Source organism: Serratia proteamaculans, assembly GCF_013337185.1.
Lineage (GTDB): Bacteria > Pseudomonadota > Gammaproteobacteria > Enterobacterales > Enterobacteriaceae > Serratia > Serratia proteamaculans_D.
The window spans coordinates 115,344-173,014 of record NZ_SWDE01000003.1 but is presented as its reverse complement, the minus strand read 5'-3'; the positions used below and the strand labels follow the sequence as shown (position 1 = coordinate 173,014).

General features: G+C 56.8%; 55 protein-coding genes (2 of these 55 cut by a window edge). 31 read left to right on the top strand and 24 right to left on the bottom strand.

Going from position 1 to position 57,671, the window contains the following annotated elements; genetic code table 11:
• From FCL49_RS14355 to FCL49_RS14340, 4 genes are all read left to right on the top strand, one after another.
• Positions 1-1,310, top strand: partial view of a circularly permuted type 2 ATP-grasp protein gene (locus tag FCL49_RS14355; protein ID WP_153858230.1) — the 3' portion only. 127 nt of this gene lie to the left of the window's left edge; the window shows 1,310 of its 1,437 coding nt (coding positions 128-1,437); the start codon falls outside the window, past its left edge; the stop codon is at positions 1,308-1,310.
• Positions 1,304-2,233 carry an alpha-E domain-containing protein gene (locus FCL49_RS14350; RefSeq protein ID WP_174354093.1) on the top strand — a complete coding sequence of 310 codons (930 nt, stop codon included), beginning with the start codon at positions 1,304-1,306 and terminating at the stop codon, positions 2,231-2,233. The genes FCL49_RS14355 and FCL49_RS14350 overlap by 7 nt, the downstream gene beginning before the upstream one ends.
• On the top strand, positions 2,230-3,024 hold the full coding sequence (locus FCL49_RS14345; protein ID WP_174354092.1) for a transglutaminase family protein: 795 nt from the start codon (positions 2,230-2,232) through the stop codon (positions 3,022-3,024). The genes FCL49_RS14350 and FCL49_RS14345 overlap by 4 nt, the downstream gene beginning before the upstream one ends.
• 75 nt (positions 3,025-3,099) lie before the next feature.
• Positions 3,100-3,828, top strand: coding sequence for a proteasome-type protease (locus FCL49_RS14340; protein WP_174354091.1), 729 nt, complete (start codon positions 3,100-3,102; stop codon positions 3,826-3,828).
• 54 nt (positions 3,829-3,882) lie between these two features.
• On the opposite strand, the gene FCL49_RS14335 is transcribed toward FCL49_RS14340, so the two are convergent.
• Positions 3,883-6,276, bottom strand: a complete 2,394-nt coding sequence (locus tag FCL49_RS14335; protein WP_174354090.1) for a beta-N-acetylhexosaminidase — start codon at positions 6,274-6,276, stop codon at positions 3,883-3,885.
• Between the two features lie 156 nt (positions 6,277-6,432).
• Positions 6,433-9,141 (bottom strand): magnesium-translocating P-type ATPase, encoded by a 2,709-nt coding sequence (gene mgtA / locus FCL49_RS14330; protein WP_174354089.1) that lies wholly within the window; start codon positions 9,139-9,141, stop codon positions 6,433-6,435.
• Between the two features lie 544 nt (positions 9,142-9,685).
• Here mgtA and treR point away from each other — a divergent pair.
• The 4 genes from treR (at position 9,686) to FCL49_RS14310 (ending at position 14,320) form a co-directional block, all read left to right on the top strand.
• Positions 9,686-10,633 carry a trehalose operon repressor TreR gene (treR, locus tag FCL49_RS14325; protein WP_135314899.1) on the top strand — a complete coding sequence of 316 codons (948 nt, stop codon included), beginning with the start codon at positions 9,686-9,688 and terminating at the stop codon, positions 10,631-10,633.
• 299 nt (positions 10,634-10,932) lie between these two features.
• Positions 10,933-12,069, top strand: coding sequence for a tail fiber domain-containing protein (locus tag FCL49_RS14320; RefSeq protein ID WP_174354088.1), 1,137 nt, complete (start codon positions 10,933-10,935; stop codon positions 12,067-12,069).
• A 56-nt stretch (positions 12,070-12,125) separates the two neighbouring features.
• Positions 12,126-14,057, top strand: a complete 1,932-nt coding sequence (locus tag FCL49_RS24685) for an S-type pyocin domain-containing protein (RefSeq protein ID WP_368040114.1) — start codon at positions 12,126-12,128, stop codon at positions 14,055-14,057.
• On the top strand, positions 14,054-14,320 hold the full coding sequence (locus FCL49_RS14310) for a colicin immunity domain-containing protein (protein WP_174354087.1): 267 nt from the start codon (positions 14,054-14,056) through the stop codon (positions 14,318-14,320). Before FCL49_RS24685 ends, FCL49_RS14310 begins: the two co-directional genes overlap by 4 nt.
• A gap of 96 nt (positions 14,321-14,416) precedes the next feature.
• On the opposite strand, the gene FCL49_RS14305 is transcribed toward FCL49_RS14310, so the two are convergent.
• The gene (locus FCL49_RS14305; RefSeq protein WP_254611089.1) at positions 14,417-14,833 is read right to left on the bottom strand and encodes an Exc2 family lipoprotein; all 417 of its coding nucleotides are present in this window, start codon (positions 14,831-14,833) and stop codon (positions 14,417-14,419) included.
• A gap of 319 nt (positions 14,834-15,152) precedes the next feature.
• Between FCL49_RS14305 and treB the strand changes: the two genes are divergently transcribed.
• Entirely contained in the window at positions 15,153-16,568 is a 1,416-nt protein-coding gene (treB, locus tag FCL49_RS14300) for a PTS trehalose transporter subunit IIBC (RefSeq protein ID WP_012004987.1), read from the top strand.
• 45 nt (positions 16,569-16,613) lie between these two features.
• Positions 16,614-18,278 (top strand): alpha,alpha-phosphotrehalase, encoded by a 1,665-nt coding sequence (treC, locus tag FCL49_RS14295; RefSeq protein WP_174354086.1) that lies wholly within the window; start codon positions 16,614-16,616, stop codon positions 18,276-18,278.
• A gap of 30 nt (positions 18,279-18,308) precedes the next feature.
• On the opposite strand, the gene FCL49_RS14290 is transcribed toward treC, so the two are convergent.
• On the bottom strand, positions 18,309-18,833 hold the full coding sequence (locus tag FCL49_RS14290) for an NAD(P)H-dependent oxidoreductase (protein WP_174354085.1): 525 nt from the start codon (positions 18,831-18,833) through the stop codon (positions 18,309-18,311).
• Between the two features lie 104 nt (positions 18,834-18,937).
• Here FCL49_RS14290 and FCL49_RS14285 point away from each other — a divergent pair, with 104 nt between their 5' ends.
• From FCL49_RS14285 to nrdG, 3 genes are all read left to right on the top strand, one after another.
• Positions 18,938-19,846: a LysR family transcriptional regulator gene (locus FCL49_RS14285; RefSeq protein WP_174354084.1), complete on the top strand. Its 909-nt coding sequence runs from the start codon at positions 18,938-18,940 to the stop codon at positions 19,844-19,846.
• 272 nt (positions 19,847-20,118) lie between these two features.
• Complete coding sequence (gene nrdD, locus FCL49_RS14280; protein WP_135314893.1) at positions 20,119-22,257, top strand: anaerobic ribonucleoside-triphosphate reductase; 2,139 nt, start codon at positions 20,119-20,121, stop codon at positions 22,255-22,257.
• Between the two features lie 60 nt (positions 22,258-22,317).
• Positions 22,318-22,782 carry an anaerobic ribonucleoside-triphosphate reductase-activating protein gene (nrdG, locus tag FCL49_RS14275; RefSeq protein ID WP_135314892.1) on the top strand — a complete coding sequence of 155 codons (465 nt, stop codon included), beginning with the start codon at positions 22,318-22,320 and terminating at the stop codon, positions 22,780-22,782.
• 2 nt (positions 22,783-22,784) lie between these two features.
• On the opposite strand, the gene FCL49_RS14270 is transcribed toward nrdG, so the two are convergent.
• The 3 genes from FCL49_RS14270 to FCL49_RS14260 all read right to left on the bottom strand — a co-directional run bounded on the left by FCL49_RS14270 (position 22,785) and on the right by FCL49_RS14260 (position 24,522).
• Entirely contained in the window at positions 22,785-23,063 is a 279-nt protein-coding gene (locus FCL49_RS14270) for a type II toxin-antitoxin system RelE/ParE family toxin (RefSeq protein WP_174354083.1), read from the bottom strand.
• 8 nt (positions 23,064-23,071) lie between these two features.
• A complete protein-coding gene (locus FCL49_RS14265) occupies positions 23,072-23,359 on the bottom strand; it encodes a type II toxin-antitoxin system RelB/DinJ family antitoxin (RefSeq protein ID WP_174354082.1) in 288 nt (95 codons plus the stop codon).
• Positions 23,360-23,463: 104 nt separating this feature from the next.
• Positions 23,464-24,522, bottom strand: coding sequence for a permease (locus tag FCL49_RS14260; protein ID WP_174354081.1), 1,059 nt, complete (start codon positions 24,520-24,522; stop codon positions 23,464-23,466).
• Between the two features lie 226 nt (positions 24,523-24,748).
• Between FCL49_RS14260 and phnF the strand changes: the two genes are divergently transcribed.
• From phnF to phnP, 11 genes are read left to right on the top strand one after another with little or no spacing between them, the layout of a single operon-like run.
• Positions 24,749-25,474, top strand: a complete 726-nt coding sequence (gene phnF / locus FCL49_RS14255; protein ID WP_174354346.1) for a phosphonate metabolism transcriptional regulator PhnF — start codon at positions 24,749-24,751, stop codon at positions 25,472-25,474.
• On the top strand, positions 25,475-25,918 hold the full coding sequence (phnG, locus tag FCL49_RS14250) for a phosphonate C-P lyase system protein PhnG (RefSeq protein WP_012004979.1): 444 nt from the start codon (positions 25,475-25,477) through the stop codon (positions 25,916-25,918). It begins immediately after the preceding gene.
• A gap of 3 nt (positions 25,919-25,921) precedes the next feature.
• Positions 25,922-26,503, top strand: coding sequence for a phosphonate C-P lyase system protein PhnH (gene phnH / locus FCL49_RS14245; RefSeq protein ID WP_174354080.1), 582 nt, complete (start codon positions 25,922-25,924; stop codon positions 26,501-26,503).
• Positions 26,503-27,588, top strand: a complete 1,086-nt coding sequence (locus FCL49_RS14240) for a carbon-phosphorus lyase complex subunit PhnI (protein ID WP_174354079.1) — start codon at positions 26,503-26,505, stop codon at positions 27,586-27,588. Before phnH ends, FCL49_RS14240 begins: the two co-directional genes overlap by 1 nt.
• On the top strand, positions 27,581-28,441 hold the full coding sequence (locus tag FCL49_RS14235) for an alpha-D-ribose 1-methylphosphonate 5-phosphate C-P-lyase PhnJ (protein ID WP_174354078.1): 861 nt from the start codon (positions 27,581-27,583) through the stop codon (positions 28,439-28,441). Before FCL49_RS14240 ends, FCL49_RS14235 begins: the two co-directional genes overlap by 8 nt.
• Positions 28,441-29,229, top strand: a complete 789-nt coding sequence (phnK, locus tag FCL49_RS14230; protein WP_112363019.1) for a phosphonate C-P lyase system protein PhnK — start codon at positions 28,441-28,443, stop codon at positions 29,227-29,229. The genes FCL49_RS14235 and phnK overlap by 1 nt, the downstream gene beginning before the upstream one ends.
• A gap of 16 nt (positions 29,230-29,245) precedes the next feature.
• Complete coding sequence (gene phnL, locus FCL49_RS14225) at positions 29,246-29,950, top strand: phosphonate C-P lyase system protein PhnL (protein ID WP_174354077.1); 705 nt, start codon at positions 29,246-29,248, stop codon at positions 29,948-29,950.
• Positions 29,950-31,086: an alpha-D-ribose 1-methylphosphonate 5-triphosphate diphosphatase gene (phnM, locus tag FCL49_RS14220; RefSeq protein ID WP_174354076.1), complete on the top strand. Its 1,137-nt coding sequence runs from the start codon at positions 29,950-29,952 to the stop codon at positions 31,084-31,086. The genes phnL and phnM overlap by 1 nt, the downstream gene beginning before the upstream one ends.
• Positions 31,086-31,655, top strand: coding sequence for a ribose 1,5-bisphosphokinase (gene phnN, locus FCL49_RS14215; RefSeq protein WP_153858248.1), 570 nt, complete (start codon positions 31,086-31,088; stop codon positions 31,653-31,655). Before phnM ends, phnN begins: the two co-directional genes overlap by 1 nt.
• Positions 31,652-32,254 (top strand): DapH/DapD/GlmU-related protein, encoded by a 603-nt coding sequence (locus FCL49_RS14210; protein WP_012004971.1) that lies wholly within the window; start codon positions 31,652-31,654, stop codon positions 32,252-32,254. The genes phnN and FCL49_RS14210 overlap by 4 nt, the downstream gene beginning before the upstream one ends.
• 14 nt (positions 32,255-32,268) lie before the next feature.
• Entirely contained in the window at positions 32,269-33,051 is a 783-nt protein-coding gene (gene phnP / locus FCL49_RS14205) for a phosphonate metabolism protein PhnP (protein WP_174354075.1), read from the top strand.
• Here the strand turns inward: phnP and FCL49_RS14200 are convergent.
• Both FCL49_RS14200 and FCL49_RS14195 read right to left on the bottom strand, forming a co-directional pair.
• On the bottom strand, positions 33,002-33,640 hold the full coding sequence (locus FCL49_RS14200) for an NAD(P)H-binding protein (RefSeq protein WP_174354074.1): 639 nt from the start codon (positions 33,638-33,640) through the stop codon (positions 33,002-33,004). The genes phnP and FCL49_RS14200 overlap by 50 nt on opposite strands.
• Before the next feature lie 46 nt (positions 33,641-33,686).
• Positions 33,687-34,121 carry a YhbP family protein gene (locus FCL49_RS14195; RefSeq protein ID WP_174354073.1) on the bottom strand — a complete coding sequence of 145 codons (435 nt, stop codon included), beginning with the start codon at positions 34,119-34,121 and terminating at the stop codon, positions 33,687-33,689.
• Between the two features lie 431 nt (positions 34,122-34,552).
• Here FCL49_RS14195 and speFL point away from each other — a divergent pair, with 431 nt between their 5' ends.
• The 4 genes from speFL (at position 34,553) to FCL49_RS14175 (ending at position 38,878) form a co-directional block, all read left to right on the top strand.
• Positions 34,553-34,657 (top strand): leader peptide SpeFL, encoded by a 105-nt coding sequence (gene speFL / locus FCL49_RS14190; RefSeq protein ID WP_112347931.1) that lies wholly within the window; start codon positions 34,553-34,555, stop codon positions 34,655-34,657.
• Between the two features lie 278 nt (positions 34,658-34,935).
• Positions 34,936-37,098, top strand: coding sequence for an ornithine decarboxylase SpeF (gene speF, locus FCL49_RS14185; RefSeq protein WP_174354072.1), 2,163 nt, complete (start codon positions 34,936-34,938; stop codon positions 37,096-37,098).
• Between the two features lie 63 nt (positions 37,099-37,161).
• Complete coding sequence (gene potE, locus FCL49_RS14180; protein WP_174354071.1) at positions 37,162-38,478, top strand: putrescine-ornithine antiporter; 1,317 nt, start codon at positions 37,162-37,164, stop codon at positions 38,476-38,478.
• A 91-nt stretch (positions 38,479-38,569) separates the two neighbouring features.
• Positions 38,570-38,878 carry a GIY-YIG nuclease family protein gene (locus tag FCL49_RS14175; protein WP_174354070.1) on the top strand — a complete coding sequence of 103 codons (309 nt, stop codon included), beginning with the start codon at positions 38,570-38,572 and terminating at the stop codon, positions 38,876-38,878.
• Here the strand turns inward: FCL49_RS14175 and FCL49_RS14170 are convergent.
• Both FCL49_RS14170 and ubiT read right to left on the bottom strand, forming a co-directional pair.
• Positions 38,865-39,368, bottom strand: coding sequence for a GNAT family N-acetyltransferase (locus FCL49_RS14170; RefSeq protein WP_174354069.1), 504 nt, complete (start codon positions 39,366-39,368; stop codon positions 38,865-38,867). The two genes, FCL49_RS14175 and FCL49_RS14170, sit on opposite strands and share 14 nt — an antisense overlap.
• Positions 39,362-39,883, bottom strand: coding sequence for a ubiquinone anaerobic biosynthesis accessory factor UbiT (gene ubiT, locus FCL49_RS14165; RefSeq protein WP_135314875.1), 522 nt, complete (start codon positions 39,881-39,883; stop codon positions 39,362-39,364). Before ubiT ends, FCL49_RS14170 begins: the two co-directional genes overlap by 7 nt.
• 222 nt (positions 39,884-40,105) lie before the next feature.
• Between ubiT and ubiU the strand changes: the two genes are divergently transcribed.
• Together ubiU and FCL49_RS14155 are read left to right on the top strand one after the other, a co-directional pair.
• Positions 40,106-41,101 carry a ubiquinone anaerobic biosynthesis protein UbiU gene (gene ubiU / locus FCL49_RS14160; protein WP_174354068.1) on the top strand — a complete coding sequence of 332 codons (996 nt, stop codon included), beginning with the start codon at positions 40,106-40,108 and terminating at the stop codon, positions 41,099-41,101.
• Between the two features lie 11 nt (positions 41,102-41,112).
• The gene (locus tag FCL49_RS14155) at positions 41,113-41,991 is read left to right on the top strand and encodes a U32 family peptidase (RefSeq protein ID WP_174354067.1); all 879 of its coding nucleotides are present in this window, start codon (positions 41,113-41,115) and stop codon (positions 41,989-41,991) included.
• Between the two features lie 86 nt (positions 41,992-42,077).
• On the opposite strand, the gene FCL49_RS14150 is transcribed toward FCL49_RS14155, so the two are convergent.
• The 4 genes from FCL49_RS14150 to FCL49_RS14135 form a co-directional block, all read right to left on the bottom strand.
• Positions 42,078-43,199 carry a ribosomal protein uL16 3-hydroxylase gene (locus FCL49_RS14150; RefSeq protein ID WP_174354066.1) on the bottom strand — a complete coding sequence of 374 codons (1,122 nt, stop codon included), beginning with the start codon at positions 43,197-43,199 and terminating at the stop codon, positions 42,078-42,080.
• Positions 43,200-43,300: 101 nt separating this feature from the next.
• Positions 43,301-44,440, bottom strand: coding sequence for an ABC transporter permease (locus FCL49_RS14145; RefSeq protein ID WP_174354065.1), 1,140 nt, complete (start codon positions 44,438-44,440; stop codon positions 43,301-43,303).
• Positions 44,437-45,591: an ABC transporter permease gene (locus FCL49_RS14140; RefSeq protein WP_174354064.1), complete on the bottom strand. Its 1,155-nt coding sequence runs from the start codon at positions 45,589-45,591 to the stop codon at positions 44,437-44,439. Before FCL49_RS14140 ends, FCL49_RS14145 begins: the two co-directional genes overlap by 4 nt.
• A complete protein-coding gene (locus FCL49_RS14135; protein ID WP_135314869.1) occupies positions 45,573-46,544 on the bottom strand; it encodes an HlyD family secretion protein in 972 nt (323 codons plus the stop codon). The genes FCL49_RS14140 and FCL49_RS14135 overlap by 19 nt, the downstream gene beginning before the upstream one ends.
• Before the next feature lie 225 nt (positions 46,545-46,769).
• On the opposite strand from FCL49_RS14135, the gene FCL49_RS14130 reads away from it, so the two are divergent.
• A complete protein-coding gene (locus FCL49_RS14130) occupies positions 46,770-47,783 on the top strand; it encodes a luciferase-like monooxygenase (protein WP_174354063.1) in 1,014 nt (337 codons plus the stop codon).
• 44 nt (positions 47,784-47,827) lie between these two features.
• Here the strand turns inward: FCL49_RS14130 and FCL49_RS14125 are convergent, their stop codons facing one another.
• The 9 genes from FCL49_RS14125 to truB all read right to left on the bottom strand — a co-directional run.
• Positions 47,828-49,267, bottom strand: a complete 1,440-nt coding sequence (locus tag FCL49_RS14125; protein WP_174354062.1) for an MFS transporter — start codon at positions 49,265-49,267, stop codon at positions 47,828-47,830.
• A 153-nt stretch (positions 49,268-49,420) separates the two neighbouring features.
• Positions 49,421-49,660, bottom strand: a complete 240-nt coding sequence (gene yedF, locus FCL49_RS14120; RefSeq protein WP_012004955.1) for a sulfurtransferase-like selenium metabolism protein YedF — start codon at positions 49,658-49,660, stop codon at positions 49,421-49,423.
• Positions 49,657-50,871: a selenium metabolism membrane protein YedE/FdhT gene (gene yedE, locus FCL49_RS14115; protein ID WP_174354061.1), complete on the bottom strand. Its 1,215-nt coding sequence runs from the start codon at positions 50,869-50,871 to the stop codon at positions 49,657-49,659. The genes yedF and yedE overlap by 4 nt, the downstream gene beginning before the upstream one ends.
• Positions 50,872-51,017: 146 nt before the next feature.
• Complete coding sequence (locus tag FCL49_RS14110) at positions 51,018-52,979, bottom strand: DEAD/DEAH family ATP-dependent RNA helicase (protein WP_174354060.1); 1,962 nt, start codon at positions 52,977-52,979, stop codon at positions 51,018-51,020.
• Entirely contained in the window at positions 52,969-53,043 is a 75-nt protein-coding gene (gene yrbN, locus FCL49_RS24810) for a protein YrbN (RefSeq protein WP_223499600.1), read from the bottom strand. Before yrbN ends, FCL49_RS14110 begins: the two co-directional genes overlap by 11 nt.
• 122 nt (positions 53,044-53,165) lie before the next feature.
• Positions 53,166-54,050, bottom strand: a complete 885-nt coding sequence (gene nlpI, locus FCL49_RS14100) for a lipoprotein NlpI (RefSeq protein ID WP_012004952.1) — start codon at positions 54,048-54,050, stop codon at positions 53,166-53,168.
• Positions 54,051-54,178: 128 nt separating this feature from the next.
• Entirely contained in the window at positions 54,179-56,296 is a 2,118-nt protein-coding gene (gene pnp, locus FCL49_RS14095; RefSeq protein ID WP_012004951.1) for a polyribonucleotide nucleotidyltransferase, read from the bottom strand.
• Between the two features lie 255 nt (positions 56,297-56,551).
• Positions 56,552-56,821: a 30S ribosomal protein S15 gene (gene rpsO, locus FCL49_RS14090; RefSeq protein WP_012004950.1), complete on the bottom strand. Its 270-nt coding sequence runs from the start codon at positions 56,819-56,821 to the stop codon at positions 56,552-56,554.
• 123 nt (positions 56,822-56,944) lie between these two features.
• Positions 56,945-57,671, bottom strand: partial view of a tRNA pseudouridine(55) synthase TruB gene (truB, locus tag FCL49_RS14085; protein ID WP_174354059.1) — the 3' portion only. The gene runs 218 nt beyond the window's last position; 727 of the gene's 945 nt are visible here — the last part of the coding sequence; the start codon falls outside the window, past its right edge; the stop codon is at positions 56,945-56,947.

Sequence of the window (57,671 nt, the reverse complement as noted above, 5' to 3'; positions counted from 1 at the left end):
GTAAAAGGGAAGAGGCTGCACTGCTGTTTCATCGGGTGGGAATTACCTTTAACGTTTACGGTGAGGATGACGGTGCCGAACGGCTGATCCCATTCGACAGCGTGCCGCGCATCATTCCCGCCGGCGAATGGGCGATGCTCGATCGCGGCATCCGCCAGCGCGTCCAGGCGCTGAACGCCTTTCTGCACGATATTTACCATCAACAACATATTCTGAAAGCCGGGATCATTCCGGCGGAACAGGTGCTGGCCAACGATCAATATCAACCCTGCATGCAAGGGGTGGATTTGCACCGCAATATTTACGCGCACATTGTCGGCGTGGATATGGTGCGCGGCGGCGATGGCCAGTATTACGTGCTGGAAGACAATCTGCGCACCCCGTCCGGCGTGTCCTACATGCTGGAAAACCGCAAGATGATGATGCGCCTTTACCCGGAGCTGTTCGCCCAACAGCGTATTGCGCCGGTGGAGCGCTACCCGTCGCACCTGCTGCAAACCCTGCGTGAAAGCTCGCCGATTAACGATCCGACCGTGGTGGTGCTGACGCCGGGCCGCTTTAACAGCGCCTATTTCGAGCACAGCTTCCTGGCACAGCAGATGGGGGTTGAGCTGGTGGAAAGCGCTGACCTGTTCGTCAAGGACGGCGCGGTGTTTATGCGCACCACCGCCGGGCCCTGCAAGGTGGACGTGATCTATCGGCGGGTGGACGATGCCTTTCTCGATCCGCTGGCCTTTCGCCCGGACTCGATGCTCGGCGTACCGGGGCTGCTGTCGGTATACCGCACCGGTAACGTGGTGCTGGCCAACGCCATCGGCACCGGCGTGGCCGACGACAAGTCTATCTATCCGTACGTGCCGGAGATGGTGCGCTTCTATCTGCAGGAAGAGCCGATCCTCAACAATGTGCCGACCTGGCAATGCCGTCACAAAAATGAGCTGTCGTACGTGCTGGCGAACCTGGAACAGATGGTAGTGAAAGAGGTTCACGGTGCCGGTGGCTACGGCATGCTGATCGGCCCGGCGGCGACCAAAGATGAAATCGCCCATTTCCGTACCCTGCTGCTGGCCAAGCCCCATAACTACATTGCGCAAAACACGCTGGCGCTGTCGACCTGCCCGACCTTCGTCAACGACGGCCTGGCACCACGGCATATCGATCTGCGGCCGTTTGCCCTCAGCGGTGCGGAAATTCGCCTGGTGCCCGGTGGCCTGACGCGCGTAGCGCTGGCGCAAGGCTCGCTGGTGGTCAACTCGTCGCAAGGCGGGGGAACCAAGGATACCTGGGTGTTGGAGGACGACGCATGCTGAGCCGAACTGCCAGTGAACTCTATTGGATGGCCCGCTATCTGGAGCGGGCAGAAAGCATCGCCCGGGTACTCGACGTCACCAACAAGCTGTCGATGATGCCGATCCGCGACAGCGAAGATCAGGATCTGCAGGTGCCGCTCAATCTGACCAGCACCGGGCAATTGTATGCCGCGGCCTACCCTGACCTGACCATGGCCAATCTGGTCAGTTTTTTTGCCCTCGACAGCCGCAACCACAGCAGCATTTACAGCTGTTTGCAGATGGGATGGAACAACGCTCACGCGGTACGCGGCAGCCTGTCTTCCGAGGTTTGGGAGTGCATTAACTCCACCTGGATCGAGATGAAGCTGATCCGCCGTCAGGGCATTGGCTCGGTGGGTGCCGATGCCTTCTTCGACTGGGTAAAAGAACGCTCACACCTGTTTCGTGGCGCGATGTTCGGCACCCTGCTGCGCAGCGACGCCATGTGCTTTATCCGCCTCGGCACCCTGCTGGAACGGGCCGACAGCACCGCCCGCCTGCTGGGGGTGAAAAACGCGCTGATGGACAGCGACGGCGATCCGGTGCGCGAGTATTACCGCATGGACACGCTGCTGCGGGCAGTCAGCGCGCGCGAGGCCTATCACAGCATCTACAAGCAGCAGCTCAGCCGCGACACCATTGCCGAACTGATGATCCTGCGTAATGAAATCCCGCGCTCCCTGCTGGCCTGCGTCGGCGATATGGTGCAACAGCTGGAGCAGATTGGTGGCAACAGTGCCAATCAACCGCGTCGGCTGGCGCACACGCTGCACGCCGAACTGCGCTTCAGCAGTATGAAAGATCTGAACAACATCGGGCTGAACGACTGGCTGGACGCCTTTCTTGGGCAGATTGGCGGCATTGCGGAGAGCATCCATCACACCTACCTGGAGGCACAATGAAACTCAACATTGAGCACAATACCCATTACACCTACGCCCAGCAGGTGCAGCGCAGCACCCAGTATCTGCGCCTGACACCACAGAATTCCCAGCACCAGCGCGTGATCTCCTGGCAACTGACGCTGCCGGAAGATGCGGTATGCACCACCGATGCCTTCGGTAACGTACTGCACGTGCTGACGCTGGATCACCCACATCAGGCAATCACCATTCAGGCCCACGGCGTGGTGGAGATTGAAGACGGCGTAGAGGATCAGTTGATGGGGCATCTGTCACCGCTGGTATTCCTGCGCCACAGCCCCCTGACACAGCCCGACAGCGCGATCCAGGCCTTTGCCCTGCGCTATTACCAGCCGCAGGCGGTGTTGGACGGGCTGGAAAACCTGATGGGCGAACTGCTGCTGAAAATGCCATACAGCCCGGGATCCACCAGCGTTACCGACAGCGCGGCCCAGGCGTTCGCCACCGGTACCGGCGTCTGTCAGGATCACACCCACGTATTTCTGGCCTGCTGCCGTAGTCTGAATATTCCAGCGCGTTATGTCAGCGGCTACCTTTACAGCGAGGACTCTACCCACGTCGCCACCCATGCCTGGGCGGAAGCCTGGGTCGACGAACGCTGGCACAGTTTTGACGTGACCAACAACACCCGTCTGCCGAATCAGCACCTTAAGCTGGCGGTGGGCATTGACTATCTGGACGCCTGCCCGGTGCGCGGCATGCGGCTGGGCGGCGGCTGCGAGAATATGCAGACCATCGCCGAAGTGCAGATGATGCCCAGCGGGCAATAGCCACTTGCCGAAAGTGAAGGTTTACGGCACGCTGGCATTTGGCGGCGTGCCAGTCTTGTTTTGAGGGAATGTGGAATGACCTATTGTGTGGCCATGCGCTTGTCATCCGGGCTGGTCTTTGCTTCTGATTCACGCACCAATGCCGGAGTGGACCATATTTCTACCTTCCGCAAACTGTACGTGTTCCAGCAGGACGGCGAGCGCTTGCTGGTGCTGCAAAGCGCCGGTAACCTGGCGACCACCCAGAGCATCATCAGTCTGCTGCAGCGCCGCTGCAAAGACGCCGAACGCCCCAATCTGCTCAATGCCCCCAGCCTGTACGAAGCCGCCACGCTGGTGGGCGAAACGGTACGAGAAGTGATCCAACGCGACAGCGAAGCCCAGCAGAGCGGCAGCACCACCGATTTCAGTTGCAGCCTGCTGCTCGGCGGCCAGATCCAGGGCGAAGAGATGCGGCTGTTCCATATCTATCCGCAGGGTAATTTTATCGAAGCCACCCGCGATACACCCTATTTCCAGATTGGCGAAAGCAAATACGGCAAGCCGATTATCGATCGGGTGCTGAACTACGATACCCCGTTGGAACAGGCGATGCAGTGCGCGCTAATCTCCCTCGATTCTACGCTACGCAGTAACCTGTCGGTCGGCCTGCCGCTCGACGTGATGATTTACCCGCGCGACAGTTTCAGCAGCGCACAACAATACCGCATCACCGAAGATCATCCGCATTTCAACGCCATCCGCAAAGGCTGGGGCGAAGGGCTGGTCAGCATTTTCAAACAGTTGCCGCCGCTGCAGCTGTAGGTTTTTGTGAGGGCTCAGCATGCAGAGCCCCTACGCATGCTGAGCCCCTGCACCTCACTCGATCGCGCTGGCACGCAGCAGGGCTTCCAGCGGATAAACCGCCGCAATCACCACTTCGTCGCGAATTTGCGCCGCCGCGTCCAGCTGTTGCTGTATCTGCCCGGCTTCGGCTTTGCTCAAGGGTTTGTTCTGCTGATAACGTTCCAGCAGCATCAGCCCCAGTGCCGACAGCGCCCCGACATCCTGTGCTACCGGCGCCAGATCCTGCATCACCCGATTACCGGCTATCACCGTTTTCACCGGCGCAGTATTCAACTGCCAGCGTTGCAAACGTTCGCGCAGCGCCTGTGCCGCCGCACTGTCATTGCGATCTTTCACCAGGGCCGCGACCTGCCGGCCCATCTCGCGCACTGCGTTGCTTTCCGCCGGCAGAGCGTCGGCAAAGCGATTCAGCGGTTCGAACTGATGGTAATTACCGGCTTTGAATTTCAGATGCTGACGGGTGTAGTACTGGCCCGGCTCCACCGCCTCGGCCAGGGTTTGCAGCGGCGCAATCTGCACGCTGTTCGCCAGCCGGGTGAATTCGCGGGCGGTCTCTGCATGCTGCTGCAAGCCCACCGAGACCACCGACCAGGCGTCAACTGCCGCCAGCCGCCGGTACATGTTGGTTTCATCGGTTACGTCCTGCGCCGACCACAAGCGCTCCGCTACCGCGAACCCGCGCGGCCACAGCTTGAGATCGAGGATCGGCGCCCTGATGTTTTCCGCCCACAGCGCCGCCTCACCGCCAAGAATATTGGCCTGCTGCTTCGCGTCCGGTACCACCGGCATCTTGCCCGCCGGGATCGCCATCAGCTTGCTGCCACTGGTCGGATAACGCACGTTGCCAACCAGCGTATACCCACTGAGCTTATCCTGTTGCAGCGTGAACACCGGGCGCGTCTCGCCCATCCAGGTATCGACGCGGAAGCTCACCTGCTGCGGCGAACGCCAGACGATATCCTGCAACGCACGACGGGATTTGCCGTTGAAGTCGATAAAGCCACGCCACCCCTGCTTCCCTTCAATCAGGGTAAAGCTGCCTTCCACCGCGCTGCCCTTCAGCCGCGGCATGCTGAACTGCCAGCTCTGCGCCTTTTCATCGGCTTGCACCTCGGTGGCGACACCCAGTGGCTGCGGCAGGATCTCGTTGCGATAGTGATAGGCGCTGCTCTGCGGTTGGTCGAGGTAGAAGCCGGTGGACAGAATGCCCTGGTAGCCGTCCTGCGCGCTGGCCCCCAGTGAGTCCTGTCCCTGCCAGGATTGGATCACAATGCTGCGTGGCAATGACGGGTGATAAATCTCATCCCAGCCGACCATCTGTCGCTGGTGCCGTTCGAGGATCTTTTCCAGTTTCTGGTTGAAGTAGGCCTGCAGTGCATGGGTGTCCGCCAACTGATGCTGTTGCATAAAGGCCTGAATGGTTTTCGATTGCTTCCATTGGCTGGCATCCACCTCGTCACCCCCGATATGCAGGTAAGGATCGGGGAAGATCGCCGCCAGTTCGCCAATAATGGCGTCAACAAATTGATAAACTTCATCACGTGTAGGATCAAGCGTTGGCTTATGGACACCCCAGTTGCGCTCCATCTGATACGGCCCCGGCGCGCTCATCAACTCCGGGTAAGCCACGGCAATGCTGGAAGCATGGCCCGGCAGATCGATTTCCGGCACCACCCGGATGCCGCGAGCGGTGGCATAGGCCACCACCTGTTGCATCTGTTCGCGAGTATAAAACTGGCCGTCGCTGGCCTGCTGTTGCAGCTTGGGATAATGCTCAGAAGCAAAGCGCCAGCCCTGATCGTCGGTCAGATGCCAGTGGAACACGTTGAGCTTGGCTGCCGCCATGCCGTCGAGCTGGCGCAGAATATCTGCCAGCGGCAGGAAATGACGCGCCGAATCCAGCAGCACGCCGCGCCAAGGGAAACGCGGCACGTCGCTGATGCTCACCAGCGGCAGGGAGGTGTTCTGGCCGTCGGTCTGCACCAGTTGCAGCAGGGTTTCCATGCCACGCAGTGCGCCGAAACGGGTATTGGCGGTCAGCGTAACGCCATCCTGCCTCACCACCAGTTTATAGCTCTCGTCGCTGCCCGGCAGCGGCTGCGCCGCCACCTTGTCCTTGATGTTCACGTTAATCACCACGCCTGCAGCTTTTACCGCCTGGGGTGCCAGCGTCCAACCGGTTTGCAGCTCAATACGTTGCCGCCAGCGCGACAGCGCATCAGCCAAATCGTCGCCCTGCAGATTAATCGACAAGCGGTGATCCAGCACCAGCCTGCCCGCCGGTTGGGTCAGTTCCACCTGCTGCGGCCAAGGCATCAGCGGCAAATCACCGGCCGGCTGTGCCAATGCACCCAGAGAACACAATAACGATGAAGCCAGTAGCGTATAACGCAGGGATCTGTGCATCAGAAATTCCTCAGAGGAAAAAATATCAATAAAAACAGCAAACGATAATCAAGCTGTAAATAAAGACTGAGCACAGTGCAGATGTCCAACGGTGAGGGTGAAAAGCCGGGTTGGATCACAAATGCCCCTCTTGTGGACGCAAGAGGGGCGCGGGCGTTACTGCCAGCCGTAACGGCGCACAAACCAGCCTTTCACACACTGGGTCAGCACCATATAACCGCCCAGAATCAGCACCAGCCATGGGAAGTAGCCAAGCGGTAGCGCCTGCAGCTGCAGGAAACTGGCCAGCGGCGAGAAGGTCAGGCCGATACCGGTGGCGATCACTAGCAGGGTCATGATGCACAGCGGCCATGAAGGACGGCTCTGGATAAACGGAATTTTGCGCGTGCGGATCATATGCACAATCAGCGTTTGCGACAGCAGCCCTTCAACGAACCAGCCGGACTGGAACAGCGTCTGCATTTCCGGCGTATTGGCTTTAAACACCCACCACATCAGGCTAAAGGTCAGCACGTCAAAGATTGAACTGATCGGCCCAAAGAACACCATAAAACGCCCAATATCGCCGGAGTTCCAGCGCTGTGGCTGGGTTATCTGATCGTCATCGACGTTGTCGAACGGAATGGCGATTTGCGAAATGTCATACATCAGATTCTGGATCAGCAGATGCAGCGGCAACATCGGCAGGAACGGCAAAAAGGCGCTGGCGATCAGCACGCTGAAAACGTTACCGAAGTTGGAACTGGCGGTCATCTTGATGTATTTGAGCATATTGGCGAAGGTGCGACGCCCCTCCATCACCCCCTGCTCCAGCACCATCAGGCTTTTTTCCAGCAGGATAATATCCGCAGCTTCCTTGGCAATATCCACCGCCGAATCTACTGAAATCCCGATATCCGCCGCACGCAGCGCCGGGGCATCGTTAATTCCGTCGCCCATAAAGCCGACCACATGGCCCTGCTGGCGCAGCAGCTTGACGATACGTTCCTTATGCAACGGCGTCAGCTTGGCGAACACCGTGGTACGCGCCGCCGCCTGCGCCAGTTGCTGGTCGTCCATCTGTTCGATCTCACTGCCACGCAGCACATGATCCGCCGCCAGCCCAACGTCTTTACATACCTTGGCCGCCACCAGCTCGTTGTCGCCGGTGAGGATCTTCACCGTGACGCCGCTGTTTTTCAGCGCTGCCAGCGCCGGTGCGGTGCTCTCTTTCGGTGGATCGAGGAAGGCCACATAACCTTCGAGGATCAGATCCGATTCGTCGGCCACGCCGTATTCATAAGCCTGCGCCGGCAGGATCTTGTTGGCCACCGCCACCACCCGCAGCCCCTGCTGGTTGAGATCGTCGGTAACGCGACGAATGCGTGCCAACAGCGCCTCGGTCAGCGGGATCACTTGATCTTCCTGTCGCACATGGCTGCAAATCGCCAGCATCTCTTCCAGAGCGCCCTTGCAGATCAGCTCGTGATACTGCGCGTCTTTGGCCACCACCACCGACATCCGGCGGCGTTCAAAATCAAACGGGATCTCATCCACTTTGTGGTAATGCTGTAACGCATCCGGCTGTTGGCTCTGTTGCGCGCAGCTCAGCACCGCCACGTCGAGCAGGTTTTTCAGCCCGGTCTGGTAGAAGCTGTTCAGCCAGGCGTAATGCAGCACCCGATCGCTGGCCACGCCAAACACGTCGGTGTGGCGCTCCAGCACGATTTTATCCTGGGTCAGGGTGCCGGTTTTGTCGGTGCACAGAATGTCCATGGCGCCAAAGTTCTGAATGGCGTCCAGGCGTTTGACGATCACTTTCTGTTTGGACAGTTTCACCGCCCCTCTGGCCAGGGTAGAAGTGACAATCATCGGCAGCATTTCCGGGGTCAGCCCCACCGCCACCGACAGCGCGAACAGTGCCGCTTCCCACCAGTCACCCTTGGTGTAGCCGTTGATCAGCAGCACAATTGGCGTCATCACCATCATAAAACGGATCAACAACCAACTGACTTTACTGATCCCGCTCTGGAAGGCATTGGGTTGCTGATCCTGACCGATCACGCGCTGCGCCAGTTGGCCGAAATAGGTGTCGCCGCCGGTGCCAATCACCATCGCCAGCGCGGTGCCGCTCACCACGTTGGTGCCCATAAAGCACAGGTTTTGGCATTCCAGCGGATCTTCCACCTGTTCGCGCAGCTCGGCGATTTTCTCCACCGGCAGGGACTCACCGGTCAGCGCCGCCTGGCTGATAAACAGATCTTTTGCCGACAGCACGCGCAGATCCGCCGGGATCATGTCGCCCGCCGCCAGCTTGATGATGTCGCCCGGCACCAGTTGCGAGATCGGCAGCTCCAGATGTTCACTTTTACCGGTCAGTGCGTCACTGCGGATAACCGTGGCGGTGTTGCTGACCATGGCTTTCAGCGCATCCGCCGCCTTGTTGGATCGCGCTTCCTGAATGAAATTCAGCAGCGTGGAGATCACCACCATCAGGGCGATCACCAGTGCGCCGGTCAGATCCTCGGTGGCATAAGAGATCATGCCGAGAGCGGTCAGCAACAGGTTGAACGGATTGCGATAGCAGTGCCACAGGTGCTGCCACCAGGCCTCTTGCTGCTGATCGTCAATTACGTTCTCACCGCAGCGTTCGCGTACCCGCTCCGCCTCATGGGCGGTTATGCCTTCCGGATGGCTTTGGAAACGCAGATAAAGCTCGGTGGTGTTCGCGGCTGCGCATTCCAGCCGCTGCTGTGCCAAACCGGCAGGCAAGCCCTGCGCTTTGCCGCCAAGGCCGTCCAACAGGCTGTCACGGTGCACCAAACGGCGCGGTAAATTGCGGCTGAGCAGGCCCAGCAGCTGACGGGGGATATTTTTCAGTTTCATTTTTTCGCACCTCGTCGCCCAATACCTCCCGGCAGTGGGTGAACACGGGAGCCTCCCCGGCCAAGCTTTCGGACACGCCAAAAAACCTCTGCCGGGGCAGATCCTTACATTTTTATAGCAGCAGGAGCGAACGACGGGCGTGCGCTACCGGTTACCGTTTATTACTTCACCGGTAAAACAGCAGCGCAAAGCGGGCAGGTTTTACCGGATCACCGAGTGGGTGTCTAACGGGGTCGGATCGGGATCCATATAGGTGATAACCTCCGGTAAATGAAAAGAACAAACGACAAGAGCGGCCGTTCAGCGCGGTACGTAAATCCCTGCATTAGCCTATAGCTTTCAAGTTACAGCTAGACGACCAGCTTGCTCATCCCCAGGCGCTTACTCGAGTAAGTAACTGGGGTGAGCAAGTGCAGGTAACAACGCTGCAACTTGAAAGATGACGGATACAGCGCCAAGATCCGTTGCGGAAAATAGGCTATGCTGACGGGCATTCAGCGTAGGCCGCCAGTTTACGCCTTTTAACCTCAATGAAAATTAAACCATGCAAAACCGGCTGACCATCAAGGACATCGCACGCCTGAGCGGCGTAGGTAAATCCACCGTATCACGCGTGCTGAACAACGAAGGCAGCGTGAGCCCGCAGACCCGCGAACGGGTGGAAGCGGTGATCCGTCAGCAGGGGTTCACCCCGTCCAAATCGGCACGCGCCATGCGTGGCCAGAGCGACAAAGTGGTCGGCATTATCGTTTCCCGTCTCGACTCTCCGTCTGAAAACCAGGCGGTACGCACCATGTTGCCGTTGCTGTATCAGCACGGCTTCGACCCGATCGTGATGGAAAGCCAGTTCGAGACCCGGCTGGTGGAAGAGCATTTGCACGTTCTGCAGCAGCGTAATGTCGACGGAGTGATCCTGTTCGGTTTCACCGATCTTACGGCAGCGATGCTCAGCCCGTGGCAGGATAAAATGGTGGTGCTGGCGCGCGAATACGAGGGGTTTTCTTCGGTTTGCTACGACGACGACGGTGCCGTGCGGCTGCTGATGGAACGCCTGCAGCAACAGGGGCACCGGCATATCGGCTACCTGGGGGTGCAACTGTCGGATGCCACCACCGGTATGCGCCGCCACCAGGCCTATCTCGACGCCTGCCGGCAACAGCAGATTACCCCGAGCGTGGCGCTGGGCGAACTGAGCTATCAGAGTGGTTTCCAACTGGCCGCCTCGGTCATCGATGCGCAGACCACCGCGCTGGTGTGCGCCTCCGACACTATCGCCCTGGGTGCGATCAAATACCTGCAACAGCAGCATATTGCCCCGCTGCAAGTGTGCGGTATCGGTAATACCCCGCTGCTAAACTTCCTGTTCCCCGAAACCTTTTCGGTTGATCTGGGCTACGGCACGGCCGGGCTGCAGGCCGCCCAACAGCTGCTGGGCCAGCTCAGCGGCGAACAGGGTATCCGCCAGATCATCGTGCCAAGCCAACTCGCCTGATAACGAGGGGAGTTGTTTAGCTCCCCATATCCTTCAGCCTGAAATCCCCTGTTGATGCTCACACCCAGTGAGCGTCAATTCATCGCTATTTTTGTGCCAGCCACCACGCAACAACCGCTAATCGACCTTCTTCACCCAGCCAAGTAAATTACTGTTTATACACACAGTGCTATCTGTGTGTTTTAGCGGTTTTTCAGCACACGGAATGTGTACCTCCCCAGACCTGCCATTCAGGAGCAACGGAGGGGACCGGACGCTGTTAACCATCAGGAAACAGAATGTCGAAAAGGAAGATAATCATGGCTGAAGAAAAGAAAAATGCTCAGGTGACTAACGGCGTTAATGACGATGTGACTGAGCTGAAATCCCTGACCACCCTGCGTAAACGCATCATCAGTGACGAGGAAATTGTGACCAAGGCAGCAAACGGTTTCCGTCTGGCAAACGGCAATACCGGCGTGATGCTGCGTAACGACGGTAAGGATTTTTACGCCCTGACCACGCCAAGCGGCCAGGCACAGGACGGACTGTGGAACACCCTGCGCCCCTTCTCTTTTAACCTCTCAAGTGGCCGGGTTGCACTTCGTAACGGCGTCGATATCTCCGGCGGCGCTATGGTGTCGCACAATGCCGGTGTTTCCACTGCGACCACCGGCCCAACACCGCTGATCGCAGGGCAAGTCTACTATGCTGCAGACGTCAGTGCCGGTTTCACCAGCGGCAATGTGACCACCACCATGTTGATGGGATCGCGCGTTGTCGCCGGCAAGGAGGATCATGGCTTGCTCTCTTACCGTGACTGGCAGGGGAACTGGAACGAATTACAGGTCAGAGCCAACAGCGAGCTTTCGGTCGGGCAATTAATCAAACGCAATGCCGATGGTTGGATTTGGGCTGCTGGCAATAAAAACGTTAACAATAATGCCGACCGCATTACCAACGGCCTGCATGTACAGGGAGCGGGAAACCTGTCCGCCGACCTATACCACTATGAACGAATCGGCAAACACCACATGCTGGCGCTGCACGTTGCCAATGGAGGCGCTGACGGCTGGTATGAATTCCGCAACGACGGCCATGCGTATACCAACGGTGCCTGGAACAGCAGCTCCGATGTTCGCATGAAAACCGACATCGAAAAAATTGAAGGCGCACTGGAGAAGCTGGGGAAAATTGGCGGTTATACCTACCTGAAACAGGGCGTGCCGGAAGCCGGGGTCATTGCCCAGGAAGTAGAGAATGTATTACCTCAATCCGTCACCACCACCGAACTGAAATTAAATGACGGCAGCGTTTTGAAAGACGCCCGCGGAATTAATATCAATGGCGTGGTCGCCCTTCTGGTCGAAGCGTTAAAGGAAGAGCGTGAGGCCCGGCTTGCGCTGGAATTACGCTTGGTTGCGTTGGAAGAAGCGACTAGCGGTAAACAGGTTTAGCCAACATCGTCGTTTATACACTCGGTGATTTGCTTGTTTTTGAAGAGGAGCTTGATGTGGCTCGATACGAAGATACAACGCAGTTTGAACGTGATGTGATGACCTCTATGGGATATGGGTGGCGTGGCGAGGGTTGGCAGCGAGGCTTCTCTGACAACGAAGGTAATATGCTTGTTGAAGCTTGGGTAGGGGGGCCACCTAAAAAACCAGAGCCCTTGACCAAGGTTTTTGAAAAGATTGCAGATATCAATAAGCCAATCTCTATTCATCCTGAAAATGACGATGTCATACCTTTCGGGGACGAGGCTAAGAAGATCTATCGTGACGACGCAAATAAAGCGATCGATTTAGCCTCTGGTATTACCAGTGATCTTGAAAGGAAAATGCAAGAAACCGATAAGGATATTGCTAATGTCAGTAGTCAATTAACACAACCACAGCATACAGAATTAGAGAAAGCCAGTCTTAATCTGGTGCTCAGTAAATTAAAGGTAAAGCAAGAGCGGTTGAATGTTCTGCGCCATAATGCGAACAAAAGCAGGGCGCATGAAGAATATACCAAATATTATAATGAAGAAATGTTCATGGCATATGATGCTACGTCTTGGAGGAATAATTACAGAAAAGAAAATAGTAAAAAAGCGAAAGAAAAACGTCGAGAAGAACAGCAGCATAAAATAGATGCTGAGACAGCAAGGCAACGTGTGAGTGTTCTTGAGAACGAACAGCGAGAAAAAGAAAATGAAGTCCATCGCCTTAGAGAATTAGAGTTTGCTGCCGAAGAAGCCCGCAAGGCCGAGGAAGCCCGCAGGGCCGAAGAATCCCGCAGGGCCGAGGAAGCCCGAAAAGTTGAAGAGGCAAGGAAAGCGCTGTTTGCCAAAGCGGGTATTTTGGATGCACCGGCTTACCCCCCCGAAAAGCTGAAAGCAGCCAATGCAGCGTTGGCAGCAGCAGGGACAATCGTGCTTAACCGTGCAAGTGGCATGGTGCAGTTATCTACGGTGGCTAACAGCGCCATGACGACAGCCAGCGAGTTGGCAGGCTGGGTATCGAGCTCAGTGTGGCGTGGCGTAGCTGAAGTTTCCCGAATAGCAACAGTCAGCGCTATAGGTCCGACTGTGGGCGCTTTTGTCATCGGCTTCTGGCCGCGGAAAGCTGGCGAGGGTAGTGACATAGTACCTGGACGCAACATAGAGATGTTTGCTGCCCAGGCAAGCCTATTTGCCGCCGGGTACTCCCCTGTCCAACCAGAAATGAACGTGGTCAATTTACCGGTACGCGGTTTTATTGCCATGGGGAACAACGGTCAGCAAGAGGTGATACTGGTTAAAACAGGGGCCGGCGGCGTTTCCGCCAGCGTGCCGGTGCATCGCCCGGTACGTGATAAAGAAACGGGCCTGGACAGAATAGTGTTACCGGCGATGGCCGGGGCACCATCGAGAACCATCCTGATCAATCCGGCACCTGTAAGGCCTACAGCCCCGTCTCATACCGGCAACGACGCCCCGGTGCCAGTGACGCCGGTGCATACCGGCACTGACATAAAGCAGGCAGATAGTATCGTCACCACCAGCTTTCCGGCGAGCGACGTCCCGCAGTTGCAGGATTTCATTTACTGGCAGCCGGACGCCACAGGCAGCGGCGTGGAAGCGATTTATGTGATGCTAAGTGATCCACTTGACTCAGGACGTTTTACTCGTAAACAATTGGACAAGAAATACAAACATGCCATTGATTTTGGTATCAGTGACGCAAAGAAAAATCGTGAAACGTTGGCAAAATTCCGCGATGAGATCAATGCACATTTGGCAGATAAAGAGACCATCGAGAAGGGAACTTATCGAAGGGAAAAGGGATCTAAAGTTTACTTCAATCCCAAAAGCATGAGGGTTGTAATAATCAAAGCCAACGGTGATTTTCTCTCCGGATGGAAAATAAACCCCGATGCAGATAATGGTAGAATCTATTTAGAGACAGGTGATTTATGAACAAAATGGCGATAATTGAATTAGCTAGAAGTTTTTTAGAATCAAAAGTTAATGCGCTTCAGTTCTCTGAGGAAATATGTGTTGAAAGACGTAAGCTATACGGCATTAAAGATCAAGACAAGAATATCTTAAATTGTGGTGAAGAACTATTTATGGTGGCTGAGATTTATAATCCAGATTCAGATCGTGCTGATTATGAACTGGATGAATCTGGGTTGAGAAAAGAAGTAAAAGCGACCCTGGATAAATTTAATCTGCTTTAATCTTCCACCATTTCTAAACAGGATTATTTAAACAAATGCCCAACAAACTATCGTTTATTGGGCATTTTTTATTAATAACGTATTTATCTATACCCCTCAAGGCCGGCCGTCATAGCCATCCCAGTAGGTAGCCACGGCGGAATCCAGCAGGATCTGCCGTTGTTTTTGCGGGTTATCCACTGAATATTCCTGATTGATAAATTTCCCTTTCTTCCCCACGTCGCTAAGGAATTCAGGGCTGCGGAAATAGGCTTCCCGCTGCTGTGCCTGCTGGCGCGTCAATCCCTTGGCCCGATCGGCCTTCCCCATTTGATAGAACTGGTCAAAGAACGGAATAGAGGCTTTTATCGAGTCCGGAATTTGGGTTCGTATTTCTGGAGAAAAATCCTCGCGCGCCATTTGATAAATCGCATGCCGGGCGTGACGTTCCGGGCTGCTTTTTTGGCTGGTACAGGCGCTCAGGAACAGCGCGGTGAAGACAATAAGGATCCGGGGCAATGTCAAAGTCATCATTCTTCCTTGAAAAAAGTGCGTGGTAGTGGCGATCACATAACGTATTGGACTAACGAGTCGCGCTAATTTAAATCAACTTATTGATTGTTAAGGGTGACAGTATAGCCGCCTATGCGCTTGTTCAAGATAATATTTCCGGATGTTTCGGTCAGCTCGCAAAAATTCCCTGCTGGATAAATGGTCATTTTTTTATCGTTTTGTGATCCTCGCCCCAAACCGGGAACGTTCCCATTTCATAAAAAAAGCGGAGTGACTAAGCTTTGATCATTACTCCAACAACACCTCTGCGGCAGTCCCATACCAAGAAAGGTATCTAATAATGAGCAAAGTAAAACAGCAGGATATCGATCGCCTGATTGTGTTGGTGGGCGGGCGCGAGAATATCGCTACCGTCAGCCACTGCATTACCAGGCTGCGTTTTGTTCTCAATGACCCAGCCCTGGCCAAACCGAAAGAAATCGAAGAGTTGCCGATGGTCAAAGGCTGCTTCACCAACGCCGGGCAATTCCAGGTAGTGATCGGCCCCGAGGTCGGGGATTACTACCAGGCCCTGATCGCCACCACCGGCGTCAATGAAGCCGACAAAGAGCAGGCCAAGGTCGCAGCACGCCAGAACATGACCTGGAGCGAACGCGCCATCTCGCACTTCGCCGAAATCTTCTTCCCCCTGCTGCCTGCTTTAATCAGCGGCGGTTTGATCCTCGGTTTCCGCAACGTGATCGGCGACATCCCGATGTCCGGCGGCCAAACGCTGGCGCAGATGCATCCGGCGTGGAAAACCATTTACGACTTCCTGTGGCTGCTCGGTGAAGCCATCTTCATGTTCCTGCCGGTCGCCATTTGCTGGTCGACGGTGAAAAAAATGGGCGGCACGCCGGTGCTGGGTATCGTGCTGGGCATCACGCTGGTGTCCCCGCAACTGATGAACTCCTATCAGCTCGGGCAACAGATCCCGGAAGTGTGGAACTTTGGCTGGTTCACCATTCAGAAAGTCGGCTATCAGGCGCAGGTGATCCCCTCCATGCTGGCCGGTATGGCGCTGGGCTGGATTGAGACCCGCTTGAAAAAGATCGTGCCGGATTACCTGTATCTGGTGGTGGTGCCGGTGGTTTCCCTGCTGCTGGCGGTGTTCCTGGCGCATGCGTTTATCGGGCCGTTCGGCCGCATGATTGGCGATGGCGTAGCCTGGGCGGTGAAGGCCGTGATGACCGGCAGCTTCGCCCCTATTGGTGCCGCGCTGTTTGGCTTCCTGTATGCGCCGCTGGTGATTACCGGCGTACACCAGACCACGCTGGCCATCGATATGCAGATGATCCAGAGCATGGGCGGCACCCCGGTCTGGCCACTGATTGCGCTGTCCAACATTGCGCAGGCCTCGGCGGTGCTGGGCATTATCATTGTCAGCCGCAAGGCCAACGAGCGTGAAATCTCGGTGCCGGCGGCCATCTCCGCCTACCTCGGCGTGACCGAACCGGCGATGTACGGGATCAACCTGAAGTACCGTTTCCCGATGCTGTGCGCGATGATCGGCTCCGCCTTCGCCGGGCTGATCTGCGGCCTGGACGGCGTGATGGCCAACGGTATCGGCGTCGGTGGTTTGCCGGGCATTCTGTCGATCAAACCGCAGTTCTGGATGATTTATACGGTGGCGATCCTGGTGGCGGTGGTGATCCCGCTGGTACTGACCATCATGGTTTACAAACGCAAGGCCAGCCGCGGTGAGCTGCCGGTCTGATTGAAATGTAGGGGCCCGGTACGCCGGGCCTGTTAAGGTATTTATATGAGTAATCCAATCCCCTGGTGGCAGAACGGCGTCATCTATCAAATCTATCCGAAGAGTTTTCAGGACAGCACCGGTAACGGCTACGGCGATCTGGCCGGTGTGACGCAGCGGCTGGACTACCTGCAGGAACTGGGCATCGACGCCATCTGGCTGACGCCGGTGTACGTCTCGCCGCAGGTGGACAACGGGTATGACGTGGCAGACTACTGCGCCATCGACCCCGCCTACGGCACCATGGAGGATTTCGACCGCCTGATTGCCGCCGCCCACCAGCGCAGCATCCGTATCGTGATGGATATGGTGTTCAACCACACTTCGACCGAGCACCCGTGGTTCAAAGCCTCGCAGGATCCTGACAGCCCGTACCGCCAGTTTTATGTCTGGCGCGACGGCAAAGGCGATGCCCTGCCGAACAACTGGCGCTCCAAGTTTGGCGGCAACGCCTGGCAGTGGCACGCCGACAGCGGCCAATATTATCTGCACCTGTTCGCCACCGAGCAGGCGGATCTCAACTGGGAGCACCCACCGGTACGCGAAGAGTTGAAGAAGGTTTGTCAGTTCTGGGCCGACAAAGGGGTCGACGGTCTGCGCCTCGACGTGATCAACCTGGTCTCCAAGCAACAGGATTTCCCGTCAGATAGCCAGGGCGACGGTCGCCGTTTCTACACCGATGGGCCACGTATTCATGAGTTTTTGCAGGAAATGAGCCGCGACGTGTTCCAGCCGCGCGGCCTGATGACCGTAGGGGAAATGTCCTCCACCACCCTGGAACATTGCCGGCAGTACGCGGCGCAGAGCGGTGAAGAGCTGTCGATGACCTTCAACTTCCACCACCTGAAGGTGGACTATGCCGGCGGCGAAAAATGGACGCTGGCAGCGCCGGATTACGTCGAACTCAAACAGATTTTCAGCCACTGGCAGCAAGGCATGCACAATCAGGCGTGGAACGCGCTGTTTTGGTGTAATCACGATCAGCCGCGCATCGTTTCACGCTTCGGCGATGAGGGTGAACTGCGGGTGCCGGCCGCCAAGATGCTGGCGATGGTGCTGCATGGCATGCAGGGCACGCCTTATATCTATCAGGGCGAAGAGATCGGCATGACCAATCCGGGCTTTAACGCCATAGAGCAGTATCGCGATGTGGAAAGTCTGAACATGTACGCCGAACTCAGCGCGCAGGGAAAAAGTGACGCCGAGCTGCTGGCTATTCTGGCCAGCAAATCACGCGATAACGGCCGCACGCCAATGCAGTGGAGTAGCGCGCCGAACGCCGGTTTCACTCAGGGCACACCGTGGATTAGTTGTGCGGAAAACTACCCGCAGATCAACGCCGAAGCGGCGCTGGCCGATCTGGATTCGGTGTTTTACGCCTATCGCCAGTTAATCACCCTGCGCAAGCAGTATCCGCTGCTGACTCACGGTGACTACCGTGACCTAGCCCCTGCTCACCCGGCGCTGTGGTGCTACCAACGTAGCTGGAACGGCCAACGCCTGCTGGTGGTGGCCAACCTCAGCCGCGAGCCGCTGGCCTGGCAGGCCGAAGGTGTGGAGCCGTCAGCTTTGTGGCGTCCGCTGATGAGCAACTACGCCGACGCCCCTGCCCAGCCGCAGGCCACTACCCTGCGACCGTTCGAAGCGGTGTGGTGGTTGCTGGAAGACTGATGCTGTCGGGGCGTGGCTTGTTGCCGCGCCCTACAGTTTTTTCAACAGTGCCACCACGCCGGCAGCCTCTTGCGCCAGACGCTCCTCACTAATATCAAACACCCCCTGAACCAGATACGGCGGCAGGTAATCCATGCCGGTCAGGTTGGCCATCGCATGGAACGGACGCAGCAAATCTGCCACCGGATAGCGGTTATAGCCTTCTGGCGTATAAGCCTGCTGATTACCGCCGGTAGTGACCACCAGTTGCAGCGGTTTACCCTGCAGTTTAGTGCCTTCGCTACCGTAGGCGAAACCGTGGGTTAATACCGCGTCCTGCCATTCACTGAGGATCGCCGGGGAGCTGTACCAGTAGAATGGGAACAGCATCACCACCGCATCATGACCCTGCAGCAACTCCTGCTCACGCGCCACGTCGATTTGATAGTCCGGATAGGCTCGCATCAGTTCATGAACAGTCACGTTCGGCAAAGGACGCAGCGCTTCGATCAAGGTTTTGTTAATCCGTGATTCATCGGGAAAACGGTGGGCGGTTAACACTAAAATGCGCGACATAAGAGATCCTTGTTTAAGATTTGATATCGCATTTTTCCATTTCCTGCGCGCCGGGTGTAGGCTGTTGGTTGTCACTTTAATTTCAACTGAAAGTATCAACCACCATGTCGCTGCCCTTTGATGTCCACCGCCTGCTGCCAGCATTCCTTGCCGCCGCCCAGGCGCAGAACTTTTCCGCCGCCGCACGCCAGCTGGGCGTCACACCGGCGGCCATCAGCAAGAATATCCGCGTGCTGGAAGAAAAGCTGGCGCTGCGGTTGTTCCAACGCAACACCCACAACGTGGTGCTGACCGATGAAGGCAAGGTGCTATTGCAGCAGGTAGCGCCGTTGTGGCAGGCACTGTCCGCCACGCTGGAAACCGCCGGCAGCGCACAGCAAACCCCTTCCGGTACGGTCCGCGTCAGCATGATCCCCGGTTTTGGTCGACAGATACTGATGCCGTTGATCCCCCAGTTCCTTGAGCGCTATCCGCAGATCGACCTGGATCTTTCGCTGGATGCGCGGGTGGTCAATCTGGTCGGGGAAGGTTTTGATGTGGGGATCGGCAGCCGGGTCGATCCCGACAGCCGGTTGGTGGCACGATCCTTGTACCCGATGCAGATGGTGCTGGCGGCCTCGCCCGACTATCTGGCGCAGCACGGCACGCCGCAGGATCCGCAAGATCTGTTGCAACACAACTGCCTGTTGCACCGCAATCCGGCCACTGGTCGCAGCGTAAAATGGCCGTTGCAACAGCACGGCGAAGTCAAAACGCTGGAGCTGCAGGGGCGTCTGGTCGCCAGTCGCCCTGAAATGCTGCTGGATGCGGCGCTGACCGGACTGGGCATCGTCTGCCTGGCGCGCTGGTACGCGGAACATCATTTTGCTCAAGGCACCCTGCAGCCGGTGCTGGCGGATTGCTGGCCACAGCCGACCCAACTCTGGTTGTACTATGCCTCCGCCGACCTGCCGCCGCGGGTGCGCGTCTGGGTTGAGTTCCTGCTCGAGCATTTCCGTCATCGCCCGGCCTGAGTTATCAGGCCAAAAAGTCGGGCTTGTACAGCTAACACCCGCTCTTTCCATTTCCTTGTTCTACGTCAAAAGAATCTCGCCAATATCTATATATAGTGCATTAAGAAACACCAGCACCTATATGTAGTAGTTATCCACAAAATCATCCACACGTCGCCTCAGCCCTTGTGCGCTGCGGCATTGCCCTGTGGATAAGCCAAAATCATACCGATACCCAACGGCTTTTAGCCTGCAGGGCATCAGCGCTCCCTCGGGGAACAAGGAGTAACAACGTGAAACCAGTAGTGATTAAACGGGACGGTTGTCAGGTACCTTTTGACGAGGCACGTATTGGGCAAGCTATCGAGCGCGCCGCGCTGGCCGTCGGTATTGTCAATGCCGACTACTGCGCTACCGTCGCCCGCGTAGTCGCTCAACGGATGTCACAGCAGCAGCGCGTTGATATCCATGAAATTCAGCAGGCGGTAGAAAATCAGCTGATGGCCGGTGAATACAAGCAGCTGGCCCGTGCCTATATTGAATATCGTCACGATCGCGACGTAGCGCGTGAACTGCGCGGTCGGCTGAACCAGGAGATCCGCGGCCTGGTGGAGCAAAGCAACATGGCGCTGCTGAACGAAAATGCCAATAAGGACAGCAAAGTGATCCCCACCCAGCGCGATCTGCTGGCCGGGATCGTCGCCAAGCACTATGCCAAGCAACACATCCTGCCGCGTGACGTGGTGCTGGCCCACGAGCGCGGCGAGATCCACTACCACGATCTCGATTACTCGCCCTTCTTCCCGATGTTCAACTGCATGTTGATCGACCTGAAAGGCATGCTGACCAACGGCTTCAAGATGGGCAACGCCGAGATCGAACCCCCGAAGTCGATCTCTACCGCCACTGCGGTCACCGCCCAGATCATCGCGCAGGTTGCCAGCCATATTTATGGCGGCACCACCATTAACCGCATCGACGAGATCCTGGCCCCGTTTGTCAGCGAAAGCTTCAACAAGCATCGTCAGGTCGCCGAACAGTGGCAGATCCCGGACGCGCAAGGCTACGCCATGGCACGCACCGAGAAAGAGTGTTACGACGCCTTCCAGTCGCTGGAATATGAGGTCAACACCCTGCACACCGCCAACGGTCAGACGCCGTTCGTGACCTTCGGTTTTGGCCTGGGCACCTGCTGGGAATCACGGATGATCCAGCGTTCAATCCTGCAAAATCGCATCGCCGGGCTGGGCAAGAACCGCAAGACGGCGGTGTTCCCCAAACTGGTGTTCGCCATCCGCGACGGCCTTAATCACCAATACGGCGATCCGAACTACGACATCAAGCAGCTGGCACTGGAGTGCGCCAGCAAGCGCATGTACCCGGACATCCTCAATTACGATCAGGTGGTGAAAGTCACCGGCTCGTTCAAAACCCCGATGGGCTGCCGCAGCTTCCTCGGTACCTATGAAGAAGATGGCGAACTGGTGCACGACGGCCGCAACAATATCGGCGTGATCAGCCTGAACCTGCCGCGCATTGCGCTGGAAGCGGTCGGCGATGAAAGCCGCTTCTGGCAGTTGCTGGATCAACGTTTACTGTTGGCGAAAAAGGCGCTGATGACGCGCATCGCCCGACTGGAAGGCATCAAGGCCAGGGTCGCGCCAATCCTGTATATGGAAGGCGCCTGCGGTGTACGCCTGAAGGCGGACGACAATATCGCCGACATTTTCAAGAATGGCCGGGCGTCGATCTCACTGGGCTATATCGGCCTGCATGAAACCATTAACGCGCTGTTCGGTGACCAACGGCACGTCTACGACGACGAAGCGCTGCGCGCCAAGGCGGTTGCCATTGTTGCCCGCCTGCGGGCCGCCACCGACAGTTGGAAAGAAGAAACCGGTTATGGCTTCAGCCTGTACAGCACGCCGAGCGAGAACCTGTGCGACCGCTTCTGCCGGTTGGATACCGCCGATTTCGGCGTGGTGCCGGGCGTCACCGACAAAGGCTATTACACCAACAGCTTCCACCTCGACGTGGAGAAAAAGGTTAATCCTTACGATAAGCTGGATTTTGAAGCGCCTTATCCCCCATTGGCCAACGGCGGTTTCATCTGTTACGGCGAATACCCGAACCTGCAGCACAACCTGAAAGCGCTGGAAGACGTGTGGGATTACAGCTACAGCCGCGTACCTTATTACGGTACCAATACGCCAATCGATGAGTGCTACGAGTGCGGCTTTACCGGTGAGTTTGCCTGTACCAGCAAGGGCTTTACCTGCCCGAAATGCGGCAATCACGAACCGTCCAAGGTCTCCGTCACCCGTCGGGTGTGTGGTTACCTCGGCAGCCCGGATGCCAGGCCGTTCAACGCCGGCAAGCAGGAAGAAGTGAAACGCCGGGTAAAACACCTGGGGAATGGCCAGATCGGCTAACGCCGGGCCGCTATGCATCAGGGCTCAGCATGCTGAGCCCCTACCATCAGAAAGCGAAATATGAATTACCACCAGTATTACCCCCTCGACGTGGTCAACGGCCCCGGCACCCGCTGCACGCTGTTTGTTGCCGGTTGCGTACACCAGTGCCCCGGTTGCTACAACAAAAGCACCTGGCGGCTTAACTCCGGCCAGCCTTTTACCCAGGCGATGGAAGACCGGTTGATTGCCGATCTGAACGACACACGTATTCCGCGTCAGGGCCTGTCGCTGTCCGGTGGCGATCCGCTGCATCCGGCCAATATCCCGGCGGTGCTGCAATTGGTGAAAAGGGTGCATGCCGAGTGCCGCGGCAAGGATATCTGGCTGTGGACCGGTTACCGGCTGGCGGAGCTGGATGAACAGCAAATGCAGGTAGTGGATCGGATTAACGTGCTGATTGACGGCAAGTTTGTGCAGGATTTAAAAGACCCGGCGCTGATCTGGCGCGGCAGCGCCAATCAGGTGGTGCATAAGCTGCGTTGACTCTATAAGTCAGGGAATCTCTCTCGTTGATGAGCAACGGCTAAAACCTTAATCACATCGCCAACAACAACGTATAAAACTAATAATGAAGCTTGACTGATCAATAATTTACGCGCCTGTCCGTACCAAATCTTACCGAGTTCAGGGTAAGCCAACAGGCGCTTCACTGCCTTATCTATCTCGGAATCAGCCTGCTCAGCAGCCTGTGGATTAAAGGGATAGAGAAAATCAAAAATACGTTCCCTGTCCCGTAACGCTTCATCATCCCATTCGACACGCATAACGATCCTTATTTTTGGTCGTATTTCGCCCGGACTTTTGCTTTAAAGGCATCCATGCTTTCTTCAACCTGCTGTTGGCTAAGATAGACCGCACTTCCTTCATGTAAACGGGCAAAGGCGGCATCGACTTTTTCTCGCAGCCAATTCTCATGCTGTTCAAGAGCTCGTTGCTCATCCGCCATTTGTTCGGTCAAACGTCGACACGCCTCACTTAGCGTGATCCCCTTAGCCTCTGCCGTTTTCTGCGCCAAACGCTTAGTCTCATCTTCAATGCGAAACTGGATACGACTTTCCATCTTGAGACTCCTGCATTCGCTCAATAGTTAACAACTGACAACGGACCAACGTTAGCACATTTGTGACAACACAAACACGAATGAAAGACTATTTTTTAGACAATTTATACCAACCCCATTCCCACCACGCCAGTGACGATCCCGCATAGCGCCACCAGCGCGGCGGTCAGGCACAGGGCCTTGGCGGAAAAGGCTTTGTTCAGCATCAGCAGTGAAGGCAGGCTGACCGCAGGCAGGGTCATCAACAACGCCAATGCCGGGCCGGTGCCCATCCCTGCCAGCATCATGGTCTGCACAATCGGGATTTCCGCTGCCGTGGGGATAACGAACAGGCAACCGGCGATCGCCAGTCCAATAATCCACAGCAGGCTGTTGTCTATCGCGCCGTCAGCATGCGGGAACAGCCAGACCCGCGCCGCCCCCAGTGCCAGTACCGCCAGAATGTAGATCGGAATGGTCGACCAAAACAGCGACCACAGCGCCTTTAGCCAGCGGCCAAAGAAGGGCTGCGCCTCGGTTTTCTCCAGCGGTATCACCGGCATTTGCAGCGCGGCGGGTTGCGGGTCGTTGGCCGTCGCGCGCTGCACCAGCCAGGCAATGCCCAACACCATAATCACCCCGGCCACCAGCCGAATAGCGGCAAACTGCCAGCCGAGCACGAAGCCCATAAAAATCAGCGTCGCCGGGTTCAGCACCGGATTACTTAGCCAGAATGCCATCGCCGCACCACTGGATACCGACTGACGGCGCAGCCCGGCGGCAACCGGTGCCGCACAGCAGGTACACATCATGCCCGGCAGTGCGATCGCTGCGCCGAGCAAGGTGCCGGAAAAGCGCGGATGACCCAAGGTACGCATCAACCAATCTCGCGGGATTAACACCTGCACCAGCGAGCCCAACACCACACCGAGCACCGCCGCCTTCCACACCGCGGTGAAATAGACCAGCGCATAGTGCCAGGCCGCCAGCCACGGGCTGCTGTCGCCATTAGCCAGTATCGATTTGCCGATCGAGTGGGTATCCGCCGCCAGAAAAGCCTTGCCGTAATAGGGCTGCCATTTGACGTAGTAGAGGCCGACGGCCACCACCAGCAGAAACAGGATCGGTTTCCACAGCGGCCAGGGGCGGCTGCGGTGTTCGGTTGTGGTCAGGGGCTGTGGCATGGGGTTGGCTCGGTTCGGTGAACAATGACGTCAGCTTAGCGCGCCGCAGCCCCGAGCGCATCATCAGCCTGTCCCAAATAGTTCATCTGTTCGCCACTGACGCGTAACCAGATTGTCATTTAACCCCGGCAGAATAACGCCAACTTCACCAAAGGGTACACATCATGCAACGACAACCATCAGCATCCTGCAAATGGGTATTCGGCACGCCGAGGTTTTTATTATGATGGACTTATCTAGACATCCGACCAGTTACCCCACCCGTTATCAGCAAATCGCCGCGCAGCTTGAGCAAGAGCTGCGTACCCAATACCGCTGCGGTGACTATCTGCCTTCCGAACAACAGCTGGCAGAACGCTATCAGGTTAATCGCCATACCCTGCGCCGCGCGGTCGACCAATTGGTGGATCGCGGCTGGCTGCAACGTCGACACGGCATCGGCATTCTGGTGCTGATGCGCCCCTATGACTATCCGCTGCATGCCAATACCCGCTTTAGCCAGAACCTGTTCGAGCAGGGAAGTCACCCCACCAGTGAGCGCTTACTCGCAGTATTACGCCCGTGTAATGGGCATGTGGCCAGTGCACTGTCGCGTGAAGAAGGCGAAACGGTGATCCACCTGCGTACCCTGCGCCGGGTCAACGGCGTGCCGATGAGCCTGATCGACCATTATCTGCCCGATCTGGACTGGTGGCCGGCGCTGCAGCAGTTCCACAGCGGCTCATTGCACGAATTTATCGAACTCAACATCCACCAGCCGCTGACCCGCAAGCAGACGCGCATCAGCGCACGCCGCGCGCAGGCCAAAGAGAGCCGGTTGCTGGAAATAGCCACCCACGCGCCGCTGCTGTGCGTGCGCACCCTCAACGTCTGCAGCGGCAGTGACAGCGTGGCGGAATACTCCGTCAGCCTGGCACGCGCCGACATGATTGAACTGACCATGGAGCACTGAATGCAAGCCTTACAGCCGAGACAACGCTGGATGTCGGTACTGGCGCACAGCCAGCCGGACCAGTTGCGCAGCCACTGGCAGGCGCTGAACCTCAGCCCGCGCTACCAAACCATTCGCGCGCCGGAGATTGGCCTGGCGCAGTTACAGGGCCGCATGGGAGCCACCGGCCGCCGCTTTGTGCTGGGCGACATGACCGTTACCCGCGCGGTGGTGCAACTGGAAAATGGCGGTTACGGCTACAGCTATATCGCCGGACGTGACAAGGCCCATGCCGAACTCTGTGCGCTGGCGGATGCCCTGCTGCAGCTGCCTGAGCAGGCCGAATTGCTGCAACAGCAGCTGATTGAGCCACTGGCGGCCTTGCAACATGAACAACGCCAGCTCCGCGCCCGGGCGGTAGCCTCCAGCCGGGTGGACTTCTTTACGCTGGTGCGAGGGGATTAACCAATGAGCCTACTGACAGGTTTTGCACAACCGATTGAACAATCGCAACAGGCTTTCCGCCTGATCCTTAAGGCATTAAGTGAACCTGGCCACATCGTCACCCTGCCAGACAGCCCGGCCTGGGGGGCGCTGAACGCCGCCAGCACCGCCGCACTGTTGACCCTGGCAGACCAGGAAACGCCGATCCAACTGTCTCTGGCGCTAGAAAGTGAGCAAGTGCTAACAAACATTCGCTTCCACAGCGGTGCGCCGCTGGCCAATTACAGCGAAGAAGTGTGCTTTGCCCTGTTCGATACGCAATTGCAGGCCGCGGATTTGCAGGCGTTGCCGCACGGCAGCGAGATTTCCCCCGAGTTCAGCGCCACGGTAGTGGTCCAGCTCGACAGTCTGGAACAGGGTACCCCGCTGCGCCTGAGCGGCCCCGGTATTGAACATCAACGGGTTATCTCGCCGTCATTGCCGCAGGCCTTACTGGATTACCTGATTAACCGCCCGCAGCGTTTCCCGCTGGGGCTGGATTTCCTGCTGACCTGCGGTGAGCGCCTGCTGGCGCTGCCACGGACCACCCACGTGGAGGTGTGCTGATGTACGTTGCCGTTAAAGGGGGCGAAAAAGCCATTGAGGCCGCCCATCAGTTACAGGAACAACTGCGGCGCGGCGATAACAGCGTACCGGCGCTAGGCACCCAACAGATTGAACAGCAATTGGGGCTGGCGGTGGATCGGGTGATGACCGAAGGCGGTATCTACGATCCTCAATTGGCAGCGCTGGCCATCAAGCAGGCGAGCGGCGATCTGGTCGAAGCTATTTTCCTGCTGCGCGCCTACCGCACCACGCTGCCAAGGCTGGCGGTCAGTGAGCCATTGGCGACCGAAAATATGCGGCTGGAACGCCGTATCTCGGCAGTTTACAAGGACTTGCCCGGTGGGCAGGTGCTGGGGCCAACCTACGATTACACCCACCGGCTGCTGGATTTTGCCCTGCTGGCCGAAGGCGAAGCGCCACGCGCGCCACAGGCCGACGAACCGCTGCCGGAAAATTGCGCCCATGTGTTCGACTTGCTCAGTCAGCAGCAACTGGCGCTGGCGGAACAGGATGACGGCAGCGCGCCGGATGACATCACCCGTAATCCGCCGGTTTACCCTTGTTCCCGTTCGGCACGCTTGCAACAGCTGGTGCGCGGTGACGAAGGTTTCCTGCTGGCACTGAGCTACTCCACCCAACGCGGTTACGGCCGTACCCACCCGTTTGCCGGTGAGATCCGTACTGGTTATGTTTCGGCGGAGATAGTGCCTGAAGAGCTGGGTTTCGCGGTAGATATCGGCGAGATCCTGCTGACCGAGTGTGAAATGGTCAACGGCTTTATCGACCCGGTCGACCAACCGCCACATTTCACCCGCGGCTATGGCCTGGTGTTTGGCCGTGCCGAACGCAAGGCCATGGCAATGGCGCTGGTGGATCGCGCCCTGCAAAGCCCAGAGTACAACGAAGGCATCGCCAGCCCGGCGCAGGACGAAGAGTTCGTGCTGGCCCACGCCGACAACGTTGAAGCCGCCGGCTTTGTTTCCCACCTTAAATTGCCGCACTACGTCGATTTCCAGGCCGAGCTGGAATTGCTCAAACGCCTGCGGCAGGAATTCAGCGAACGTCAGGAGGCCCGCGATGAGTGAAGTATTAACCGGTTATAACCTGGGCTATCTGGACGAACAGACCAAACGCATGATCCGCCGCGCTATTTTGAAGGCGGTGGCAATCCCCGGCTATCAGGTGCCGTTTGGCGGCCGTGAGATGCCAATGCCTTACGGCTGGGGCACCGGCGGCATTCAGTTGACCGCCAGCGTGATTGGCCGCGCCGACGTGCTGAAGGTAATCGACCAGGGGGCCGACGACACCACCAATGCGGTTTCCATCCGTCGCTTCTTCCAGCGCGTTGCCGGCGTCGCCACCACCGAGCGCACACCGGAAGCCACGCTGATCCAGACCCGTCACCGCATCCCGGAAACCGCGCTGCGTGAAGACCAGATCCTGATTTATCAGGTGCCGATCCCGGAACCGCTGCGCTTTATCGAACCGCGTGAAACCGAGACCCGCAAAATGCACGCGCTGGAAGAATACGGCGTGATGCAGGTGAAACTGTACGAGGACATCGCGCGCTACGGCCATATCGCCACCACCTACGCCTATCCGGTGAAGGTCAACGACCGCTACGTGATGGATCCGTCGCCGATCCCGAAATTCGATAACCCGAAAATGCACATGATGCCGGCCCTGCAGCTGTTTGGTGCCGGGCGCGAGAAACGCATCTATGCCCTGCCGCCGTTCACCAAGGTGGAGAGCCTGGACTTCGACGACCATCCTTTCACCGTGCAGCAGTGGGACGAGCCTTGTGCCCTGTGTGGCTCACGCCACAGCTATCTCGATGAAGTGGTGCTCGACGATCAGGGCAATCGCATGTTCGTTTGTTCCGACACCGATTACTGCCAGCAGCAACTGGCGCAACCTTCGCAAGAGGCGCAGCACTGATGACTTCCACCCCTCTGAGCACCACTCCGCTGCTGTCGGTGACTAACCTCACCCACCTGTACGCACCGGGCAAAGGCTTTAGCGATGTCTCTTTTGATATCTATCCCGGCGAAGTGCTGGGCATCGTTGGCGAATCCGGCTCCGGTAAAACCACCCTGTTGAAGTCGATTTCCGCCCGGCTGGCGCCGCAACAAGGGCAGATCCTTTACCGCCCGCAGGCCGGGCAACAGCACGACCTGTACGCGATGGCGGAAAGCGATCGCCGTCGCCTGCTGCGTACCGACTGGGGCGTGGTGCATCAGCATCCTCTCGATGGGCTGCGCCCCAAGGTTTCTGCCGGTGGCAACATCGGTGAACGCCTGATGGCTATCGGACAGCGTCACTACGGCGACATTCGCCGTCAGGCCGGCCAATGGCTGGAGGACGTCGAGATCCCGGTCTCGCGCCTGGATGACCTGCCGACCACCTTCTCCGGTGGCATGCAGCAGCGGTTGCAGATTGCCCGCAATCTGGTGACCCACCCGAAGCTGGTGTTTATGGACGAACCCACCGGCGGGCTGGACGTTTCGGTACAGGCGCGGCTGCTCGATCTACTGCGCACCCTGGTGGTGGAAATGCAGTTGGCGGCGGTGATCGTCACTCACGATCTTGGCGTGGCACGCCTGCTGGCGCACCGGCTGCTGGTGATGAAACAGGGCGAGGTGGTGGAAAGCGGCCTGACCGACCGGGTGCTTGACGATCCGCACCATCCTTATACCCAACTGCTGGTTTCTTCGGTGCTGTCGTAACGCAAGGTAATGATAAATGACTATTCAAATCCGGGTTGAACACCTCAGCAAAACCTTTGTGCTCCACCAGCAGCACGGCACGCAACTGCCGGTACTGCACGATGCCAACATGACGGTCAGCAGCGGCGAATGTGTGGTGCTGCACGGCCATTCCGGCAGCGGAAAATCCACGCTGCTACGCTCACTGTATGCCAACTATCTGCCCGACAGCGGCCATATCTGGGTTAATCACCAGGGTGAATGGCTGGATATGGTGCAAGCCGAAGCGCGTCAGATCCTGGCGGTACGCCGCCATACCCTCGGCTGGGTCAGCCAGTTTCTGCGGGTGATCCCGCGTATCAGCGCGCTGGACGTAGTGATGCAGCCGCTGCTGGAACAGGGCATCAACCGCGCCGAATGCCGCGAACGTGCCGAGAGGCTGCTCAATCAGCTCAACGTACCGCAACGCCTGTGGCAACTGGCCCCCTCCACCTTCTCCGGTGGTGAACAACAGCGGGTGAACATCGCACGCGGTTTTATCGTCGATTACCCGATCCTGTTGCTGGACGAACCCACCGCCTCCCTCGACAGCCGTAACAGTGCGGCCGTGGTCGCACTGATCGAACAGGCCAAACAACGTGGCGCGGCGATCGTCGGCATTTTCCATGATGAAGGCGTCCGTCAGCAGGTCGCCGACCGGTTATATGACATGCAGGCGCCACAGGCGCTGGAGATCCTCTGATGATCATCAATAACGTGAAACTGGTGCTGGAAGATCAAACCGTCGAAGGATCGCTGGAAGTCAGTGACGGCATGATCCGCAGCTTTGCCGATACGCCCAGCCAGTTGCCGCAGGCATTGAACGGTGAAGGTGGCTGGTTGCTGCCGGGCTTGATTGAACTGCACACCGACAATCTGGACAAGTTTTTCACCCCGCGTCCGAACGTCGACTGGCCGGCGCATTCAGCCATGAGCAGCCATGATGCGCTGATGGTGGCCAACGGCATCACCACCGTGCTGGACGCGGTGGCCATTGGTGACGTTCGCGACGGCGGCCACCGGCTGGAAAACCTGCAAAAAATGATCGACGCGGTGATCCACAGCCAGCGCGCCGGGGTCAACCGCGCCGAGCACCGGCTGCACCTGCGCTGCGAGCTGCCCAACGAGAGCACCCTGTCGCTGTTCGAACAGTTGATGGACAAGCCCGGGGTGTCTTTGGTGTCGCTGATGGACCATTCGCCGGGCCAGCGCCAGTTCGCCTCGCGTGAAAAATACCGCGAGTATTATCAGGGCAAATATCACCTTAACGACCAGCAGATGAGCGAGTATGAAGAGCACCAGGTCGAGCTTTCTGCCCGCTGGGCTACGCCGAATCGCGAAGCCATTGCCGCCCATTGCCGGGCGCGTAAAATTTCGCTCGCCAGCCACGACGATGCTACCGCCACCCACGTCAGCGAGTCCTGCGCGTTGGGTAGCGTGATTGCCGAGTTCCCCACCACCGAAGATGCCGCTCTGGCTTCGCACCAACAAGGATTGCAGGTGCTGATGGGCGCGCCGAACATCGTGCGTGGCGGCTCGCATTCCGGCAACGTGGCGGCGCACCACCTGGCAACGCTGGGCGTGCTGGATATCCTGTCCTCCGACTATTACCCGGCCAGCCTGCTGGATGCGGCGTTTCGTATCGCCGCCGATGAACGCAACGATTACGACTTACCGCAGGCAGTGCAGATGATCACCCGCAACCCGGCCAGGGCGCTGAATTTGCAGGATCGCGGCACCATCGCCGAAGGCTTGCGGGCAGATCTGGTGCTGGTACGACCGCACGGCGAGCACGTCTACGTGCAGAACGTGTGGCGCCAGGGCAAGCAGGTGTTCTGATGGCGCAGCTTATCTATCTGATGGGGCCGTCCGGCTCAGGCAAGGACAGTCTGTTGGCCGCACTGCGCGCCGACGTAGACAGCGCCCCACTGGTGGCGCACCGCTATATCACCCGGCCGGCAGACGCCGGCTGCGAAAACCATATTGCGCTCAGCGAACCGGAGTTCCTGCGCCGCCGCGCCAAAGGGTTGTTTGCCCTCGACTGGCAGGCGCATCAGCACCATTACGCCTTTGGCATCGAGGTCGATCTGTGGTTACTGCAGGGGATCGATGTGGTGGTCAACGGCTCGCGTGCCCACCTGGCACAGGCACAGCAACGCTATGGTGCACAACTGCTGCCGGTGTGCCTGCAGGTCAGCAGCGATATTCTGCGCCAGCGCCTGCAAAACCGCGGACGTGAGAATGCCGATCAGATAGCGCAGCGGCTGGCGCGGGCGGCGGAATATCAGCAAAAGCTGCCCGCCATTTGCTGCCGACTGGATAACGACGGCAACCTTGATGACACTTTGGCAGCGCTGTTGGCGCTGCTGCCCGCTTCAGCCAAACAACCACAGGATGCTATGCCATGAATGACCTGGCGCAGCCGAAAATCGGCGACAACGTGACGCTTAACCGCAGCCGCCTCGGCCAGTATGTTCATCTGGCCGACGATGCGATCCTCGAAGAAGTCGAAATGGGCGACTATTCCTACACCGCCGGACATAACCAGATTTTTTACGCCACCATCGGCAAATTCGTGTCGATCGCCTCTTACGCACGCATTAATCCCGGCAACCACCCCACCTACCAACGCATCGCCCAGCACCATTTCACCTATCGCGCTTCAGAGTACGACCTGGGGGAAGATGATGAGGCCTTCTTCGACTGGCGGCGCGAACACCACGTGACCATCGGCCACGACGTGTGGATCGGCCATAACGCCATCGTGATGCCCGGCGTCAGCATCGGCAACGGCGCGGTGATCGGCAGCGCGGCAGTGGTCACCAAAGATGTGGCCCCTTATGAGATTGTCGCCGGCGTGGCGGCCAAAAAGATCGGCATGCGTTTTGACGACGCACTGATCGAACGTATTGAACGCAGCCAGTGGTGGCACTGGGATCATCAGACGTTGCAACAACGGCTGGCGGATTTCCGAGATATCCATGCCTTTGCGGAGAAGTATTTATAATCGGGAGTGACGAGATGCAACTGACGTTTCTCGGTACCGGCGGTGCCCAGCAGGTCCCAGTGTTCGGCTGTGATTGTCTGGTCTGTCAGCGGGCGCGGCGCGAGCCGGCATTCCGGCGCAGACCTTGCAGTGCAATGCTTAAATTTCAGGGGGAAACGACCTTGCTGGATGCGGGATTGCCGTCGTTGGAACGGCGTTTTTCGGCGGGGGAAATTCAACGTTTTTTACTGACACATTACCACATGGATCACGTGCAGGGGTTATTTCCTTTGCGCTGGGGCTGCGGAAATTTCATTCCAGTGTATGGCCCGGCCGATGAACAGGGCTGTGACGACTTGTTCAAACACCCGGGTATTCTGGCGTTTCAGCCGCCGTTAAAACCCTTTGAAACGGTTGAACTGGGCGGGCTGTGCATCACCCCGCTACCGCTGCAACATTCGAAACTCACTTTGGGTTACCTGATCCAGGCCGCAGGGAAATCGCTGGCCTATCTGACCGATACCGTCGGTTTACCGCCGGATACCGAGGCTTTTCTGCGTGCAGTAACACTGGATTTAATGGTGCTCGACTGCAGTTTGCCACCCCAGCCACAGGCACCGCGTAATCACAACGATCTGACCCGCGCACGGGAAACCCAACAACGCTTGCAACCCGGCCGCACCCTGCTGACGCACATCAGCCATCATCTCGATCTGTGGCTGATGGACAACGAACTGCCACCGGGTCTGGAGCTGGCGTTCGATAATCTCAGTGTGCACTGTGGTAACAATGCAGCCGATCGGATTCCAGCACCTTAACGCCGTTACCGGGGCTGAACGCCTGCTCCAGCAGGGTCTGCGCCACATCTTTGGCGGCGACACCCCGCCATTTTCCGGGCAGCATCTTGAACAAGGGGGCGCTCAGGCGCTCCAGCAAACGTGGTGAAGCCCGTTCGCCCAGCAGCATCGATGGCCGTACCAGCGTCAGGCGTGGCCAGTTCTGCTCACGCAGCGCCTGTTCCATTTCACCCTTGGTCCGGTTGTAAAGGAAGGTCGAGCGCGTGCTGGCGCCCAGCGCACTGACCACCAGACAGTGCTGCGCCCCCAGGCGCCGACCGGTCAACGCACTTTCCACTACCAGGGTGTAATCGACGTAGTGAAAATTGGCGTCGCTGCCCGCCTCACGCCGCGTGGTCCCCAGACAACAGAACAGGATATCGACCGGCTGCTCCTGCTTTGTCAGCAGCGCGAACAGGTCATCACCCACCGGGTTATCCAATTTTTCATGCGCCGGCAGCGGCTTACGCGTTGGCGCCACGATCGCCGTGACCTGCGGTTCGGCCTGCAACAGGCGCAACAGTTCACGCCCTACCAATCCGGTAGCCCCTACCATAAATACCCGTGCCATATACCCTCCCGCCGATTGATCTGTCTGAAAAGTATAGTTTATTGCGTCAGGTCCGCGTCCAATGCAGTTTCTTGCCGAAGCCGAGGGTGTTGTCGGTCATTTTCACTTCTTGCAGACTCAGTTGCCAAACCGGCGCTTTCATCACTTTGGCTACCGGGAAACGCTTGCAGTAGCGCGCCCGTGCCAGCCGCTCTTCATCACCGCTCAGCATCACCGCTTCGGCGCGATACTGCACGCCGCGGATCAACGCGATGGTCTTCGGTTTTGGCGCTATGGTCCCGACCACGCGGCTATTTTGCAGCATCAACTCGCCGTGGCGGGTATGGGTTTCGGTCATTAGCCACAGCGACATGCGTTCGGCATCAAAGACGTAAAAACAGTTGGCACACCACATGTCCATGCCGTTGCCGGCGCACAGTGTCAGCACATGTTGTTTACTGAGGAAATGTGCAATTTGTTGCTGCTCTTCAGTCGTGTTCAACGTCGATTCTCCTTGCCTTTGCTCGCGTCATCTTACATGCGTTGTTGAGGGCGGTCACAAATAACGATAATGCCACCACCTCACCAATATGATTAATCAATTAAATATAGTGAATTTATATTCAAATCACGAATGAGTAGCCTTATAACATATAAAAAACAAATTATCTTTATCTGGGCATTATGCGGACAGTTTAAATGCTTTTTTTTGTTGTCAGTCCAACACAGAAAAAATTCAGCGTTAAATTCGATGGTTTTTTATCAAAGTATTTACATATCGAAAAAGCACCATTATTCATTTTTATGCACATCACTGCATAACAAGTGAATAATTATTTATCAATAACCCACATTACGTGACTGGCATCACATATTTAACGCTGAAGCACGTTAAAATAACGCCATCTTTTCACTCCATAAGGTGGATTAGAAATGGAAAACAACAATCGAAAAATGGCGCATATAAGACGCACAACCCATATTATGATGATGGCTCATCGTAGCTGCTTTAGCTTTGCCTTCTTTAACTGCAGATAACCCTCACCTCTCTCGTTGTTGCTCAAAACAGCCTATCACTATTACGTCTGAACTATTTTTCCTGATATATCAGGACGGATTTCTATTTTATTTTCCCGTGAAATAGCAGAAGTAAATTCCTGTTTATAGTACACACGACATAAAACAAAAAATCCGAATGAACTCAGGCCTGCTGTTAAGCATGGTTGCGTTCTTCTCACGCCTTTATTTTAGTGAGGGCATTAGCGGCAGGGTGTTTAACCTGCCGACAGGATGCCTTTGCCTGAAGAATTATTAAAATGAATAAATTAAAAATTGCCGCTAATAGCAAAACATTAAGCTGCTTTGAAACCACTCGCGAAGTTGTCGATGTACATCAGAGCGATTTTAATGATATTGCCGCCATCGTATTGTCGGTGGAGGACGTCACGCAAGGCATGGTGGCCCACCTCGAAGAGATCGGCCTAAATATCCCGTTGTTTGTCGCAGTTTGCTGCGAAGAAGAGCTGGATAACGCCATACTGCCTGCCCTGCATGGCGTATTTGAACTCTGTGGCAAGAACACCCAGTTCTATGGCAAGCAGCTGGAAGCGGCGGCAGTAAAATATGAAAGCGAACTGCTGCCACCTTTCTTTAATACGCTGACCCAGTATGTCGAAATGGGTAACGCCACCTTTGCTTGCCCCGGGCATCAGGGGGGCGAATTTTTCCGTAAGCATCCGGCCGGGCGTCAGTTCTTTGACTTCTTTGGCGAGACCCTGTTCCGTTCCGATATGTGCAACGCGGACGTCAAACTGGGTGATTTATTGATCCATGAAGGCGCACCCTGCGCGGCGCAGCAGCATGCCGCCAAAGTGTTTAACGCCGATAAAACCTATTTCGTTCTCAACGGCACCTCCGCATCGAACAAGGTAGCAACCAACGCCCTGCTGACGCGCGGTGACCTGGTGCTGTTCGACCGCAATAACCATAAATCCAATCACCATGGCGCTCTGATCCAGGCGGGGGCGACACCGGTGTATCTGGAAACCGCCCGCAACCCGTTTGGCTTTATCGGCGGCATTGACGCGCACTGCTTTGAAGAACGCTACTTACGCCAGCAGATCCGCGAAGTCGCGCCGGACCGCGCCAATGAAGCCAGACCTTTCCGCCTGGCGATCATTCAGTTGGGCACCTATGACGGCACCATTTATAACGCCCGGCAGGTGGTCGATAAAATTGGCCATCTGTGTGATTACATCCTGTTCGACTCGGCCTGGGTCGGCTATGAGCAATTCATCCCAATGATGAAAGACTGCTCTCCGTTACTGCTTGAGCTCAATGAAAACGACCCTGGGATCATTGTGACCCAGTCCGTCCACAAGCAACAAGCCGGCTTCTCGCAGACCTCGCAAATCCATAAGAAAGACAAACATATCAAGGGCCAGGATCGTTACTGCAACCATAAACGCTTTAACAATGCCTTTATGTTGCATGCTTCCACCAGCCCGTTTTACCCGCTGTTCGCCGCACTGGACGTTAACGCCAAAATGCATGAGGGCAAAAGCGGCCGACGCCTGTGGAAAGAATGCGTTCGCGTGGGTATTGAAGCGCGCAAGATGCTGCTGGAAACCTGCAGCTTAATCAAACCTTTTGTGCCGGACCAAATCGAGGGCAAAGCCTGGCAGTCCTTTGACACCGAAACCATGGCCAACGATTTACGCTTCTTCAACTTCGTTCCCGGTGAGAAATGGCATGCCTTTGAAGGCTATGCGGAATCACAGTATTTTGTCGACCCTTGCAAACTGTTGCTCACCACGCCGGGCATTGATACGGCCAGCGGTAACTACAGCGATTTCGGTATTCCGGCGACCATTCTGGCCAACTATCTGCGCGAAAACGGCATAGTGCCGGAGAAATGCGACCTCAATTCGATCCTGTTCCTGCTGACGCCGGCCGAAGACATCGCCAAAATGCAGCATTTGGTGGCGCTGATTGCCCGCTTTGAAAAACATATTGAGCAAGATTCTTTAATAAGCGAAGTCTTGCCTGCGGTTTATAAAAACAATCAGCAGCGCTATGAAAATTATACCCTGCGCCAACTCTGCCAGGAAATGCACGACCTTTATGTCAGCTACGACGTTAAAGAACTGCAGAAAGAAATGTTCAGGAAGAGTTATTTCCCTCGTGTGGCAATGAATCCACAAGATGCCAACACCGAATTTGTACGCGGTAATGTGGAATTGGTCTCCCTGGCGAAATCCGAAGGCAGAATTGCCGCCGAAGGTGCCTTGCCTTATCCCCCAGGCGTATTGTGCGTCGTCCCAGGGGAAATTTGGGGCGGTGCTGCACAGCGTTATTTCCTGGCATTGGAAGAAGGCATCAATTTATTGCCAGGCTTCGCGCCGGAATTACAAGGTGTGTATATCCAACAGGATGAAGATGGCTGGAACCGTGCTTACGGTTATGTAATGAAAAATTAATCACCTTACAAGGCGGTGAATTTTATTCACCGCCCGGATCGCATTATAAAAGAGAGAATGATCATGAGTAAGTCCAATAATAAAATGGGGGTCGTGCAGCTAACGATCCTGACGGCGGTCAACATGATGGGTTCCGGCATAATTATGCTGCCCACCAAACTGGCCGAAGTGGGTACTATTTCTATCGTTTCCTGGCTGGTGACCGCCGTGGGCTCGATGGCGCTGGCCTATGCCTTCGCCAAATGCGGTATGTTCAGCCGCAAATCCGGCGGTATGGGCGGATATGCCGAATACGCTTTCGGTAAATCGGGCAATTTCATGGCGAACTACACCTATGGCGTGTCGTTGCTGATCGCCAATATCGCCATCGCCATTTCCGCCGTCGGTTACGGTACCGAGCTGTTTGGTGCCAACCTGTCACCACTGGGGATCTGTATCGCCACCATCGGCGTATTATGGCTGGCTACCGTCGCCAACTTCGGCGGGGCACGCCTGACCGGGAAAATCAGCGGCATCACCGTCTGGGGCGTGATCATCCCGGTGGTGGGGATCTCAATCATTGGCTGGCACTGGTTCAGCGGCAGCGCCTATATTGCCGCCTGGAACCCGCACTCGGTGCCGACCTTTGAAGCCGTTGGCGCTTCTATCTCCATGACACTGTGGGCATTCCTGGGCCTGGAGTCCGCCTGCGCCAACACCGACGTGGTGGAAAACCCGGAACGGAACGTGCCGATCGCCGTATTGGGCGGTACCCTCAGCGCGGCAGTCATCTATATCGTTTCAACCAACGTCATCGCCGGTATCGTGCCGAATATGGATCTGGCCAACTCAACCGCGCCATTTGGGCTGGCGTTTTCCCACATGTTCAACCCAACGGTCGGCAAGATCATCATGGCCCTGATGATTATGTCCTGCGTCGGCTCACTGCTGGGCTGGCAGTTCACTATCGCCCAGGTGTTCAAATCCTCTGCCGACAGCGGTTTCTTCCCGAAAATTTTCTCCAAACTCAGCAAGGCCGATGCACCGGTTAAAGGCATGCTGACCATCGTGGTGATCCAGAGCGTGCTGTCTCTGATGACCATCAGCCCGTCGCTGAATAAACAGTTCAACGTGCTGGTGAATCTGGCGGTGGTGACCAATATCATCCCTTACATTCTGTCGATGGCGGCGCTGATCATTATTCAGAAAGTGGCGAAAGTACCGGAGAAAAAAGCGCGAATTGCCAACATCATTGCCGGCATTGGCGCACTGTACAGCTTCTATGCCCTCTACAGTTCCGGTGAAGAAGCGATGATGTGGGGCGCTATCGCCACCTTCCTCGGCTGGACGCTGTACGGTATGGTTTCACCGCGTTTTGAAATGGCGGGGAAAAAAGGCTAACGGTGATAAGCCATAGGCGGTCAGGGATGGGATTACGACGGGGAACATGCCATCATATTCCATCCCTGGCCACCAACGTTGCTGCATATTCATGACGGAAATACCCTCAACCTGGCACCTGTATATGCTGCGCATGCCCAGCGGCATGTTGTATACCGGGATTACTACCGACGTGGCGCGGCGGCTGGCGCAGCATCAGGCGGGCAAAGGGGCCAAGGCGCTACGGGGGAAAGGTCAACTGGTGCTGGCTTTTCACTGTCAGGCGGGGGATCGCTCAAAAGCATTGAGGCTGGAATATCGGGTCAAGCAACTGAGCAAAACGCAAAAAGAGAGGCTGGTGAGTCACCCGCCTCTTTCGTTGGATTATTTACTGCCGGAGGTTGAGGTTAAAGCCGGTTAAACGGCTCGGAGTATTCCACCGCCCCGCTAACGTCGACCAATGCATCTTCCGCCAGTGGGTAAACCTGGAACGCGGCCTCGGTATCTGGCCAGCGGCACTGCAAACCATAGGCTGCGGCCGGTTTAAAGCCAAAGCGCCCGTAGTAAGCCGGTTCACCCAGCACCACTACCGCGGCATAGCTGAACTCGTTCAACGCATCCAGCCCTTCGTATATCAGCTTTTCGCCCAGCCCCTGGCGACGCAGACTTTCGTCCACCGCCAGCGGTGCCAGACCGACCCATTGGCGATCCTCACCGGCCACGTCCACCGGACTGAACGCGGCATAACCCACCACGCCGCCTTCGTCGTCGGTGGCGACAATGCCCAACGTCAGCAGGCCGTCTTCGCGCAGTTGTTGCACCAGATCGGCTTCATCATCTCGCCCAAAGGCGCGACGCAGCAGGGCATCTATACCCGCCGCATCTACCGGAATTTCCACGCGGATTAACATGTTGCCGGCACACGGGAAGTTTGCACCGTGCCCTCCTGCAGTCCTGCTTCCACAAATTCGGCCAGTTGCAGCAGGCCAATGCGCAACGGCGCAGGCATGGCTTCCAGCTCGATGGCGTCCATCAGATTTTTTACATACAGGCCCAATTCGGTGTCCCCTTCAATCTGCAGCCGACGCTGAAAGAACAGCGTATCGGGATCTTGCTTACGCGCTGCGATCAGAATCAGATCGTTGGCGTCGCCGCTGAAGCTGACATCAGCTTCGGCGTGTTGGCTGACAACCAGTTTGTCGTTTTCTACCGTCATAAACCAGTGTAGCGCCAGATCGCGAACTTCGATCTTCAACCAGCGCGATTCGAGAAATTCCAGATCGCCATCTGCCAGCGCCTGACGAAATTGCCAGCCCAGTACCTGTTCCAGAAGCTGACGCTGCAAGGCAAACGGCGTGAATTTTAGCGGTACACGCAGCAACGACGGCCCCTGGCGCACAATGCGCGCTCTTAATTGTTCCAACACTGTCGTTCACTCCTTTCAACACAGATACGCTATTTTGCCACAGCGATGCACGGCTGCCGCGCTCTATATCAACAAATAGTGTATTTCACCGCCAGCTTTATCAATACGCCAGAAGCTGCCTCAAATCAAAACCTGTTAAGCAGGCTTTCACTAAAATTGCCTCCCGATTAGCGTTTGCCGGTTGAAAGGGTCACCGGCAACCCTTGGAGTCAGGATAAATCTATGGAGCTGCTTTGTCCCGCCGGTAATCTGCCGGCCCTGAAGGCTGCGGTGGATAACGGTGCCGACGCCGTGTATATCGGCCTGAAAGATGATACCAACGCCCGCCACTTTGCCGGCCTCAACTTTACCGAGAAAAAGCTGCAGGAAGCGGTCGAGTATGTGCATCGCCATAACCGCAAACTGCATATCGCCATCAATACCTTCGCCCACCCGGACGGCTATGTCCGCTGGCAGCGCGCGGTAGATATGGCGGCACAACTGGGGGCTGACGTGCTGATCCTGGCTGATTTGGCGATGCTGGAATACGCCGCCGAACGTTACCCGCAGTTGGAGCGCCACGTCTCGGTGCAGGCATCTGCCACCAACGAAGAAGCGATCCGCTTCTACCAACGCCATTTCGACGTCAGCCGGGTAGTGCTGCCGCGCGTGCTGTCGATGCACCAGGTCAAGCAGCTGGCTCGTACCAGCCCGGTGCCGCTGGAGGTCTTCGCCTTCGGCAGCCTGTGCATCATGGCCGAGGGGCGCTGCTACCTCTCCTCTTATCTGACCGGCGAGTCCCCCAACACCGTCGGGGCCTGCTCACCGGCACGCTACGTGCGCTGGCAGCAAACGGCGCAGGGCATGGAGTCGCGCCTGAATGGCGTGCTGATCGACCGTTATCGCGACGATGAGAATGCCGGCTACCCCACGCTGTGCAAGGGCCGCTATCTGGTCGATGACGTGCGCTACCACGCGCTGGAGGAACCCACCAGCCTCAATACGCTGGAGCTGCTGCCGGAACTGCTGGCTGCCAATATCGCTTCGGTGAAGATTGAAGGTCGCCAACGCAGCCCGGCCTACGTGAGTCAGGTGGCCCGCGTCTGGCGCCAGGCCATCGACCGCTGCCAGGCCGACCCGGCCGCCTATCAGGCCGACACCGGCTGGATGGAAGCCCTGGGTGCGGTGTCCGAAGGCACCCAAACCACGCTCGGTGCTTATCACCGTAAATGGCAGTAGCAGGAGGAAACATGAAATACGCATTAGGCCCGGTGCAGTATTATTGGCCGAAAACCGAGGTCGAAGAGTTCTACCGGCAGGCGGTAAGCAGCAGCGCGGAGATTATTTACCTCGGTGAGAGCGTCTGCACCAAGCGGCGCGAGATGAAGGTCGGCGACTGGCTGGCGCTGGCGCAAGAGATTGCCCGCAGCGGCAAACAGGTGGCTCTCTCCACTCTGGCACTGCTGCAGGCACCGTCCGAACTGAACGAACTGAAGCGCTATGTGGAAAACGGGGAATTCCTGATTGAAGCCAACGATCTGGGTACCGTGAACATGGCGGCCGAGCGCCGCCTGCCGTTTGTTGCCGGTCATGCGCTGAACTGCTACAACGCCTACACCCTGCGCCTGCTGCATCGCCAGGGTATGACGCGCTGGTGCATGCCGGTCGAGCTGTCCCGCGACTGGCTGGCCAAACTGCTGGAACAGTGCGACGAACTGGGTTTCCGCCAGCAGTTTGAGGTGGAAGTGTTGAGCTACGGTCACCTGCCACTGGCCTATTCGGCACGCTGCTTCACCGCACGTTCGGAAGACCGCGCCAAGGACGAATGCGAAACCTGCTGCATCAAATACCCGCAGGGGCGAGTGATGCGTTCGCAAGAACAGCAGCAGGTATTTGTGCTTAACGGCATTCAGACCATGAGCGGCTACTGCTACAACCTGGGCAACGAGTTGACCAGCATGCAGGGGTTGGTGGACATTGTGCGTCTTTCGCCACAGGGCACCGAGACGCTGGCGCTGGTCGAGCGCTTCCGCGCCAATGAGCAAGGTACTCAACCGTTAACGCTCACCGATCAGGCCGATTGCAACGGTTACTGGCGGCGGGTTGCCGGGCTGGAGTTGGTGCCGTAATCAAACAGCCTGCCACAGGCAGGCAACGGAATATTTGCAGGCCGGGTAAGCGTAACGCTACCCGGCAATTAAGCAGGCAGCGGCAACTACTCTTTGAAGAACCAGTAACCCTGATTCATCAGCTCCGTCAGCTCAGCCACAAACGCCGGGTTTTGCAACGCATCGCCCAGTTCCTGCCGGCCAAGCTCGGTATAACGACACAGCGCATCGGCCGCGCGTGCGTCCACGGTGTCCAGACGCTCGCTGTTGATAAAGAAACTGTCGCCAATGTGCAGCACACGCAAGCCGCTCAAACGGGTCAGGGTTTCACCTTCCATCAGCGCACTCAGCACCTCTTGCGCTTCATAAGGCGGCTCCGCCATGGCGATATCCAGCTCATGACGCGGCGTGGTAGCAAAGCGGCCAAACCACTGCTTAAAGTCTTCCGGCTTGCCGATCATTTCGACCATCATTGCGCGCAGGCGCTCAAGCTCATATTCCTCTACCCGTCCCGGATGTTCACGCAGGGTTAAATCAGGATCGCTGTAGTGCGTGCCACCCAGATCGTTTTCCAGTGCATAGTCGGCAAAGCTGCTGATCAGGTCGCGGTCGTTTGGCCCACGGAAACCCACGGAATAGTTGAGAGCAGTTTCGTGGGTGAAGCCGTCATGCGGGAAACCCGGTGGGATGTACAGGATGTCGCCCGGCTCCAGATCTTCATCAATGATCGGCTCGAACGGATCAACGTGCAGCAGCGCCGGATGCGGGCAGAACTGACGCATCGGTAAGGCATCGCCTACGCGCCAGCGACGGCTGCCCATCCCCTGAATGATAAACACATCGTAGTTGTCGATGTGTGGCCCCACACCGCCGCCCGGCACCGAGAAGGAGATCATCAGGTCATCCAGACGCCAGTCCGGCAAAACGCGAAACGGGCGCACCAACTCGGCTGAGGGCGCATGCCAATGGTTTACCGCCTGCGCCAGCAAGGACCAGCCGGTTTCGCCGAGGTCATCGAAGTGTTCAAACGGACCGTGGCTGGCCTGCCATTGACCCTCTGTCTGGCTGACCAGACGGCTGTCAACTTCCGGCTCCATCGCCAGCCCAGCCAGTTCGTCTGGCGTGATAGGGTCAACAAAGTTCGGGAAGGCATTTTTCAAAACCACAGGTTTTTTCTGCCAGTACTTCTCTAAAAACTCGGGCCAGTTCAGGTTCAGTTGGTAAGCCATATCATCACACCAGTAAGAGGATCCACGGGCGTGATTATGCGAGAGCGCGGGCCTGCACACCTTGTTAAGGGTCAAGGAAATATGGCTTCAGGCCCCCTGAATTAACTTGCCCGTTTGCGGAGCAGGCTACGCAGCGCCACGCTGTTACGCATGAAGCCCACCCCGACACCCAGCAGAGTGTAAATAATCCCCAACACCAGCAGCATCACCACGTCGCCCCAGACTTCATTGAGCGACAAGCCCATTTGGTTCACCCCGGCAATGGCCTTGGTGGCCCAGGTGGAGGGAATACAGTAGGAAATCGCCCGCACCCAGGCCGGCATCGCCTGCAGCGGCCAGATGGTACCGGAGAGGTAGAATATCGGCGTGGTGATAAACGCCAGCGTCAGGTAGATCATTTCAACGCTGCGCAGGCATTCGGTGACCAGCTTGCCCAGCCCCAGTACCGCCAACAGGAACGGAAAGGTCAGCAGCAAAATTTCTGCAATGCCCGCCGTCTGACGATAGCCCAAAACCCACGGCCACAGGACAAACAGCACGATAGACAGGAATAGCCAGATCGGTAGCAACGCCGTCAGCCCGCCCAAGTGGGCCGCCAACGGTGGCTTGCCGCCGGGGATGCTCTTCATGGCAATGCTGACGCGGACGCAGGCAATCAATAACGAGTGCTGCAACAGCATCACCAGCAAGCCGGGGAAGATGATCGCCGCAAAGCTGATGCCCGGGTTGAACACGTCCAGCGTTTGCCCCTGTATTGGCGTCAGGATCACCTGCGCCTGACGTTCGCTGAAACCGCTGCGCAGCAGCAACCCGTTGTTGTACTGGTTCATCAGTTGCTGATAGGCCGCAACCACGTCCTGCTGGATCTGGCCGTTGGCCAGCCGGTTGGTGGCGTCGCCATAGACCGGCACCACGATATTTTGGCCGCTCAGGATCTTCTTCTCCAGATCCACCGGCATGATGATCACCGCGAACAGCTTGCGCCAGCCCAGATCAAGCTTCGCCTGTTCAAGACTGTCGTAAGTCACGATGGAAATCTTCGAGGTAGCATCCAGTTGGCGGATCAATTGGCGGCTGGCGGTGCTGTGGTCCTGATCAATCACGCCGACCGGCAGATCCCACACCGTCCGGTTGGCATAGACCATGCTCATGACGCACAGCGACAGGATCAGCATCAGCCACATCGGCCTCTCCAGCATGCCAAGCAGCACCCGGACAAAGGTTTGCCAGTAGATTTTCATCCTGCGCCCCCTTCCTTCAGCAGCCGCGGCAACAGCCGGTTACGCACCAGGAATGCCGTCACCAACGGGTAGACGGACAGTAACGCGCAAACGCTGAAGATGGCGCTGGCCGGAACCTGCCGCAGGAACACGTCAAACATCGCGTACAGCGCGTGGGTTAACGGCTCAATATTGGAGATAATTCGCGCCGGCAACGGCATCGACAGTTCCGGTACCGCCATACCCGAGAAGGTCAGCGCAATACTGACCAGGATGGCGATCAGGCTGTAGGCGGTGATAATGCTGCTGGTAAAGGTAAACAGCAGCAGGCCGATGCTCTGCGCCGCCATCACGTAAAAGAAGGCTATCATCAGCATAAACAGCGGATTGCCGCTGACGCGGGCGTCAAAAATACCCACCAGCGCGGCAATTTCAACCATCAGCAAGCTGGTGAAACACAGGGTGTATGGCGCCAATTTACCCAGCAGCGCCAGGCTGAATGGCCGGGCCTTCAACAGTGATTTGCTGCGTGCCAACACGTAGATCATGCAGGTCACCACAAACAGTTGCAGCAAATGGATAGTCGCGGCAAATTGCTGGTAATAAATATAACTGCCGCTGGCGTTGAATAAACTGCCGTACGACAGCGTCACGTTCGCCAACGGCGGCAGCGTCTTGCCCATCTCGGCGGCGATAATGCTGCGGTAGCCGGCATTGATTTCGCTCATCAGCCCGCTGAAATCCTGAGTGGAATACAGCCCGGCCCCGTAGAACAACGCGTTGTAATACATCACCACGCTCGGCTGCTTACCCGCCAGCGCATTGGCTTCAAAGTCCGGCGGTACGTACAACAGCGCGTAATCCTGCGCGCTACGCAGACGATACAGCGATTCATTCAGCCCGCCGTCATACAGCTCGACGTGAGCATGAGAGCCGGCATCCAGTCGGCGCGTCAGCGACTTGGACAACGAGCTGTGATCGTTATCCACCACCGACACCGGCAGATCCAGCAAGGTCCCTTCCGAAAAGTTGCTGCTGACCAGGCCAAACAGCATCAGCGGGAAAATCCAGCTCAGCCAGTGTATTACCGGGCTGCGGAAGGCGACGCGGCACTCGTTGTCAAACGCGTGACTGAAGCAGCGCCAACCGGCCCTTACTCTTTCCATAGCCATAAGCTGCTCATCCCTGGACGCAGGCCTTCCACCGGCTGTGACGGATACAGACGCACTTCAAAGGTTTTCAGGTCGAAGTCACCGGTAGCACGAGTGGCGCGTTTGGTGGCGTAATCGCCCAGCGGCGCAATATAGCGTACTTCCGCTTCGATCATTTTGTCCTTCAGCGCCGGTACCCGCATCTGCACCTTATCGCCCTTGCGCACATGAGCCAAAATGTCTTCGCGCAGGTTGAAGACGAAGTAGGCATCCGGTACGCGGATCAGCGTCAGCAGCGGGCTGCCGGCGTTCAACAGTTCCCCGACCTCCGCCGGGATCGGCCCGACTTCACCGGCCACCGGGGCTAAAACCCGCAGGTCGTCAGTCTGAGCCTTCACTTGCAGCAGGTTTTCTTCCGCCGCCCGCAGCGCTGCGGCGTACTGTTGCCGCAGTTCGATACGGTCGCCATTGGTGCCTTCGTCCAGGTTGGCCTTTGCCGCCTGCACCTGTTGGAATGCGGTGTCGCGCGCACGGCGCGAGCTGTCCAGCTCGGACTTCGAAATATAACCTTTGCCGGAAACGCTCAGGTTACGGTTGTAGTCGTTCTGCGCGTTGCGGTATTGCGCCTCGGCCTGCGCCAGGTTGGCGCGCAGATTACGGATGCTTTCTTCACGCGTGCCGTGCAGCGATTGGTCGAGCTGCGCTTTGGCTTCATCGCGCGACGCCTGGGCGGAACGTAGCTGGGCCATCAGCTCCGGGCTATCGAGCTGGATCATCACCTGTTCGGCTTTCACGTCGTCACCACGCTCAACCAGGCGTTCAACCACCCGTCCCTTGGCCTTGGAGGCCACGATCACCTCCGGCGCGTCCACTTCCCCCTGCAATAACAAATCCTGATTATGTGCCCGGAACAAGATCGCCATGGCGATCGCCACCACCATCAACAATAAGGTAAACAACGTCTTTTTCTTCATTCTCTCAGCTCCCTGAGCGATAAGCGGCAGGTGGAATCATCACGTCCATATTTCAATCGGCTCCCAAAAAAACCATTTTTCTCATAAGGATATAGCAAGCACATATATCCTCTTTTATAACCATAAATTGGATTATGCTTTTAACACTAAAAGCACATTTTGCTTTGTAGTTTGCAGAACCCTGCAATCGCCCTTTAAGCGATCAACTCTTTGATGGACGATATCATGACTGAAAAAACTGCGGTGCCGGTTTCGGTACTGGATTTATCCCCCATTCCGCAAGGGGCCAAACCACGCGACGCTTTTCACGCTTCTTTAGATTTAGCACAACATGCCGAAAAATGGGGCTATCAACGCTATTGGTTGGCAGAACATCACAATATGACCGGCATTGGCAGCGCGGCAACCTCGGTTTTGCTGGGTTATCTGGCCGCCGGTACCCAAAGTATCCGCCTTGGCTCCGGTGGTGTGATGCTGCCCAACCATGCGCCGTTGGTGATTGCCGAGCAGTTCGGTACGCTGGAGTCGCTGTACCCTGGGCGTATCGATCTGGGTCTGGGCCGTGCCCCCGGCACTGACCAACGCACCATGATGGCATTGCGTCGTCATCTGTCCGGTGAAGTGGATAACTTCCCGCGCGACGTGCAGGAACTGCAACATTACTTTGGTGAAGTACAACCGGGCCAGCCGGTGCAGGCGGTACCCGGCCAGGGGTTACATGTGCCGATCTGGCTGCTGGGCTCCAGCCTGTACAGCGCCCAGTTGGCGGCCCAGCTTGGCCTGCCGTTTGCCTTCGCCTCTCACTTTGCCCCTGAGATGCTGTTCCAGGCATTTAACCTGTACCGCGACAACTTCAAGCCTTCCGAGCAATGTCAACGTCCGCACGCCATGGTGTGCGTCAACGTGGTGGCCGCCGACAGTGATGCCGATGCACGTTTCCTGTTTACCTCGATGCAGCAGCAGTTTATCAATCTGCGCCGCGGCTCGCCGGGCCCGCTGCCGGCACCGGTGGACAATATCCACGCGCTGTGGAGCGCCGGGGAACAATACGGCGTCGATCAAGCGCTGCGTATGTCGGTCATCGGCAATGAAACTACCGTACGTAATGGGTTGCAGACGCTGCTGAACGAAACCGGTGCGGATGAAATCATGGTTAACGGCCAGATCTTTGACCATCAGGCGCGATTACATTCGTTTGAAATTGTCGCCGCGGTGAAAGGCGATTTGGTGAAAGGTTAATTGAGCCTGTGGGGGAACCCCTTCCCCCACTTTGACTAGCACTCTCAGACCTGCTTTACCGCTTCCCGCCCCTGCTGACGTTCGGCCCGTTGATATATCAGCGTCCGGCCCAACAGCACCAGCATCAGGCAAAACTCTGCCGCCATGGCAACCAGCACTGCGTGCAGGTAATTACCCGGTGCCAAATGCAGCATCTGCACTAACAGCGTCCCCAGCAGGATTGGCCCCAGCCCCAACGCGGTCTGTTGTACCGTGGTTAACATCGCGCTGCCGGAACCGGCATGCTCAGGCGGCACGTCAGACAGCCCAATACGGAAAAAGCTGCTGACGATAAAGGCCTGACCGAAACCGACCAATACCGTCGCCGGGATCAGGTTCCATATCCCCGGGTGCGGCCAAACCAGCTTCAGCGTCAGCATCAGCGCCAACAGGCCGAGCATCTGGATCAGGCAGCCCAGGATTAACGACCGCACTTCACCGAGGTGTTCCACCACTTTGCTGCTCAGCAACGATGAAAGAAAAAAGGCGGCGCCCAGCGCGATAAAGGCATTACCTGACTGGAATGAGCTCAGCCCGGCGCCGGACTGCAATGTCAGCGCCATCACAAACATAAAGCCGCTCCAGCAGGAGAAAAACAGGATGGCCAGCACCAGCCCGAAACGCACGCTCGGCAAACGCAGCAGCGCCGGCGGCAATAGCGGGGATTGATGCCGTTGCTCCTGCCGCTGTTCGACACGCCACAGTAACCAGAGCAAGGGAACGCTGGCCGCCAGCAATAACAGGCACTGCCACGGCCAGTGCAACACCGGCCCCAACGCCAGCGGAAATAACAGGCAGGCGATAGTTAACCCCAGCAACAGCGTGCCGGGCAGATCGAGGCTCACTCGCTTCTCACCGCGGGTATTGGGTACCCAACGATAAGCGCAGGCCAGTACCAGCAAGCAGACCGGGATATTAATCAGAAACACGCTGCGCCAGCCGTAGCCACCAATGTTAAAGGTAATCAACAACCCGCCCAGCACCTGACCCACGATAAATGCCAGCCCGCCGATGGCTCCGTACAACCCCAGCGCCCGGGTGTGATCGCGCCCCTGCAGGCCGACGTGGATGGTGGCCAGAATTTGCGGCACGATTAAAGCTGCACCGACGCCTTGTAGCACCCTGGCAACCAACAACAGCCAGACCGAGTTGGCTAGCCCGCACATCAGCGAGGCTATGCCAAAGATTTGTACTCCCCACAGGAAAACGGTACGCCGCCCCAGGTTATCACCCAGCCGTCCGCCCATCGCCAAACAGACGGCGAACGCCACACCATATACCGCAACGACCAGTTCCAACTGTGTTGGGGTAGCGCCCAACGATTGTGCTATCGAGTCCAGCCCGACGTTAACGATAGAAAAATCGATCGTCGGCAACAATTGGCCAGCCAATAAAATAATCAATCCCGCGCGCCCCAGCCGGACTGCAGGTGGTGGTGTTTTCATTTTTCTCATCCATTGAGTCAGTTCCATTAAGTGCTTAGTATCCGCTTCAATTTCAACGAGAACCAGTGTTTGCTTATCCTGGTATACACACTACCGGTCTTGGTTGCTGGAGGAAGCCACGCAATAAAATAGGGCGACCAAAGTCGCCCCTGGCTAGCGCTGGATCAGGTAGCGGATGGTGGGCCCATCCTGCTGGATATCCAGTACCTTGTAGCCGTGGTTGCGCGCATCAAGCGGGATGTTGTTGATCGACTGCGGGCAATCGCTGATCACCTCGAGGATTTCCCCCGGTTTCAACTGCGGCATTGCCTCCAGCGTCGCCACCGCCGGGTAAGGGCAAGGCTCACCCAGCATATCCAACCGGTAATCCGGCACTATCGCTGTCTGCTTCATGAGACACTCCTTAAATTAACCACCTGCGCGTCGGGCTTGGCGCGGAAAAAGCGTTTTTCCCACCACAGCATGGCGCCAAACGCCACTGCCAGCAGCAGGTAGGTCACCAGCAGGCCACCGATCGGGCCGAAGGTCTCCAGCAGGTTAACCTTGTCGTAGTCAGTCGCCAGCGTCGGGGCCAAATCGTCCCAGTAATAAGCCAGCAGCGTGGCACCAATGATATTGCCCAACCCTACCCACCAGTAATGCACCTGCCCCTCGACCGCGCGGTACATCCAGCCGGTTTCGCAACCGCCGGCCAACACGATGCCGAAACCAAACAGCAGCCCGCCAAGCACCGCATTCGGACCGGCCCACATGATCTTCGGTGCCACACCCAGTTGTACGTAACTGAAAATGCCGATGGCGCTGGCGGCCATGCCGAGAATAATCGCTTTCGCCATATGGGTACGCCCGCTGATCCACAGATCGCGGAACGCTGAAGTGAAACAAATTTGCGCCCGTTCAATCAGCAGGCCAAAACCGATGCCAAACAACATGGCGATACCCAGCTTCGGTGCGTCAAACAGCGTCCATAACGACCAGGCAATTGCCAGACAGAAAACCACCATGCCCATACGGAAGCGACGACGCGCCTGTTCCGGCTTTTGGGTTAGCGGCGCAGCCGCCTTCACCTTCTGTAATTTGATCGGGATGCGGAACATCGGCAACAGAGTAAACTTGGCACCAAAATAAGAGCCGGCGGCGGTCGCCAACGCAAAGAACCAGGCGTGCAGCGAGAACTGCGGAATGCCGGTAAAGAAGGCCGCCAGGTTGCAACCCATCGCCAGACGCGCACCGAAACCGGCAATAATACCGCCCAGCAGCGCCTGCACGATGCGAATGCGATTCTGCGGCTGGCGCAGCTTGATGTTGTTAGCCCACAGCGCGGCGGCGATGCAGCCGGCAAACATGCCGATGATCATCCTGCCGTCGATACGTTGCAGCGGCGTCCCCTCAAGGCCGATAACCTTGAAGTAACCCCACTGCTCAGGGTGCAATCCGAACAGCTGCAATATATGGCCGCCCCAGCGGGTGAATTCACCGGTCACCGCCCAGAAGGCCCCGGTCAAACCGAAATAGTAGGTGGAGAGGATCCCGGCGGCAATCACCGCGGGTAAAGGTGCCCAAAAGCGCACCAGGTATTGAGACTTGAACTGCTGCCAACTCATGGCATCTCCCGTGCGTAGTATCCATAAGAAAAAACCTTATAAATGATACGCCATTTTTCCCCTCTTAATGGCGAATTTCAGGCATAAAAAAACCAGCCCGAAGGCTGGTCTTTAGTCCGATTAACCGCGAACGGCTAAATCAGGCGTTATGCATCACCGAAGCGACGACGTGGTGCAGCCGGAGCGGCGTCATCACGACGTGGTGCGCGCTGGCCGTCACGGTTGAAGTTACCGCCACGACGCTCGCCACCGTTGCCGGCAGGTGCAGCTGCACCGCCTTCACGACGATCACCGAAAGAACGACGACCTGGGTTTGCCCCTTCACGACGTTCGCCGTTGAATGGACGACCACCGCCACGACGCTCACCGTTACCGGCAGGTGCAGGACGCTCACGACGTTCATGCGGCTGTGCATCGCCCAGCAGTTGCATGTTCATCGGCTTGTTCAGGATGCGGGTACGGGTGAAGTGAGACAGGATCTCGCCCGGCATACCTTTTGGCAGCTCAATAGTAGAGTGACCGGCAAACAGCTTGATATTACCAATGTAACGGCTGCTGATGTCGCCTTCGTTAGCGATCGCGCCAACGATATGACGAACTTCAACGCCATCATCACGGCCCACTTCAATGCGGTACAGCTGCATTTCGCCAACGTCACGACGTTCACGACGTGGACGCTCAGCGCCACCGTCACGGCTGTCTGGACGTGCGTCACGACGACGGTCACTACCGCGATCGTCACGGTCGTTGAACTCACGACGCTGACGTGGTTTGAACACTGGATCAGCCGGCAGGATCAGAGGACGTTCGCCCTGTGCCATTTTCAGCAGTGCTGCGGCCAGCGTTTCCATTTCCAGCTCTTCTTCGCCCGGCTGCAGTTTAGCCAGCAGGCCACGGTACATGTCCAGATCGCTGCTTTCCAGCTGTTGCTGTACTTTAGCGGCGAACTTGGCCAGACGACGCTCACCCAGCAGTTCTACATTTGGCAGTTCAACTTCTGGAATGGTCAGCTTCATGGTGCGTTCGATGTTACGCAGCAGGCGACGTTCGCGGTTTTCTACGAACAGCAGCGCACGGCCGGCACGACCAGCACGACCAGTACGGCCGATACGGTGAACGTAAGACTCGGAATCCATAGGGATGTCGTAGTTCACAACCAGGCTGATACGTTCAACGTCCAGGCCACGGGCAGCAACGTCGGTCGCGATCAGGATGTCCAGACGACCATCTTTCAGACGCTCCAGGGTCTGCTCACGCAGGGCCTGGTTCATGTCACCGTTCAGTGCCGCGCTGCTGTAACCGCTGCGCTCCAGCGCTTCAGCCACTTCCAGGGTCGCGTTTTTGGTACGAACGAAGATAATCGCCGCATCAAAATCTTCAGCTTCCAGGAAACGTACCAGGGCTTCGTTTTTACGCATGCCCTGCACAGTCCAGTAGCTCTGGCTGATGTCCGGACGGGTAGTCACGCTCGATTGAATGCGCACTTCCTGCGGATCTTTCATAAAGCGACGGGTAATGCGACGGATAGCTTCCGGCATGGTTGCAGAGAACAGCGCGGTCTGATGTTCAGCCGGGATCTCCGCCATGATGGTTTCTACGTCTTCGATAAAGCCCATGCGCAGCATTTCGTCGGCTTCATCCAATACCAGGCCACTCAGGCTGGAGAGGTTCAGGGTGCCACGCTTCAGGTGGTCCAGCAGACGGCCTGGAGTCCCTACTACGATTTGCGGGCCCTGACGCAGAGCACGCAGCTGCACGTCATAACGTTGGCCGCCGTACAGGGCCACAACGTTAACGCCATGCATGTGTTTGGAGAAATCAGTCATTGCTTCAGCAACCTGAACCGCCAGTTCGCGGGTCGGTGCTAATACCAGGATCTGTGGTGCTTTCAGATCGGCTTTCAGGTTGTGCAACAGTGGCAGCGAGAATGCTGCAGTTTTACCGCTACCGGTCTGCGCCATGCCCAGAACATCACGGCCGTTCAACAGGTGAGGAATACACTCAGCCTGGATCGGTGACGGTTTTTCGTAGCCCAGATCGGTCAGGGCAGAAATGATTGGAGCAGACAGCCCCAGGTCAGCAAAAGAGGTTTCAAGCTCAGTAGTCATGTACACGTGCCTCATTAATAATGGCAGCCAGTCTACATAACTCGTCGAGAAAATTTTCAGTCATTTTCATTGAAAAGTGTGAACCGGCTCAAATTAGATTATAAAACGAACAAAAAAGCCCTCGCCCGTAAAGACGATAACTTTGGCAAAAAACCAATGTATATCAGGCTGATAGTTGTTCGTCAGCTATTGCTGGTCCGATTCCGATAGGTCGTCTTGTTCTTGGCCCAACAGCGCCAATTCCAACAATGCATAGCGGTGCTCAACGAAGTTATGAACGTTGTTAGCAACCGTCAGTTTGAACAGCGCCGAAGCGGTGTCCTTGTCCCCCAGACTCAGGTAGTGTTTACCCAAATAGAAGTCAGTTTCACTGAGATGCTCAGCGAGCGAAGTGTTATCCGTTGCATCTGCCTTGAGCCTTTCCATCAGCGTTTTTTCACTGATGTTGCCCAGGTAGAATTCGACAATATTCCATCCCCATTGCCCTCGGTTCGCTTTGTCATAACGCTGCTGGAGCGCTACGTCAGCCTTCTTGGGATCGATTTCTCTTTCCACAAGATACAGCCACAACGAACGGAAGGGATCGTTTGGGTCGTCTTGATAAAACGCCTGCAGATCATCCTGCGCCAACGGGAAGCGGCCGCCATAATAAAGAGCGATGCCCCGGTTTAAACGCGCGTAATTGTAAGTTGGATCAAGCTCTAGTACAGAATCAAACGCTTCATAGGCAGCATCAAAATTGCCTGCCTGCGTTAAGTAAATGCCCAGGTAGTTGAAAACTTCTGGCATATCAGGACGTATCGCCAGCGCTTGCGAGAAATCATTGCGCGCCAGTGCACGTAGCCCGAGGCTATCATACAGCACACCGCGCTCATATAAAAGCTGCGCACGCTCATCGTCCGTCAGTGCCCGGCTGGCAAGAATTTGTTCCATGCGCGCCAGGATCACTTCCTGCTGCAGAGTTGGCTGCAACGGGATCGCCAAAACTTCGTCTTTACGCCAATCATGGTTGCTGCATCCTGCCAGCATGAGTGCTGTCGCAACGTAACACCAGCGCAAGAAAGGCTTCATTTCCCACTCCCGAAGACAAACATTGGATGAACATCCTTTCATCCGTTTGCTAATACGCAGGCATCCTGCCCGCGCTATATGAACAACTCCCAACCCCATGGCCGGGAGCTGTAAATCTATCTATACAGTTATTCTGCTTCAGGCGCAGGTGAACCTGCTTCTGGTGCGGTCGCTTCTTTGATGCTCAGACGCACACGGCCCTGACGGTCAACTTCCAGTACCTTAACCGGTACTTCCTGACCCATCTGCAGATAGTCGGTCACTTTCTCAACGCGCTTGTCAGCGATTTGAGAGATGTGCACCAGACCTTCTTTACCGCCGCCGATCGCCACGAATGCGCCGAAATCAACGATACGGGTAACTTTACCCTGGTAAATACGGCCCACTTCGATCTCAGCGGTGATCTCTTCGATGCGGCGGATAGCGAATTTCGCTTTCTCACCGTCGGTAGCAGCGATTTTAACTGTACCATCATCTTCGATTTCGATGGTAGTGCCGGTCTCTTCAGTCAGCGCACGGATGACAGAACCGCCTTTACCAATCACATCTTTGATCTTGTCCGGGTTGATACGGATAGTGTGGATACGTGGTGCAAACTGAGAGATATCGCCACGTGGGGTGCTGATAGCCTGTTCCATCACGCCCAGGATGTGCAGACGCGCGCCCTTGGCCTGGTTCAGAGCAACCTGCATGATTTCGCGGGTGATGCCTTCAATTTTAATGTCCATTTGCAGCGCGGTAATACCGTCACGGCTACCGGCTACTTTGAAGTCCATGTCGCCCAGGTGATCTTCGTCACCCAGAATGTCGGACAGAACAACAAAGTTGTCTTGTTCTTTCACCAGGCCCATTGCGATACCGGCAACGGCTGCCTTGATTGGCACACCTGCATCCATCAGTGCCAGAGAAGCACCACAGACGGAAGCCATCGAAGAAGAACCGTTGGATTCGGTGATTTCAGAAACCACACGCACCGTGTACGGGAAATCTTCTGGTTTAGGCATCATAGCCAATACGCCACGTTTCGCCAGGCGACCGTGACCAATTTCACGACGTTTTGGCGAACCCACCATCCCGGTCTCACCAACGGAGTACGGAGGGAAGTTGTAGTGGAACAGGAAGCTATCGGTTTTTTCGCCCATCAGCTCATCCAGGTTCTGCGCGTCACGGGCGGTGCCCAATGTTGCGGTAACCAGTGCCTGAGTCTCACCACGGGTGAACAGTGCGGAACCGTGGGTACGCGGCAGTACGCCGGTGCGCACGTCCAGACCACGGATCATGTCTTTTTCACGGCCGTCGATACGCGGCTCGCCACGCAGCACACGGCTACGAACGACGTTTTTCTCAACGCTACCCAGGATGTCCTGAATTTCAGACACGTCCAGGGTTTCGTCCTGTGCCAGCAGGGTTTCAACAACGCTGCTCTTGATCGCATCAACCTGAGCATAACGCTCTTGTTTTTCGGTGATGTGATAAGCGTCGCCCAGGCGGCCTTCTGCCAGTTCTGCAACGCGCGCGTGCAGCGCTTCGTTGACTGCAGGTGCCTGCCAGTCCCACTTGGCTTTGCCGGCTTCGGCAACCAGGGAATTAATGTTTTCGATAACGATTTGCTGTTGCTCGTGGCCAAAGACCACCGCGCCCAGCATCTGATCTTCGCTCAGAACGTCAGCTTCGGATTCAACCATCAGTACTGCGCCAGCGGTACCGGCAACGACCAGATCCAGGCTGCTTTCTTTCAGCTCGTCGCTGGTTGGGTTCAGCACGTATTGATTGTTGATGTAACCCACGCGCGCAGAACCGATTGGGCCATTGAACGGAATACCGGACAGGCTCAGGGCGGCAGAGGCACCGATCATCGCAACGATGTCCGGGTTAACCTGCGGGTTAAGGGAAACAACGGTCGCGATCACCTGAACTTCGTTCAGGAAGCTGTCCGGGAACAGGGGACGGATCGGACGGTCAATCAGACGAGAGGTCAGGGTTTCACCTTCGCTCGGACGGCCTTCACGACGGAAGAAGCTACCCGGGATACGACCAGCAGCGTAGGTACGCTCCTGATAGTTAACCGTCAGTGGGAAGAAGCTCTGGCCTGGTTTGGCTTTTTTCTGGCCAACTACGGTAACGAATACTGCGGTGTCATCCATGCTCACCATAACGGCGGCAGTGGCCTGACGAGCCATCATACCGGTCTCAATAGTGAGGGTATGCTGGCCATACTGGAATTTGCGAATGATCGGTGTCAGCAAAATTATATCCTTAGATTAGGCGCGCAATCGTATTGACGACTCGACACGCCAGTGACTCGGTTTGCCTTCTCACTACATCCTCGCGACTAATGACAATCCTTATCTCAAGCCTGAGACAAAGCCTCTCATTAGCCGCGCGAACCTCTGTAACGGAAGATCCTGTTTGGAAACATCAGTAATACATTAACCTGATTTGCTTATGCTTCCTAGAAGAAAGGGGCCAAAATAGGCCCCTTTCCACTGAAACTCGCTTGATTAGCGACGCAGACCCAGACGCTCGATCAGGCTGGTGTAACGTGCTACATCTTTACGCTTCAGGTAGTCCAGCAGCTTACGACGCTGAGAAACCATACGCAGCAGACCACGACGGCTGTGGTGATCTTTTTTGTGCTCTGAGAAGTGGCCTTGCAGATGGTTGATCTGCGCAGTCAACAGGGCAACCTGAACTTCGGAAGAACCGCTGTCGTTAGTACCACGACCGAAATCAGCTACGATTTTAGCTTTAGCTTCAACACTTAGAGACATTGTCTTACTCCAGATTATAGATAATAAATACAGGCGCCGATCTCTAATTCAGCAACCCAATGCATAAGCTGCGCCATTCTACCCTTAGCGCAGTGCGATCGCAAGGCAGTGCGTTTTCTACCCTTAGTCGAAATATTCAACTACCAGGCGACGCGGCGCCACACGACCGTCATCGGCAATATCACCGACGCCGATAAATTTACGCTCTTCACCTTCGGTGATACGGACCATGCCCGAGGCCGGTGCACCGGCAACCTGAACCGGTTGCCCTTGCTTAACGTAACCGGCAACCACGGGCAGCAGATTCACTTCCGGGTAGTTCTCCACCGGACTGTCCATCGGCATCAACAACGGATCGAGTAAATCGGCCGGGGCGATTTCCTGCCGATGGGCCTGCTCCAGCAATTCGTTCAACTGCTCCAGCGTGACCATGCGCTCGGTCGGGTAGGTCGCCACCTGCAGACGACGCAGATAAATCACGTGCGCGCCACATCCCAGCAACTCGCCGAGGTCATCAGTGATGGTGCGGATGTAAGTGCCTTTTGAGCAGTGAATTTCCAGCTCCAGTTCATCCCCTTCCCAGCGAATAAACTGCAGTTCGTAAACGGTAATGCTGCGCGCTTCACGCGGCACTTCGATACCCTGGCGAGCATACTCATAGAGTTTCTTGCCCTGGTATTTCAGCGCCGAGTACATCGAAGGCACCTGCTTGATATCGCCACGGAAGCTGTCCAGCGCCGCATCGAGCTGCGCCTGGGTGAAACTCACCGGCCGCTCCTGCACTATCTGGCCGTCGGCATCCGAGGTATCGGTACGCTGGCCCAGTCGGGCAATCACGCGATAGCGTTTG

Bases quoted from the DNA above. Each gene is read 5' to 3' on its own strand.
- FCL49_RS14350 (WP_174354093.1), top strand. From the start codon at position 1,304: ATGCTGAGCCGAACTGCCAGTGAACTCTATTGGATGGCCCGCTATCTG.
- FCL49_RS14345 (WP_174354092.1), top strand. From the start codon at position 2,230: ATGAAACTCAACATTGAGCACAATACCCATTACACCTACGCCCAGCAG.
- FCL49_RS14340 (WP_174354091.1), top strand. From the start codon at position 3,100: ATGACCTATTGTGTGGCCATGCGCTTGTCATCCGGGCTGGTCTTTGCT.
- FCL49_RS14335 (WP_174354090.1), bottom strand. From the start codon at position 6,276: ATGCACAGATCCCTGCGTTATACGCTACTGGCTTCATCGTTATTGTGT.
- mgtA (WP_174354089.1), bottom strand. From the start codon at position 9,141: ATGAAACTGAAAAATATCCCCCGTCAGCTGCTGGGCCTGCTCAGCCGC.
- treR (WP_135314899.1), top strand. From the start codon at position 9,686: ATGCAAAACCGGCTGACCATCAAGGACATCGCACGCCTGAGCGGCGTA.
- FCL49_RS14320 (WP_174354088.1), top strand. From the start codon at position 10,933: ATGGCTGAAGAAAAGAAAAATGCTCAGGTGACTAACGGCGTTAATGAC.
- FCL49_RS14310 (WP_174354087.1), top strand. From the start codon at position 14,054: ATGAACAAAATGGCGATAATTGAATTAGCTAGAAGTTTTTTAGAATCA.
- FCL49_RS14305 (WP_254611089.1), bottom strand. From the start codon at position 14,833: ATGATGACTTTGACATTGCCCCGGATCCTTATTGTCTTCACCGCGCTG.
- treB (WP_012004987.1), top strand. From the start codon at position 15,153: ATGAGCAAAGTAAAACAGCAGGATATCGATCGCCTGATTGTGTTGGTG.
- treC (WP_174354086.1), top strand. From the start codon at position 16,614: ATGAGTAATCCAATCCCCTGGTGGCAGAACGGCGTCATCTATCAAATC.
- FCL49_RS14290 (WP_174354085.1), bottom strand. From the start codon at position 18,833: ATGTCGCGCATTTTAGTGTTAACCGCCCACCGTTTTCCCGATGAATCA.
- FCL49_RS14285 (WP_174354084.1), top strand. From the start codon at position 18,938: ATGTCGCTGCCCTTTGATGTCCACCGCCTGCTGCCAGCATTCCTTGCC.
- nrdG (WP_135314892.1), top strand. From the start codon at position 22,318: ATGAATTACCACCAGTATTACCCCCTCGACGTGGTCAACGGCCCCGGC.
- FCL49_RS14270 (WP_174354083.1), bottom strand. From the start codon at position 23,063: ATGCGTGTCGAATGGGATGATGAAGCGTTACGGGACAGGGAACGTATT.
- FCL49_RS14265 (WP_174354082.1), bottom strand. From the start codon at position 23,359: ATGGAAAGTCGTATCCAGTTTCGCATTGAAGATGAGACTAAGCGTTTG.
- FCL49_RS14260 (WP_174354081.1), bottom strand. From the start codon at position 24,522: ATGCCACAGCCCCTGACCACAACCGAACACCGCAGCCGCCCCTGGCCG.
- phnF (WP_174354346.1), top strand. From the start codon at position 24,749: ATGGACTTATCTAGACATCCGACCAGTTACCCCACCCGTTATCAGCAA.
- phnG (WP_012004979.1), top strand. From the start codon at position 25,475: ATGCAAGCCTTACAGCCGAGACAACGCTGGATGTCGGTACTGGCGCAC.
- phnH (WP_174354080.1), top strand. From the start codon at position 25,922: ATGAGCCTACTGACAGGTTTTGCACAACCGATTGAACAATCGCAACAG.
- FCL49_RS14240 (WP_174354079.1), top strand. From the start codon at position 26,503: ATGTACGTTGCCGTTAAAGGGGGCGAAAAAGCCATTGAGGCCGCCCAT.
- FCL49_RS14235 (WP_174354078.1), top strand. From the start codon at position 27,581: ATGAGTGAAGTATTAACCGGTTATAACCTGGGCTATCTGGACGAACAG.
- phnK (WP_112363019.1), top strand. From the start codon at position 28,441: ATGACTTCCACCCCTCTGAGCACCACTCCGCTGCTGTCGGTGACTAAC.
- phnL (WP_174354077.1), top strand. From the start codon at position 29,246: ATGACTATTCAAATCCGGGTTGAACACCTCAGCAAAACCTTTGTGCTC.
- phnM (WP_174354076.1), top strand. From the start codon at position 29,950: ATGATCATCAATAACGTGAAACTGGTGCTGGAAGATCAAACCGTCGAA.
- phnN (WP_153858248.1), top strand. From the start codon at position 31,086: ATGGCGCAGCTTATCTATCTGATGGGGCCGTCCGGCTCAGGCAAGGAC.
- FCL49_RS14210 (WP_012004971.1), top strand. From the start codon at position 31,652: ATGAATGACCTGGCGCAGCCGAAAATCGGCGACAACGTGACGCTTAAC.
- phnP (WP_174354075.1), top strand. From the start codon at position 32,269: ATGCAACTGACGTTTCTCGGTACCGGCGGTGCCCAGCAGGTCCCAGTG.
- FCL49_RS14200 (WP_174354074.1), bottom strand. From the start codon at position 33,640: ATGGCACGGGTATTTATGGTAGGGGCTACCGGATTGGTAGGGCGTGAA.
- speFL (WP_112347931.1), top strand. From the start codon at position 34,553: ATGGAAAACAACAATCGAAAAATGGCGCATATAAGACGCACAACCCAT.
- speF (WP_174354072.1), top strand. From the start codon at position 34,936: ATGAATAAATTAAAAATTGCCGCTAATAGCAAAACATTAAGCTGCTTT.
- potE (WP_174354071.1), top strand. From the start codon at position 37,162: ATGAGTAAGTCCAATAATAAAATGGGGGTCGTGCAGCTAACGATCCTG.
- FCL49_RS14175 (WP_174354070.1), top strand. From the start codon at position 38,570: ATGACGGAAATACCCTCAACCTGGCACCTGTATATGCTGCGCATGCCC.
- FCL49_RS14170 (WP_174354069.1), bottom strand. From the start codon at position 39,368: ATGTTAATCCGCGTGGAAATTCCGGTAGATGCGGCGGGTATAGATGCC.
- ubiU (WP_174354068.1), top strand. From the start codon at position 40,106: ATGGAGCTGCTTTGTCCCGCCGGTAATCTGCCGGCCCTGAAGGCTGCG.
- FCL49_RS14155 (WP_174354067.1), top strand. From the start codon at position 41,113: ATGAAATACGCATTAGGCCCGGTGCAGTATTATTGGCCGAAAACCGAG.
- FCL49_RS14150 (WP_174354066.1), bottom strand. From the start codon at position 43,199: ATGGCTTACCAACTGAACCTGAACTGGCCCGAGTTTTTAGAGAAGTAC.
- FCL49_RS14145 (WP_174354065.1), bottom strand. From the start codon at position 44,440: ATGAAAATCTACTGGCAAACCTTTGTCCGGGTGCTGCTTGGCATGCTG.
- FCL49_RS14140 (WP_174354064.1), bottom strand. From the start codon at position 45,591: ATGGCTATGGAAAGAGTAAGGGCCGGTTGGCGCTGCTTCAGTCACGCG.
- FCL49_RS14135 (WP_135314869.1), bottom strand. From the start codon at position 46,544: ATGAAGAAAAAGACGTTGTTTACCTTATTGTTGATGGTGGTGGCGATC.
- FCL49_RS14130 (WP_174354063.1), top strand. From the start codon at position 46,770: ATGACTGAAAAAACTGCGGTGCCGGTTTCGGTACTGGATTTATCCCCC.
- FCL49_RS14125 (WP_174354062.1), bottom strand. From the start codon at position 49,267: ATGAAAACACCACCACCTGCAGTCCGGCTGGGGCGCGCGGGATTGATT.
- yedF (WP_012004955.1), bottom strand. From the start codon at position 49,660: ATGAAGCAGACAGCGATAGTGCCGGATTACCGGTTGGATATGCTGGGT.
- yedE (WP_174354061.1), bottom strand. From the start codon at position 50,871: ATGAGTTGGCAGCAGTTCAAGTCTCAATACCTGGTGCGCTTTTGGGCA.
- FCL49_RS14110 (WP_174354060.1), bottom strand. From the start codon at position 52,979: ATGACTACTGAGCTTGAAACCTCTTTTGCTGACCTGGGGCTGTCTGCT.
- nlpI (WP_012004952.1), bottom strand. From the start codon at position 54,050: ATGAAGCCTTTCTTGCGCTGGTGTTACGTTGCGACAGCACTCATGCTG.
- rpsO (WP_012004950.1), bottom strand. From the start codon at position 56,821: ATGTCTCTAAGTGTTGAAGCTAAAGCTAAAATCGTAGCTGATTTCGGT.